The following is a 54,898-nucleotide window of genomic DNA, read 5'->3' as shown; positions in this document are numbered from 1 at the left end:
GAACGGCTGGCCGTCAGCGGGCTGCTCAGCTGCCGGACAAGATCACAACCGCCGCAAAATCTGCAACTATTCCATGCTTTCTGCGTTGTGTTCCCAAGAGCTGACGCAACAAAGGGGGCTCCGGAATGGACCTGATCCGCATCATCTTCGCTGTCATTTTGCCGCCGCTGGGCGTGTTCCTGCAGGTGGGCCTGGGTAAGCACTTCTGGCTGAACATCCTTCTGACGCTTCTCGGCTATATCCCCGGTATCGTGCACGCGGTCTGGGTCATCGCACGGACGCCCAGCCATGCCTGAACTGCCGAGCCATCAGAAAGAGGAACTGCTGACGCTTGAACGCCTCGCTCAGCGCATGGACCGCGCGTTTCGCGTTCCGCTGCTTGGGGTGCGTGTCGGCTGGGACAGTATCGCGGGCCTGGTGCCAGGCGTTGGGGACGTGCTCGCCCTGGCCCCTGCCGTATACATTCTCTTCCGCGGGTTCCGGATGGGGGCCTCAGCACCGGTTCTTGCGCGGATGGCGGCTAATATCGGGATCGATACGCTCATCGGCTCGATCCCTCTTGCCGGCGACCTGTTTGACGTGGCCTGGAAAGCCAACACCCGCAACATCGCCTTGCTGCGCCGCCACCTTGAAGAAAACGGCATAAAGGGTGAGCCGCTGCCCAAACGTCTGGGCAAGCGGAAGTTTTCCAGCCTGACAGCTCCGCGGGAACTGCGGCTTTCTCCCGCCTGGGCTGGCAACCAAAGCTCGCAGAGGAAACCGCCCGGGGTCCGCCGCCACCCGCTTGGCCGCCCAATGTAAATACAAGAAAGGCAGATACAAAAAAGGCTGCACCCCGCAGGCTGCAGCCTCTTTTTTTACCGGTTAAGCCTGAAGCTTAGCCGACCAGTTCGAGACCGGAGAAGAAGTAAGCGATTTCCACTGCGGCGGTTTCCGGTGCGTCGGAGCCGTGGACGGAGTTTTCGCCAACCGATTCAGCAAATTCGGCGCGGATGGTGCCAGCGGCAGCGTCAGCCGGGTTGGTGGCGCCCATGACTTCGCGGTTCTTCGCGATGGCATTCTCGCCTTCCAGAACCTGCGCAACGATCGGCGCGGACGCCATGAATTCGCACAGTTCGTCGTAGAACGGACGCTCGGCGTGCACCTTGTAGAACTCACCCGCTTGCGCCTTGGTCAGGTGGATGCGCTTTTGCGCCACGATGCGCAGGCCGGCTTCTTCAAACTTGGCGTTGATTGCGCCGGTCAGGTTGCGGCGGGTTGCGTCGGGCTTGATGATCGAGAAAGTGCGTTCCAGAGCCATTTGGCATTCTCCTGTAAAATGGGCCGCGGGGCGTATCCCCGGGCCGGAAACTCCGCGCGCCGCCTATCATGGCTGAACGCGCTTGGGAAGATGTTTTCCGGGCACGTGCAGGCATGCTCATCTCCGGCGGGAGTGTTTTCGGCATGCGGAAGACAGCAGGCCGATTGACAGCCCCCTGTACCTGAGCCACACCGCTGCCCATGTTACGCATTCAAGACATCACCTACTCGGTCGAGGGCCGCCCGCTGATCGAGGGCGCATCCGCCACCATTCCCACCGGTCACAAGGTTGGCCTTGTCGGGCGAAACGGAACGGGCAAGACAACGCTGTTCCGGCTGATCCGCGGTAAACTGGCGCTGGAGACCGGCAGCATCACCCTGCCCTCCAAGGCCCGTATCGGCGGTGTCGCACAAGAGGTGCCGTCGTCGAATGTCTCTCTGACTGACACTGTGCTGGCCGCCGACACAGAACGCGCCGCCCTGCTGGCAGAGGCCGACAGCGCTACCGACCCTGTGCGGATTGCCGAAATCCAGACCCGCCTGACGGACATCGACGCCTGGTCAGCAGAGGCCCGCGCCGCGTCGATCCTTAAGGGCCTGGGCTTTGACGACGACGACCAGAAACGCCCCTGTTCCGACTTCTCGGGCGGCTGGCGCATGCGGGTGGCGCTGGCGGCAGTCCTGTTCGCCCAGCCCGATCTGCTGCTGCTGGACGAGCCGACCAACTACCTCGACCTCGAAGGCGCGTTGTGGCTGGAAAGCTACCTTGCAAAATACCCGCACACGGTGGTGATCGTCAGCCACGACCGCGGCCTCTTGAACCGCGCCGTCGGGTCGATCCTGCATCTCGAGGACAGGAAACTCACGCTGTACCAGGGCAACTACGACACATTCGCCGAAACCCGCACAGCGCGTCTGGCTGTTGCCGCGGCAGAAGCCAAGAAGCAGGAAGCCCGCCGCGCCCATCTGCAGAGCTTCGTCGACCGCTTCCGCTACAAGGCGTCCAAGGCGGTGCAGGCCCAATCACGCCTCAAGATGATCGCCAAGATGAAGCCGATCACGACCCCGCAGGAGGCCGCCCTGCGCGCCTTCACTTTTCCCGAGCCGGAAGAGATGTCCCCGCCGATCATCCACATCGAGGGCGGCATCACCGGCTATGGCGACACCGAAATCCTGAAACGGCTGAACCTGCGGATTGATCAGGACGACCGTATCGCGCTGCTGGGCAAGAACGGTCAGGGCAAATCGACACTCTCGAAACTGCTGGCCGACCGGCTGCCGCTGATGGCGGGCAAGATGACCCGTTCCTCCAAGCTGCGGATCGGCTATTTTGCCCAGCACCAGGTGGATGAACTTTACGTCGATGAAACCCCGCTGGACCACCTGCGCCGCTTGCGCCCTGATGAAGCTCCGGCGAAATGGCGCGCGCGGCTGGCGGGTTTCGGTCTGGGCGCTGCGCAGGCGGAAACCGAGGTCGGGCGGCTGTCAGGCGGCCAGAAGGCGCGGCTCAGCCTGCTGATCGCCACCATCGACGCGCCGCATTTGCTGATCCTTGACGAGCCGACCAACCATCTCGACATCGAAAGCCGCGAGGCACTGGTGGAGGCGCTGACCACCTATTCCGGCGCGGTGATCCTTGTGAGCCACGACATGCATCTCCTAAGCCTTGTGGCGGACCGCCTGTGGCTGGTCAGGGACGGTACTGTGAAACCCTATGACGGCGATCTGGAAAGCTACCGCGCCTTGCTGCTGGCCCGGGAAAAACCCGCCGCCAAAGCCGAGGCAACTAAGCCCGTCAAGCCCAAGCAGGCCGCCCGCGACGTTCTGATCGCGCTCCGCGCTGAGGTCCGCAAATCAGAGGCAAGGGTAGAGAAGCTCAGCGAAATGCGCGAAAAGCTTGACGAAAAGCTGGCCGACCCTAGCCTGTATGAGCCGGGTAAGGCTGGTGACATCGAGGTCTGGCAGAAGAAACACGCTGAGTGTATCGAAGCGCTGGAGCGGGCCGAGGGCCTGTGGATGGACGCGCTGGAGAAACTGGAGCAGGCAGAGGCACAATGATCGACACTGCATTTCTGATCACATCCTTCGTGACGCTGTTTGTGATCGTCGACCCGATCGGCCTGACACCAGTCTTTATCGCCCTGACCCAAGGCATGTCCTCCTCCCGCCGCCGCTCCATCGCGCTGCGAGCGACAATTACGGCTGCGGTCCTGCTGGCGATCTTTGCCGGTTTTGGCGAAGCAGTGCTGGGCTTCATTGGCATCTCCATGCCCGCCTTCCGGGTGGCCGGCGGTGTCCTGCTGTTCCTGACCGCGCTCGACATGCTGTTCGAACGCCGCAACAAACGGCGTGAGGACCGCAGCGAAGAAGATGACTTTGACGACCCGTCCGTCTTTCCGCTGGCGATCCCGCTGATGGCAGGCCCCGGCTCCATCGCCACCGTCATCCTGCTGACAGGCCAGCAGCCCGGCTTTGCAGGTTTTGCCATGGTGATGGGCGTGGTGATTGCCGTGCTGGCGATCCTGCTGGTGATGTGCCTGTTCTCCGGCCTGTTCGAACGGATGCTGGGCAAGACCGGGATCACTGTTGTCACCCGGCTTCTGGGCATGCTGCTGGCAGCCCTGTCGGTGCAGTTCGTGCTGGACGGCCTGCGCGACTTCGGCTTCGCAGGCTAGTATAACGTCCCGGCCCGCCTACATAATAAACAGGAGGTGAGCGCATGGGCGAATATGAAATCGGGCGGTTTATCTATCTGATCATCCTGCTGGTCGCGGTCGGGTCGTGGGTCTTTGTCCAAAACCGGCAAAGCCTCGGCAAGACGATGCAGATGTTTGCCGTCTGGGGCTTCATCTTTCTTGGCGTCATCGCTTCATACGGCTTATGGGAAGACATCCGCCAAACTGTTCGACCGCAGCAAAGTGTCGCCATCGACGCAGGCCGGGTCGAGGTGCCGCGCGCACCGGACGGCCATTACTACCTGACACTGGACGTGAACGGCGCTCCCGTCGAATTCCTCGTCGACACTGGTGCCAGTCAGGTTGTGCTGAATGAACGTGACGCCCGAAGCGCTGGCATAGATACCACCAGCCTTGCCTACCTCGGCCGCGCGAGCACCGCCAATGGCGAGGTGCGCACGGCGTCCGTCTGGATTGATGAGATCTCGCTTGGCGGCATCACCGACAAAAACCTGCGTGTGTGGGTCAACCAGGGAGAGCTGGAACAATCCCTGCTGGGGATGGGCTACCTGCAGCGCTGGTCCAGCATCGAAATCCGCAACGGCGCGCTGGTCCTCACTCGTTAACCCCACAGCCGCCCGCCGCAGCTTGTGCTGTATTGAGACGGATCAATGTTCTGCACCCGATTGCCCCATAGATTGGAACAAAGCGAACCAATCAGAGAGGAGCAAGCCCCCGTGACCGAAGACGAACTGACGCAACTGCAGCAAAGCTACTGCAAGCTGAACGAGGCATCCGGCAAGTCTCCTGCCTATTTCTATCACTCGCTGTTCCATCATGCGCCTGAACTGCGCCAGCTGTTCCGTGAGGATCTGGAGGGCCAGGGCATGAAGTTCATGACCACGCTGGGCGTGATTATTGCCAGGCTGAATGATGAAAGCGCCGTGGCCCCGCAGTTTCAGCAGCTCGGCAAGACACATGCCTCACTTGGTGTTTTGACGGAACATTTTGCACCGATGGAAGAAGCGCTGGTCGACACCCTGCGCCATGCGCTCGGCAAGGAGATGACTCAGGAACTGGAGGCGCTGTGGCGCACCGCCTTCAAGGAAATTGCCGTCAAGATGATCGAGCGCGGCGGCATTCCGGGCCAGTGAACCGGGCGACCGGCCCGCACCATGGCCGCGGCGTTAGCTGTTGCCCTGCTCAGCCGTAATGAACCCTTTCACGGGATAAACCCGTCCGAACGCGCCCGGGTTGCTTTCCAGCCGGACCGCAGACCAATCGTTGTTTTCCGACACATCAATCACCGCCATACCCAGCGAGATCTTGTTGCGGTGCCAATTGGCGTGATTGACCCGGATCCTGCGGGCATCTTCCACCTTGGACACCACGGCAACGTGCCCCAGCGGGTTGGAGCGGGTGGCACTGAAGGCCATCACGGCACCGGGCTGCGGTTCGTTGCTGCGGCCGTACTGCCCCGTGGCCTGCGCCCACCAGGTCTTGGCATTTCCAAAAATCTCGATCCCGCTGGCATTGCGGGCAAAAGGCACGCACCAGACCCGGCGGCCTTTGGACTGCAGGTATTGAACTTCCTGAACTGCGTATTCCAGACGCGCGGCCTCGGCCGCTGCCCGGCTGACTGATCCGTTCTGGACATCACCGCAATTGGCGAGAAAAAGAAGGCTAGCGCCGGCAATAGGAAGCAGGCGCAGCCGCTTGACCGCATGTCCAAAGTTCATCTGTCCCCCCAGTGTCCTGGTTGTTTTCCCGGTTGTCCGGATTTTGTGCTGAGAGGGATAAAGGCCAAGTGACGAAAAATCGAGTAATTGTTGCCCTTGTGAAACAATTCAAACGGGTCATCGGCAAATTCTTGCCAACAGCAGGTGCCACAACCGGAAATCCGCCTATTTCTCGGCCTTCTTTTCCCAGCGGCCGCTTTCCTCAGACCAGTACTGTGCGGAACAGCCCGCTTCTGTCAGGCTTTTCCACTGGGTGCGGGCATGCTGCACGGCCTCCGGATCGGTGCCGTCAAACAGGATGCAGACCCGGCTCAGCGATTGCACTTCCTCGGCGCTGACGGCGGCGCCGTCCACCGCCATCACGCACTCAGGTCCGTTGGCAGCCTCCGGCCCTGCCGTCAGAAGGATGGGCTGCAACGCATCATGGGGGCCGCCTGCCAGACCATGCGCCAGGAAGCTTTCCTCCGGCCCCTGCCACAGGCGGTCATCCAGCCAGGCCATGCGCTCAGGGTCGCGCCCGCGCACCGCAATACGCCAGCCCGCCCCCCGCGCCTTATCCAGAAGGACCGGCAGGGTCTCCTCCAGCGGCCTGCGGGTCAGATGATAGAAATAGGCAGCCCCCATAGATGCTTATTCCACCTCGAACTTGTCCGCGACCAGCCGGTTCAGCGCCATCACACCCCAGCCGGTGGCGCCTTTGGGCGCATAGTCCGTGTCCTTGCTGACGGACGCCACGCCAGCGATATCCAGATGGATCCAAGGCATACCGTCCTTGATGAACCGCTGCAGGAACTGCGCCGCAGTGATGGAACCCGCCGGACGGCCGCCGACGTTCTTCATGTCGGCAATGCGGGATTTCAGCTGCTCGTCATAGGCCCTGCCCAACGGCATCCGCCAGGCGCCCTCGTCCTCAGACCTGGCAGCCTTCAGGAAGGCATTGCACAGGTCATCATCGTTAGAGAAGACACCGGCGTTTTCATGCCCCAGCCCGATGATGATTGCCCCGGTCAGGGTTGCCAGATCGATCACGCCTGCGGGCTTGAACCGCTCCTGCGCATACCAAAGGACATCGCACAGCACCAAGCGGCCCTCGGCGTCCGTATTGATGATTTCGACGGTGTCACCCTTCATGGATTTCACCACATCGCCGGGACGGGTGGCGTTGCCCGATGGCATGTTCTCCACCAGACCAACGAGGCCGACCACATTTGCCTTGGCTTTGCGCAATGCCAGCGCACGCATGGTGCCCGCCACGACGCCGGCACCGCCCATGTCCATGGTCATCTCTTCCATGCCTGCCGCGGGCTTCAGGGAGATACCCCCAGTATCGAACACCACCCCTTTGCCGACCAGCGCCAGCGGCGCGGCATCCTTGGCACCGCCCTTCCACTGCATCACCGCAACCTTGGAGGGGCTGTCGGACCCCTGCCCGACACTCAGCAGCGTGCGCATGCCCAGCTTTTCCAGATCTGCCTCTTCCAGGATCTCGACCTCCAGGCCAATGCCCTTCATTTCTTCGATGCGGCGGGCAAACTCCGTGGTGGTCAGGACATTCGCCGGCTCATTGACCAGATCACGTGTCATATGCACGCCCTCCGCCACTGCCAGCAGCGGTGCGCAGGCGGCCTCCAGCTCTGCTGGCGACTTAGCGGCGATAACAATCTCCCCTTCCGGCATGTCGTCCTTGGGAGACTTGTGATTTTCGAAAGTATAGTCCCGCAGCGCCATACCCAGTGTCAGATCGGCCGCCTTGTTCATGCTGCCTGCCATGACAGTCAGCCGCTTGCCCCCAGCCCCCTTCACCAGCTTGGCCCCCGCCTGGCGTGCCTCCACCGGCGTCAGCTTGCGCGGCAGCACCAGAACATCCAGCGCCTCCGCCTTCATGCCCGCGGGCCAGTTCAGCGAAATCACATCGCCTGGCTTGGCCTTTGTGAACCCCTCCGAGTCGATCAGCCTGGCGATAGCGCCCTTGGCCATCCGGTTGGCGCTGCGCGCGGCCTGATCCATACTGCCCTCGGGCGTCACCATGACCGCCACCCGGCCGGTCATTTCTGCCATCGCCTTGGGATCGTATTCGGCAAAACGGATCGGGGTGAGGCTGGTCATTCGTGCGCGCTCCTGCTGAAAATCATCTGGTTCTTGGCACCAGAGGTATCCTGCAGAGCGGCGGTTGGAAAGAGCCGGCAGCACTGGCCAACGCCTGCGGTCCGCCGCCGATTGCCACGCCGGGCGAGAATGCAGTTTTCCCCGCCAATCAAATCCACTAAGGTCCGCCAAAACAACAACGGCAAGATCTGGGGGGATCGGGTGTCACGCTACGACAGATATGTGCTGTCACAGTATCTGCTCTTCTTCGGCTTCTTTGCCCTGATTCTGGTGGCCGTGTTCTGGGTCAACCGGGCCGTAGTGCTGTTCGATACGCTGATCGGCAACGGGCAGTCCGCACTGGTGTTTCTGGAATTCACCGCGCTCACGCTGCCGAACCTGATCCGAATTGTGCTGCCGATTGCCGCCTTCGGCGCTGCGGTCTGGGTGACCAACCGGCTGAACAGCGAAAGCGAGCTGACCGTGCTGCGCGCCACCGGTACCAGCCCTTGGCAAATGGCCCGCCCTGCGCTGGTGTTCGGCATTATCACTGCCCTGATGATGTCGGCGCTGACGCACTACCTGCTGCCGGCCTCGATCAGCCAGTTGGAGTTGCGTGAAAGCGAAGTCTCGCGGAACATCACCGCCAAACTGCTCAGCGAAGGCGATTTTCTGCATCCCGCTGCAGGTGTCACGTTCTATATCCGGCAGATTGACCCGGACGGGACCCTCCAGGACGTGTTCCTGTCGGACCGCCGCGACCCGGAAGTGACCGTCACCTACACCGGGAACCGCGCCTTTCTCGTGCGGGACGGCGAAAGTGCGCATCTGATCATGGTAGAAGGCATGGCGCAGCGGCTCGAAAACAAGTCGCAACGTCTCTCGACCACATTCTTTTCCGATTTCTCTTATGACATCAGCTCCCTGGCCCGCCAGGCTGAGAACCCGGCCCGCAACATACGCGCTATTCCCAGCCTCGAGCTTATGAACAGCACTGCAGCCGTCACCCGAAGCGACGGTTACTCCGCTGGCGCCCAAGCCGAAGAGCTGCACCTGCGCTTTGCCCGGGCATTGATCTGCATTGCCGTAACGCTGATTGGCTTTTCCGCATTGATGCTGGGCACATTCTCACGCTTTGGCGTCTGGCGGCAGGCGATGCTGGCCTTCATCATTCTGATCTTTGTCGAAGGCCTGCGTGGCGTGGTCTCCGATCCCGTTCTCAAAAATCCCGACCTGTGGCCCCTGATCTACCTTCCCACCCTGCTGGGCCTGGCGGTAGCGCTGGTCTTCCTGGTCCTGTCTGCCCGCCCCAAACGGATCCGGGCAATGGCAGCGGAGACCACAGCATGAAACTGGATCTCTACTATGCGCGCCGTTTCACGCAATGGTTTCTGGCGATCGTAGCTGTGCTGATGACATTGGTGGTTCTGATCGATCTGAATGAGCAGATACGCCGGTTTGAATCAGTTGACCTCAGCCTGGCGCAGCTGATTGGGCTGACCCTGCTGAACATACCCGCAGCCCTCAGTGAGTTCCTGCCGCTGATCATGATCCTGTCAACCATCGTGCTGTTTGTTGGCCTTGCCCGCAGCAGTGAGCTGGTGGTGACCCGTGCCATCGGCCGGTCGGGCATAAGGGCACTGGCAGCCCCTGTACTGGTCGCAGCGGCAATCGGCGGCCTGGCCGTCACCATGCTCAATCCCATTGCGGCGGCCACGGCCAACCGTTACCAGGATCTGGCAGAAACCTATCAGAACGGCGGCCCCTCGGCCTTGTCGCTGAGCGGTGAAGGCCTGTGGCTGCGCCAAGGGGGCGCCCGCGGCCAATCAGTCATTCACGCCAAGGGGTACAGCGGCGATGCCGCTGACATCACCCTGATTGACGTTTCGATACATGCCTACACAAATGCAGGCGGCCCGGTGCGCCGCATAACCGCCGAAACGGCGCGGCTGGAAGGCAATCATTGGATTCTGACCAATGCAAAGGCCTGGCCGCTGACGGCAGGCATCAATCCCGAAACCGGCGCTGCCCGGCATGAGGAGCTGCGGCTGCCGACCACGCTGACCACAGACCGCATCCGCGGTACACTGGGCACCGCCAGCGGCATCTCGATTTATGACCTGCCTTCCACCATCCGCGAACTGTCAGCTGCCGGTTTCACCACCAAGCGTTACGAAGTCCGGCTGCAGGCAGAGCTGGCCCGCCCCCTGTTCCTGATCGCCATGGTGCTGGTCGGCGCATCCTTCACCATGCGGCACGCCCGCTTTGGCGGCACCGGCTTGGCCGTGCTGATGGCCGTGCTGCTGGGATTCGGACTTTATTTCATCCGCAATTTCGCGCAAATCCTTGGCGAGAATGGGCAAATCCCGGTGGCGCTGGCCGCTTGGGCGCCGCCTGCTGCCGCAATACTTTTGACTTTGGGACTGCTACTCCATGCCGAAGACGGGTAACCTGCGCCGGGCGCTGCTTCTTTCCGCCGTGCTGCCCTGGCTGGCGCTGTCTGCCTCTGCTCCTCAGGCGCAGACTGCCGCGCCCCCGGATCAGGCCCAGCCCGCAATGCTCGTTGCCGATCAGGTGTTCATCACCGCGGACCGGACACTTGTGGCAGAAGGCAATGTCGAAGCTTTTCAGGGCGATATACGCCTGCGCGCGCAGAAGATAACCTTTGATCAAGGCACAGGCACCCTGCTTGTCGAGGGCCCGATCCGTATCGACCAGAACGGTGACATCACCATTCTGGCCAACGCTGCGGAAATGGACAGCAGCCTGCGCAACGGACTGCTCAACGGCGCCCGCATGGTACTGCAGCAGCAGCTCCAGCTCGCGTCGCTGCAGATGACACGGGTCAGCGGCCGCTATACCCAGCTCTATAAGACCGCTGTGTCCTCGTGCCATGTCTGCGAAGACGGGCGCCCCCCGCTCTGGCAGATCCGCGCGGAGCGCGTCACCCATGATCAGCAGGAACGCCAGCTTTACTTTGAGAACGCGCAGCTGCGGGTCCTGGATGTGCCGGTTTTCTACTTCCCGGCGTTCCGTCTGCCGGATCCCTCGCTGGAGAGAACCAGCGGCTTTCTGATCCCCTCCGTGCGCTCAACATCGAACCTCGGCACCGGGGTCAAGGTTCCCTATTTCTTCACCCTTGGCCCGCACAAGGATCTGACGGTCGCGCCCTACGTCTCATCAAGCACCCGGACACTGGACCTGCGCTACCGGCAGGCCTTCCGGCGCGGCCGGATCGAGTTCAACGGAGCCTATACCCGCGACGATCTTTACCCGGGCCAGGACCGTGGATACATCTTCGGAAATGGCCGGTTCGAATTGCCGCGAAACTACCGCTTCACTTTTGATTTGCGGGCGGTTTCAGACGATGCCTATCTCGCGGATTACGGCCTGCCCGACACTGACCGCCTCCGCTCCAGGCTGGAGCTGTCGCGGATCCGCCGGGACAGCTTGCTCCGCACATCGCTGACCCACTACAAAACGCTCCGCTCCGACGAAGATCCTGACGAAATCCCCTCCGGTATTGCCGAAGCACTGTTTCAGAAACGCTATTTCCCCAGCCTTACGGGCGGCGAAGTCCGGCTGACGCTTCAGGGAAACGGACGTTACCGCCGCTCAACAAACCGGGGCGATGGACTGAGCGAAGACTCCGCTACCGGCCGGGACCTCGCAAGGCTGACTGCCGACCTGAGCTGGCTCCGCACTTGGAGGCTCGGCTACGGGATCCTGGCAGAGGCCGAGCTGGGCGCTGCAGCGGATGCCTCCAGAGCTTATGATGATGCTTTTTTCACCGATGAAGTCACCCGCCTGACGCCCCGCGGCTCAATGACTTTCCGCTTGCCGATGACCCGCCGTGAAGCCAATGGCGCCACCCAGTACTTGGAGCCGATCCTGCGGCTTGGCTGGCGCAACGAAGGCAGCGGTGATGTGGTCAGCGAGGAAAGCAGGTTCGTCGAATTTGACCAGGGCAACCTGCTGTCGCTGTCCCGTTTCCCCGCAACCGATGCCCGCGAGGACGGGTTTACACTGGTCTATGGAGCCAATTGGGCGCGCTACTCGCCTCAGGGCTGGCAGGCCTACGCAACAATTGGCCAGGTGCTGCGCAGCGAGGCGGACCCCCGGTTCACCAAAAGCTCGGGGCTTGGCGGCACTTCGTCGGATCTTCTGCTGGCCGGCCAGATCAAGTTCGGCGACGGGCTGGCGATCTCCACCCGCGGCCTGCTGAACGGTTCGCTGAACTTTTCCAAGGCCGAAGTCCGAGGCGAATGGCACACGGACCGTTCCAGCCTGTCCGGCACATATCTGTGGCTTGGCACGGATCCCGTCGAGGAACGGTCCGAGGAAAGCTCCGAAATCTGGGTCGATGGGCGCTACGACATCAACCCCAGCTGGTCTGCCAGCGCCCGGCTGCGCTACGATATTTCCGATGCCCGAGCCACCCGGGCAGGTCTGGGTCTGGCGTATCAGAACGAATGCGTAACGGTCGACCTTTCGGTCAACCGCCGCTATACCTCAACAACAAGTGTTGAGCCGACAACGGATTTCGGCTTTACCATCTCCCTCAGCGGTTTTTCCGTAAAGAGCGGCAACAAACAGTACAGGCGGTCATGCAGCAAGACGTGAATTCCCGGTTCCCGGCTCCCTTCCTTTCCCGTGCCCTCAAGTCCGCAGCCGCGCTGGCGCTGGCAGCAGGTCTCTCTCTGACCGCCCTGCCGGCCGGAGCACAGAATCTTTTTGCGCCTGCAATCACAGTCAATGACGAGGTGATCACCCGTTATGAGCTGGAGCAGCGTGCCCGCTTTCAGGCCGCGCTGAGGGTACCGGGCGACCCGCTGGAAACCGCACGCGAGGAGCTGATCAATGACCGGCTCAAGCTTCAAGTGCTCCAACAGGCCGGCATTGAACTGTCCGATGAGGATATTTCTGCCGGCATGGAAGAAATGGCAGGCCGCGCCAACCTGTCGCTGAACGAATTCCTGGCAGCCCTGCAGCAGCAGGGCGTCGCTCCGCAGACCTTGCGCGATTTCACCAGGGTCGGCCTGGGCTGGCGCGAATACACCCGCGCCCGTTTCCTGTCCCAGGCGCGCCCGACCCCGGAAGAAATTGACCGCGCCATGGGATCTGCAGGCACCGGCAGCGTCCAGGTGCTGCTGAGTGAGTTCATCGTGCCGATCAACGACCAGAATGCAGCCCAGGTCGAAGAGTTGATTGAGCAAGTATCCCGGCTCAAAGGCTACGACAGCTTTGCCGCCGCCGCGACCCAGTACTCCGCTGCCGCCAGCCGCAATGAGGGCGGCCGCCTGCCCTGGATGCCTCTGACCAAACTGCCGCCGCAGCTGCAGGAAATCGTGCTGGCGCTGAATCCCGGCGAAATTTCCGAACCGCTGCCGCTGCAAAACGCCGTGGCACTGTTCCAGATGCGCGGCGTGCGCGAGGTTGAAGGCGCGGCACCGCGTTACACCGCCATCGAATACGCCACCTACTTCGTCCCCGGCGGACGCACGCCTGAAGGACTGGCCGCAGTGCAGAAGGTTGTAAACAGCGTCGACACCTGCGAGGACTTCTACGGCCTCGCTCAAGGTCAGGACCCGTCGGTGCTGGACATCCAAAGCCTTCCGCCCGCGGACATTCCCCGCGACATCGCGCTGGAACTGGCCAAGCTCGACCCAAGTGAAACCTCCACAGCGCTGACACGCAACAACGGCCAGACTGCAGTGGTCCTGATGCTCTGCGGCCGCACTGCCGACCTCGGCGAGGGCGCCAACCGCGAAACCGTGGCCAATGCGCTTGTGGCGCAGCGGATGACATCGCTGACCGACAGCTTCCTGGAACAGCTGCGCGCCGACGCCCGGATCGACATCAAATGACCCGCTCCGGGCCCATTGCCCTCAGTTGCGGTGAACCCGCAGGCATCGGCCCGGAAATCGCCGTCAAGGCATGGGAGGCACTGAGGAACAGCTGCCCGTTCTTCTGGATTGGCGATCCGCGGCATCTGCCCCCAGGCACGCCGGTCAGCGAGATTTCATTCCCCGCTGAGGCCGCCGCAGCCTGTGCGGACCGCTTTCCGGTCCTGCCGATTGCCTTCGGCGGCAGCGCAGCCAAGGGCACGGCCGATCCGGCCAACGCTGCAGGCGTGATCCAATCCATTGAAACCGCCGTGAAACTGGTTCAGGCAGGCGAGGCCTCCGCCGTCTGCACAGCCCCCATTCACAAGAAGGCACTGATCGACGGTGCGGGCTTTGCCTATCCCGGCCATACAGAATTTCTCGCGGCACTGGCAGGCCGCAGCCGGGTGGTGATGATGCTGGCGAGCGACCAGTTGCGTGTGGTGCCTGCCACCATCCACATCGCCCTGTCAGACGTGCCCGCGGCGCTGACACCGGAAGGCTTGCGCGAAATCATAGAAATCACCGCTGCGGGCCTGCAAAGCCAGTTCGGCATTGCCGCACCGCGTATCGCGGTTGCAGGCCTCAACCCGCACGCAGGCGAAGGCGGCGCAATGGGCCGCGAAGAACTCGATTGGATCAATGCGCTGGTTGCGCAGATGCAGGCGGAAGGCCAGAATGTCACCGGCCCCCACCCTGCTGACACCCTGTTTCACGCCGCAGCCCGCGCCCGTTATGACGCGGCGGTCTGCATGTATCACGATCAGGCCCTGATCCCGATCAAGACGCTGGATTTCGACCGCGGCGTCAATGTTACCTTGGGCCTGCCTTTCATCCGCACCTCCCCCGATCACGGCACCGCCTTTGACATCGCGGGCACCGGACAGGCCAATCCCTCCAGCCTGATCGAGGCGCTGAAGCTGGCGCAGGCCATGGCCGCCAGCACTTGATTCTTCCTCTTGCCGGAAATATCCCCGCCGGAGGCATGAAACTTTTGGCGCGCGCCGCGTGCCCAGTCCCAAGGTCCAGATGACATGAGCGCTATCGACTCCCTTCCCCCCTTGCGCGAAGTGATCGCAACGCATCAGCTCTCGGCACGTAAGTCGCTGGGTCAGAACTTCCTTCTGGACCTCAACCTCACCGCCAAGATTGCGCGCCAGGCCGGCGACCTGACCGGCTGCGACGTTCTGGAAATCGGCCCAGGTCCCGGCGGCCTGACCCGCGGACTGCTGTCTGAGGGCGCCCGCCGGGTGCTGGCGGTTGAAAAAGACAGCCGCTGCCTGCCTGCACTGCAGGAGATCGCAGACGCCTACCCGGGACGGTTTGAAATGATCAACGGCGATGCGCTGGAGATCGACCCGCTGCAGCACCTCACACCGCCGATCCGCATCGCCGCCAACCTGCCCTACAACGTCGGCACCGAGCTTCTGGTGCGCTGGCTGACACCCAAGGAGTGGCCGCCGTTCTGGCAGAGCCTCACCCTGATGTTCCAGCGCGAGGTTGCCGACCGCATCGTGGCGCAGCCCGGCTCCAAGGCCTATGGCCGTCTGGCGATCCTGGCACAGTGGCGGGCGGATGCGCGTATCGTGCTATCGCTGCCGCCAGGTGCCTTCACCCCCCCGCCCAAGGTCTCCAGCGCCGTGGTGCATCTGGACGCCCTGCCAGAGCCGCGGTTCGAGGCCGATGCCGCCATCCTTTCCCGCGTCGTCGCCGCCGCCTTCAACCAGCGCCGGAAGATGCTGCGCGCGTCGCTCAAGGGCATTTCGCCTGATATCGAAGCGCATCTGACAGCCGCAGGCATCCCGCCCACCGAACGCGCCGAACAGGTAAGCCTGGAGGCCTTCTGTGCGCTTGCCCGCGAAGTTGCCAAAGCCTGACACTTTTTTTCCGCCCCTGACCCGGAGATCATATTTTTCTATGACACAGACCGTTGCACCCCGCCCGACGCTTCTGTCAGTGAACGTCAATGCTGTTGCCTACCTGCGCAACCGGCGCGAGGTGCCCTGGCCGGACCTGATCGACATCTCCCGTGCCATCCTGCAGGCCGGCGCCCATGGCATCACTGTGCACCCGCGCCCGGATGAGCGCCACATCCGGTTTTCCGACCTGCCGGCCCTGTCGCGGCTTATTGCCGAAGAATTCCCAGAGGCCGAATTCAATATCGAGGGCTACCCGACCCGCCACTTCATCGACCTGGTGCTGGAGAACAAGCCGCATCAGGTGACGCTGGTGCCGGACACGCCGGAGCAGTCCACGTCCGACCATGGCTGGGATTTTGCTGCCGATGGCGAGATGCTCCTGCCCATCGCTGAGGAGTTCAAGGCGGCCGGTATCCGGGTCTCCTATTTTGTGGACGCCAACCCTACTGATCCCGCACTGGCGCAACAGGCAGGTGCCGACAGGATAGAGTTTTACACTGGACCCTATGCTGACCAAACCGATCCTGCCTCTACCGCGCGTGAATTGGATCTGATCCGGGACACCGCGAACGAGGCCCGCGCCCTTGGCAGCCTGATGATGAATGCAGGACACGACCTGACCGTCGAAAATCTGCCCGGCTTGCGCCAGGCCATTCCCGATCTGGCCGAGGTCTCCATCGGCCACGGCCTGACAGCGGATGCCCTGATGCTGGGCTTCCCCGAAGCCGTGCGCCGCTATCTGAGGGTGCTGGGCCACGAAGTCTGATCACGCCCCCACCGGCATCCAAAAGAAAACCCCCGGGGCCATCAGCCCCGGGGGTTTTGCATAACTGGCAGCTGCTTATTCGGCAGCTTCCGCTGCGCCATCCTCAGCCTTAGGCTTCGGTTTGGCGCGCGGGCGGCCTGGTTTCTTCGGCGCCGGGGTTTCACCGTCCTCGCCTGCGGCTTCCGCGCCCTCGGCCTTAGCTGCGGGCTTGCGGGTGCGGGATTTGCGTGCCGGGGCTTTCTTCGGCGCAGCGTCATCGCCGCTCTCCGCCGGAGCGGCACTCTGGCTCTCCGGGGTCTCAACCAAACCGCTGTCCTGCCCGTTGCCATTGTCGCCGCGCGGGTCAATCACTTCAGGCTGCGGTGCGCTTGCCGGATCACTGTCAGCAGGTGCTGTGACCGCAGCCTCGCGTTCCTGACGCTCCAGCCGCTCCGCCCGCTCGCGGTCGCGCTCAGCCTGGCGCTCGCGGTTCTGGCGTTCCTGCTCCTCGCGGCGCGCTTCGATTTCGCGCTGCGCTTCGTTCAGCATCCGCAAGTAATGTTCCGCATGCTGCTGGAAGTTCTCTGCTGCAACACGATCATTGCCCAGCTGCGCGTCGCGGGCCAGCTGGTTGTACTTGTCAATGATCTGCTGCGGGGTTCCGCGCACCTTGCCTTCGGGACCGGAGCTGTCGAACACCCGGTTGACCACATTGGCGCCGTTCGGGCGATTCCGGTTCGACTTGGAGCGGGAACGTGATTTGGACGATCTCATATGCCTATCATAAGCCTTGAGTTAATGCGCCGTTGACCCTGTGCAGCGCGCCTCAGCGCCGGATCGTTAGCTTTTTTGGGCTTGATGCCGCGGGAATGCTTGAAAAGCGTTCACCTCTATACGGCTCATCTTGAGTAACCATGTTCCGAAGCCCCACACAAGGGGGCCAATTGGCTTTTCTGTGTTTTTTCACCCGAATCTGCAGATTTTCGCGTTAAAATCCGCGATTTGAGGGGGAATGCGCCCGTACCACCCTGTCCCGCCCGTCCAGATCCGGCAGCACCGCGATACCGTTGAAACCGGCGGATTCCAGCAGCACGCTCACCGCCCGGCCCTGCGTCGGACCGATTTCCAGCAGTATCCGCCCGCCTGGCGCCAGATGCGCCGCGGCCTGCGCCGCAATCTGCCTGTAGGCGCCCAGCCCGTCGCCGCCATCCGTCAGCGCAATGCCCGGCTCATGCCCGCGCACTTCAGCAGACAACCCGTCCATTTCGTCCAGCGCGATATAAGGCGGGTTCGACACGATCAGGTCGAACTGCCCCTCGACCTTTTCAAACCAGTCGGATTGCTGGATATCGGCGCGCGACTCTACCCTGTGCAGAACCGCGTTGGCGCTGGCCTGGAGACAGGCTGCCTCGCTGATGTCGACCCCCAGCCCGGTGGCCTCTTGCTGCTCTGCCAGCAAGGTTACCAGGATACAGCCGGAGCCAACCCCCAGGTCCAGCACCCGCACATAAGGCTCCGCCAATGCCGCCTCGATCAGGATTTCAGTCTCCGGCCGCGGATCCAGCACATTGCGAGAGACCTTGAAGCGGCGCCCGTAGAACTCCCGCTCGCCGATCAGATGCGACACCGGCACCCGGACCGCCCGCAGCGAAACCAGCTGTTCATAGCGTTCGGCAATTTCCGGCGCCAGTTCCTCCGGCGCGATAAGCGTCACCCGGCTGGCCTCGATCCGAGCTGCATGTGCCAGCAGCACCCGCGCATCCCGCGCCGGGTCCTGCACCCCGGCCGCCCGGAGCTTGGCTGTTGCGGCCGCCATTGCCTGTGCCGCGGTCTCTGCCATGCTCACCGCCCCATCTCGGCCAGAAGCCGCGCCTGATTGTCCGCGGTCAGCGCGTCGATGATCTCTTCCAGATCGCCGCCCATCACCTGGTCCAGCTTATAAAGCGTCAGGTTGATGCGGTGGTCAGTCATCCGGCCTTGCGGAAAGTTATAGGTGCGGATTCGTTCCGACCGGTCGCCCGAGCCCACCTGGCTGGCCCGGTCCGCCGAGCGTTCGCCGTCGATCCGCTGCCGTTCCAGGTCGTACAGCCGCGTTTTCAGCACCTGCATGGCGATCTCGCGGTTGCGGTGCTGGGACTTCTCCGACGAGGTCACGATCAGCCCGGTCGGCAGGTGAGTGATGCGCACAGCCGAGTCGGTGGTGTTCACATGCTGGCCGCCCGCGCCCGACGCCCGCATGGTGTCGATGCGGATGTCATTCGGGTCGATATGGATATCCACGTCCTCGGCCTCGGGCAGCACCGCAACGGTGGCCGCTGAGGTATGGATGCGCCCGCCGCTTTCCGTTGCAGGCACCCGCTGCACCCGGTGCACGCCGGATTCATATTTCAGCCGGGCAAAGACATTGTCACCCTTGATATGGGCCACCACTTCCTTGATGCCGCCCAGCTCGGTCACCTGCTCCTCGATGACGTCGAACTTCCAGCCCCGCCCTTCGGCATAACGCTGGTACATCCGCAACAGATCACCGGCAAAGAGCGCCGCCTCATCACCGCCGGTACCCGGGCGGATTTCCAGCATCGCCGGGCGGCTGTCGGCGGCATCCTTGGGCAGGAGGGCGAGCTGCAGCGTGTGTTCTGCTTCCGGGATCGCGGCCTTCAGCGCCGGGATCTCTTCAGCGGCCAGGTCCTTCATGTCCGGGTCCGCCAGCATCGCTTCCGCCTCTTCCAGATCGCTCAGGAGCTTGCGGTACGCAGTAACCTGCTCCGCCACCGGGCGCAGGTCAGAGTATTCCTTGGCCAGAGCGGCAATATCCCCGCCCCCCGCGCCATCCGCCATTGCGGCTTCAAGATACTGAAACCGCTGCAGGATCTGTTCCAGCCGTTCTTCGGGAACCATGGGTGCGCCTATTGTTGTTCATGTTTTGGCCAAATGACCCTCATGTGATATGCTAGACCCATGCGACATGCCAGAGCCCTTATTGCCACAATCCTCCTCACCCTGCCCGGCCTGGTGCTGGCGGATGTGAAGGGGCCAGGCGGCAAGACCATCGACTGCTACTGCACCGACAAATCCGGCTCCCGGGTCGAACTGGGTGAGCTGCGCTGCCTGCAAGTGGACGGCCGCATGTTCATGGCGCAATGCCAGATGTCCCTGAACGTGCCGATGTGGCGCGAGGTGCAAAGCAGCTGCCTGTCGGCGTCGCTGGGAGAGATGCCCGGTTCTTCAGCAGTTCCACCAGAGCTTCCGAAGATCTAAGTCGCAGCCGCTAAGGCGCAATTTCTGCTGCACAGTGAAAGCTCTTTTGCCGCGAGCATCTGCGCGGGCATTTTCTCCCTAACAAGGTCTGCAACCGCGCTTGGAACAGTAAGGCTTCCTATGTCGGGTTTGAGGGGCGAATACCAGTATCCGCGCCGTTGCTTTGCCCGCGCCGCACTTCACCCCCAATAGACACCAGCCCGATCAATCCACAAAAGGAGTGGAACCGTCCCACCCTGAACTATTGCCTGCCGGCGTCACCACCGGCGCGGCTGGGGTGGTCGGGGCGGTCACGACATAGTTCTGACCTGCGTCTTCAGCGACCACGCCATATTCTCCGGAAGCACAAGCGCCCGAAAAAATCTTGTATTCAGGGGCATTGGGCAACACTCTGACATTGAAGCCTGTAACAGGACCGCCGCCGCATATCTGACCGGCGGCATAGGTGTTGATATCCTGTACCGTCCAGCCTGAACCCGCACTACCGCTGAAACGGCCATTCCCGTCGTTGTCGAATTGCAGCTCATTGCTGGCAGGCACTCCACCGCAGGCAGCAAACAGCGCGCAACAAGCAAGCGACAGCACAGGCTTCGTGTATCCATGGGTCATGAAATGCTCTCCATTTTATAGTCCGCACTGATTGCTCAGCGCCTAAAAAACTTTTTTGAACAAGGCTCTGCAAACCACAATCAACAATCGCAGAACCGGGTCAAGGGTGGCGCAGCCACCGCGCGCGGGCGCGGCTTGCCCTTGATGCGGCATGACTTAACACAATCGACAACGCGACTTCAGAGACACCCCTGCCCCAGAAGTGCTTCTCAGCAAACCAATGGCTCATCGGCTGCCAGCCGGTGAGCCTGCGCCGCGCGGCAGCGCGGCGCCCGGCCCAACTGTGAGGCGCTTTTTCGAAAAGCCCGCAAACAGGCGGGAGCCCAGCATTACTCGCCAGCGGTAGCGGCCTGCGGCGCATCCTCCATCTCGGCGAGCCAGGTGTTGATCCGCTCCCGGTTGGCACCCAGATCGGACCGCCCGAACCGCAGGCGGGCATAAACCTTCAGCAGATCGCCGTCCTGCGCTGCGGTGGTATAGTCGGGAAAGCCCAGCACCTGGGTGCGGGTGATATAGGTCACCATGCCGTCGTCCGGGCCGCCCGCCAGCACGCTAGTGCGCGGCGCATGGCTGGCGATGCGGTGGAACCGCTCCAGCCCGTCCGGCCCGGTCCGGATCACCCGGAACACGCCGCCGCGGAACTCCTTGTCCTCGCTCAGCTCCGGCTGGGTGTTCCAGTCCAGCGGGTCGCTCGGCGCCAGCCGGATGAATCCCAGCCCGGCAACTATCGCGGCCAGCAGCAGCCAGCCCAGCAGCATCAGCCGCCTCAACGCGGTTTCAAGGTCACCCCTTGCCTCCTCCTCACACGCGGTCCTCCCCCGGCCTTCTGTGTGAGGCCGGACCGCTTATCTCGTTGCCACGCCCGGCAGCACGCACAACAGCTCATAGAGCAGGTTGGCGCCCACCAGGGCAGTGTTGCCCGAGGGGTCATAAGGCGGCGACACCTCCACAAGGTCGCAGCCCACGATGTTGACCCCCTTCAGGGACCGGATCAGCTCCAGCGCCTGCGGCGTTGTCAGCCCGCCGATTTCCGGCGTGCCGGTGCCCGGCGCATAGGCCGGGTCAAGACTATCGATATCATAGGAGACATAGACCGGCCTATTGCCGATATCGCGGCGAATTTCCGCACCCATCTGGTGCAGCGATCGGTTCCACAGCTCCTGCGCCGGGAAGTGCTGGAACCCCCAGCCCTGCGCCTCGGAGAAATCGGTGGCGGCATAACCGGTGCCGCGGATGCCGATCTGATAGGTCTTGTCCGGGACGATCAGCCCTTCCTCATAGGCGCGGCGGAACACGGTGCCGTGGGTTTCGCGCTCGCCGAACATCTCGTCGTTCACATCCGCATGGGCATCCACATGCACCAGCGCGACGGGGCCGTATTTCTTGGCAATGGCGCGCAGGATCGGCAGGGTGATGGAATGATCTCCACCCATCGCCACCGGGACCACCCCGCCGGACAGGATCGCATCATAGCTGTCTTCGATTATCCGCAGCGATTCCGGCAGCGAAAACGTGTTGATCGCCAGATCGCCAATGTCGGCAATGTTCAGACTGTCAAAGGGCGCCGCGCCCGTCGCCATGTTGTAGGGCCGCAGCATCGCGCTTTCCGAGCGGATCTGCTTGGGCCCGAACCGCGTGCCTGACCGCCAGGAGGTGCCAATATCCATCGGAACTCCCAGCACAGCCACATCCAAACCGCCCAGCGAAGTCGCCTGCGGCAGCCGCATAAAGGTGTTCGGCCCGGAAAACCGCGCCAGGTCATTGCCGCTGATCGGCTGATTGAAGTCAGTCATTGTCTCTCATGTTCCAGCCAAGAAGGCAGATAATTTCCGTCGCTGCGTGTGCTCCGGCAATAGCAGTTGCACCGGTTGTGTCAAAGGGCGGAGAGACCTCCACCACGTCGCCGCCCTTGATATTGATGCCGGCAATCTCCCGCAGGATGCGCGAGGCCTGGGCCGAACTCAGCCCGCCCCAGACCGGCGTGCCGGTGCCGGGCGCAAAGGCCGGGTCAAGACAGTCGATATCAAAGGTCAGATAAACCGGCCGGTCCCCGAGGATGTCCTTGATCCGCTGCGCGGTTTCCACCGGTCCGATCTCGTGAACGGTGGGCGCGTCGATGATATTGACCCCCAGCGTGTCGTCATTGGTGGTGCGGATCCCCACCTGCACGGACGTGGCCGGATCGACGATCCCTGTCTTCACCGCCTTGTAGAACATGGTGCCGTGGTCCACCCGGTCCATGTTGTCATCCGCCCAAGTGTCCGTATGGGCATCGAACTGCAGAAGCGAAATCGAGCCGTATTTCTCCGCATAGGCTTTCAGGATCGGAAAGCTGATGTAGTGATCCCCGCCCAGCACGACGGAGGCCGCATCCGCCGCCAGAATGCCGCGGATATGCTCTGTCAGCGCTGCGGGAAACTCGGGCACATTGGCATGATCAAAGGCCAGGTCGCCGTAATCTGCAATCGCCAGGGTGCTGAGCGGTTTGTACGGCCAGCCGTAGGGCTCATCCGGCGCCTGCATGGACGATGCCTCCCGGATGGCCCGCGGCCCCAGCCGGGTGCCGGAACGGTTGGTGACGGCCTGGTCAAACGGCACGCCAGTCACCGCGATGTCCACGCCCGTCAGGTCCTTGGTGTATTTCCGGCGCAAAAAGGATGTCGCTCCGCCAAAGGTGATTTCCGGGCTCAGCCCCTTCAAATCCTCACGGGTGAAGGCGTGATCGACGATGCGTTTTGCGTCTTCCAATGCCATGGCGGAGTGTCCCGGTTCTTATCCTGACCTTTTGATCAAATACAGGACCAGCAGGTCATTGTCATCACTCAGCGCCACTAGCCGTTCAGCGGTTGCGCACGCTCCACCAGCCGGGCAAAGAAGGACGCCCCCACCGGCGCAATCGCGTCGTTGAAGTCATACTTCGGATGATGCAGCCCGGCGCTGTCGCCCTGCCCCAGGAAGAGGTAAGAGCCGGGCCGTGCCTGCAGCATATAGGCGAAATCCTCTGCCCCCATCTCGCGTCCGCCGTCAGCCTCTACATTGGCATCGCCGGAAATCTCCTTGGCGACTTCCACCGCAAAGGTGGTCTTTTCGGCATCGTTGAACGTGGCCGGATAGCCGATCTCATAATCCAGTTCCGCCTCAACGCCGTAACTCGCCGCCTGACCGGCAACGATCTCCTTCATCCGGCGCATCACCATCTTCTGCACGTCGGGGTTAAACGTGCGCACGGTACCGTTGATATAGGCGGTATCGGGAATCACGTTGTCGACGGTACCGGTGTGGATCTGGGTGACCGAAACCACCAGATCCTCCAGCGTGTGATGGTTGCGGCTGACGATGGTCTGGATCGCCTGCGCCATGCCGCAGGCCGCCATCACCGGGTCGCGGGTTTCATGCGGCATTGCGCCATGGCCGCCCTTGCCCTGTATATGGATATGGAAAGTATCCACCGCGGCCATCAGTGCGCCCGGTGTTGTCAGAAAATGACCCTCCGGCAGGCCGGGCGCATTGTGCAGCGCATAGACCTCGCCAATGCCGAAACGCTCCATGATACCCTCTTCGACCATGATGCGTGCGCCGCCGATCGCTTCCTCCGCGGGCTGGAAGATCAGCGCAACGTGTCCCTTGAAGTTGCGCGTCTCTGCCAGGTATTTCGCCGCGCCCAGCAGCATAGCGGTATGGCCGTCGTGGCCGCAGGCATGCATGTTGCCCGCATGGCCAGAGGCATACTCCGCCCCTGTCTCCTCAGGGATCGGCAGCGCATCCATATCCGCCCGCAGGCCAATGGTCGGGCCATCCCCCTGCCCGTTGATGATCGCCACCATACCGGTCTGCGCGATGCCCTCGTGCAGCTCATCCACGCCGAAATCCCGCAGCCGCTCTGCCACAAATGCAGCGGTCTTGGGCAGGTCCAGCGCCAGTTCCGGGATCTGGTGCAGATGCCGCCGCCAGGCCTTCATCTCTTCGGCATAGTCGGCAATACGGTTCACAACGGGCATCGGGGTGGACTCCTGCTCCAGACTCGGGATGATGCATCTGACACCGGAAAAAGAGCAGCCGCAATGCAAGAAACAGACCTGATCCACGACCCCTCCGCAGGCATCGAGCGCTTGCTGGAAATTATGGCGCGCCTGCGCGACCCGCAAACCGGCTGCCCATGGGATATCGAACAGGATTTTGCCACCATCGCCCCCTATACCATTGAAGAGGCGTATGAAGTTGCCGACGCCATCGAACGCGAGGCCTGGGATGAGCTGAAGGGCGAACTGGGCGACCTGCTGTTCCAATCCGTCTTCCACGCCCAGATGGCTGAGGAGGCTGGCCACTTCACCTTTCAGGACGTCGTCCGGACCATGTCGGACAAGATGGTCTTCCGCCACCCGCATGTTTTCGGGGACGAAAGCCGCGAGAAATCCGCTGAACAGCAGACCCAGGATTGGGAGGCAATCAAGGCCGCAGAACGCGCCGGAAAGGAACAGAAGGGTACGCTGGACGGTGTGGCGGTTGGCCTGCCGGCGCTCCTGCGCGCCTACAAGCTGCAGAAACGCGCGGCCCGGGTTGGCTTTGACTGGCCGTCGGCTGACAATGTTATTGCCAAGATCACCGAAGAATGTGCCGAACTGGTCGAGGCCCGCGACAGCCTGTCCCACGCGGAAGTCGAAGAGGAGTTCGGCGACCTCTTGTTTGTGATGGCCAACCTGGGCCGCCACCTGGGAGTTGAACCAGAGGCCGCCCTGCGGGCCGCCAACGCCAAGTTCACCCGCCGCTTCGAAGGCGTCGAGGCCAAGCTCGCCGCCCGCGGCAAACGCCCCGAGGACAGCGACCTGGCCGAAATGGACGCGCTCTGGGACGCGGTAAAGGCCGACGAGCGCGCCTGAGCGCGTCCCGTCTCTTTTTCTTTGCCTTAAAAATTCAAACCCCGGCGGCGCTGCCGCCTGGCAGCCGAAGGCTTCAGGCCAAGCCGGCTTTCTTCAGATTCGCCATGATGGTCTTGAAGTCCTCGATGATCTTTTCCTTCTTCATCAGGTCCTTCCACAGCTTCTCCGCGGTCTTTTTGTCGCCGACCGCGATATTGACCATCACATCCTTCAGCTTCTTGGCGTCGGTGATACCCAGCAGCTTGGCAGCCTTCTTGGGGTCTCCCATTTTATTTTCGGCCACGTATTTCTTGTATTCGTCGCCGCCGGTAAAGCCCATCACATCCTTGTTCAGCATCAGGATGACTTCTTTCTTGCCGGTCTCGATGATCTTCTTCCAGTCACCGTTCTTGAAATCGCCCTTGTCGGCCAGCGCCTTGGCCGCCAGATGAGTTTTGGAAGTGATATTGACCGGCTCCTTGCCTTTCTTTTGGTCCATGTAGCGGGTCCAGAGCGATTCCGGATTGCCCTTGTTCTGGGTGAACATGAACTCATTCAGGCAATACCGCCGCTTGCAGTAATCCATGTAGGCGGCGGTCATCTTTTTGTCTTTCAGGATATCGCCAACAACCTTGGGTTCGTTCGGCATCTCTTGTCTTCCCCAATTAATCAAAGTGTTTCCGGCCAAACCTTGCCGTACCAATAAGGCCCTCAATCGGGCTGAAAAATCACGCCCAGCGTCAGCGGGCCATCCCGCCCGTGACGCAGCGTCAGGAAACTATAGAAAGCAAACGCGGGAGCGGCAAACTTCCGTCGCAGAAAATCTCCGGAAATTTGCAAAGGTTCGCGCCCTGCCGGTTCAAACCTGGAACGGCAGCGCGTAGTCTCGCTATTCACGACCAGCGGAGACCGCCATGAGCGCCAGAAAAATCATCATCGATACCGACCCCGGCCAGGACGATGCCGTCGCCATCCTGCTGGCACTGGCCAGCCCGGAAGATCTTGACCTTCTTGGTATCACCTGCGTGGCGGGCAATGTCCCTCTGGAACTGACCAGCAAAAACGCCCGCATTGTCTGCGAGGCCGCCGCCCGCCCGGATGTGCCCGTATTTGCAGGCAGTGCAGCGCCGCTTGCCCGTCCGCTGATCACCGCCGAACATGTGCACGGGCAGACCGGCCTCGACGGCCCGGACCTGTGGGAACCCGCGATGCCACTGGCCGAAGGTCATGGCGTTGATTTCATCATCGAAACTCTGCGCAGCCATGAGTCTGGCACTGTCACTCTCTGCACGCTGGGTCCGCTCACCAATATCGCCGCGGCGTTTACCACCGCCCCGGACATCATCCCCCGGGTCCAGGAAATCGTGATGATGGGCGGCGCCTATTTCGAGGTCGGCAACATCACCCCGGCAGCAGAATTCAACATTTATGTCGATCCGGAAGCGGCTGAAACCGTGTTCAAATCCGGCGTGCCGGTCACCGTGATGCCGCTGGATGTGACGCATAAGGTGCTGGCCACCAAGCCGCGCGTCGAAGCAATCCGCGCCCTTGGAACCCGCGTCGGCCATTTCACCGCAGAGATGCTGGAATTCTTCGAACGCTTCGATGTGGAGAAATACGGCTCAGAGGGCGGCCCCTTGCACGACCCCTGCGTCATCGCCTGGCTGTTGCAGCCTGACCTGTTCTCCGGCCGCCATGTGAACGTGGAAATTGAAACATCTTCCGACCTCACCCTCGGCATGACCGTCGCCGACTGGTGGGGCGTCACGGACCGCACGCCCAATGCCCTGTTCATCAGCGATGCAGACGCGGACGGCTTCTTCACCCTTCTGACAGAAAGGCTCGCCCGCCTATGAGCGCCGCCCTGCATCTCGCCAAACCCGAACACCTGGACACTGTTCTGGCCCTGGTTGCCGCCTTCCATGCCGAATCCGGACTGGACAGCAGCGACGAGCACCGCCGCGCCGGCATTGAGCCTTTGCTGAATGGCCACCCATACGGCGCCGTCTACCTGATCGGCCCCACCCGCGCCCCGATCGGCTACATCGTGATCACCTTCGGCTGGTCAGTGGAATTCGGCGGCATGGACGGGTTTGTCGATGAACTCTACATCCGCCCCGCCGTGCGCGGCCGCGGCATCGCCACCGAAGTGCTGACCGAACTGCCGAAATCGCTTGCCACGGCCGGCATGCGCGCCCTGCACCTGGAGGTCGACCGGGAAAACGAAACGGCCCAGCGGCTCTACCTGCGCACCCGCTTCCAGCCGCGCAAGAACTACATCCTGATGTCCAAGCAGCTCTGACACGCCGGGCCTGCAGACAGTTTGACGTACAGAATACGGCCCGGAAACCCACCGGCTTCCAGGCCTGAGATCGAACTGAAATCCAGCACTTCGCGGCGGGCCCGTCCACCCTTCCCCGGCAAAAGCCCGCCGCTGTGCGCCCCCTCCGGCAGAATTGCGCTGCTGCTCTCACTGCGCGCTTTTATGAGGAACCATCCTGCTGAGGCCGGCGTTATAGTCCCGTCTGCGGCCCGCAATTTGGCCGCCCTGGACCTGAAAATGGAGAATTCAAATGACTTTCCGCTGGATCCCTGCTCTCGCAAGTTCCGCTGTACTGGGCCTTGGCGCCTGTACCAACCTGACGCCGGAACAGCGCACCGTTGCCGGTGTGGCAGGCGGCGCCGCAGCTGGCCTGATCGCCGCTGACGCGCTCAAGGCTGATGACGACTGGCGCCTGATTGCGGCGCTTGGCGGCGCTGCTGCCGGCACTCTGGTTGCGCAGAACAACCAGTCAAACCAGTGTGCCTATTCCCGCGGCGACGGCACCTATTACACCGCAGCCTGCTAAGGTATTTTGATCTGGCGCCCTCCCCCCGGCCAGGGCGCCAGATCTTTGGCTGCAACCCGCACACAGGCCGCAGCCCTGGTATCAGCGTATTTCCCCGCCAAGGTTCAGCCGCTGGACCGGATCATCCGGTGACGCGGCCTGACCGCTGAACGGGTACATCCCCGGTCCGCTGCACCCCAATAGGGTCGAAAGAACTGCACAGATTGCCACTGTGCGCAACATCCGCATCTGCATCTGCATGGCCTGTTCCCCTTTCCCGCAGCACCTTTGCACCGCGTAAGAACACGCTAACATGACGCCAGCGTGAGCGTCTGTGATCCGGGCCACATATGCCGTTTCCGGCAGGTATGCCGTCAGATAAACCTGTAGTCCCGGAAACTTGCCGCCTCGCCCAGCTTCACGCCGTCCGGACCCAGCAGCGGCCAGATCACGGCCCCGCGGATCTCGAACCGCCGCCCCGAGGCGCTGATCCTGACGCCTGCGTAGTCCTCAATGAACCCCTTGGCCCGCATCTCGGCAAACATCGCATCCCGCTGCTCCCGGTGCGCAGGCTCTGCCGTCAGCCGTGACGGCATCGACGTCAGCTGCTCCCAGCCCATACCCCACAACACCTGCGCCGCCAGATTGCCATAGGTCAGCACCGGATCGGCGGCTGTATTGTGCGAGAGTACCGGAAACGGCGCGTGATAGAGCGCTTCGGCATCTGCGCTTTCCAGCAGCTTCCGGCCTGTTACCTTTGCAAATGAGGACAGCAGCAGCTCCGCATGTTGGGCTTGATAACTGTTCTGCGGTCCAGGCACCTGCATCTTTGCCTCTTAAGAAATTTTGCGAGGGAGCAATAGACCGCGCTTGCCACTTCTTCCAGCCGCCATACGTGCAAACGGATCGGCAAACAGTAAAAAAGCCCCGCCACTCAGGCGGAGCTTTCCCGCGGGGACTCCCCGCAGTTTCTTCTGGCCTCGGGCCTTACTTCAGGATCGAACGGCCTGCGTATTCTGCCACTTCACCCAGCGCTTCCTCGATACGGATCAGCTGGTTGTATTTCGCAAGCCGGTCAGAGCGCGCCAGCGAGCCGGTCTTGATCTGGCCGCAGTTGGTGGCAACCGCCAGGTCGGCGATGGTAGCGTCCTCGGTCTCGCCCGAGCGGTGCGACATCACGTTGGTGTAACGCGCGCGGTGCGCCATATCGACCGCCTTCAGGGTCTCGGTCAGGGAGCCGATCTGGTTCACCTTCACCAGCATCGAGTTCGCAACACCGCGCTCGATGCCCTCTGCCAGACGCGCCGGGTTGGTCACGAACAGATCGTCGCCCACCAGCTGCACGGAATTGCCGATCTTGTCGGTCAGCAGCTTCCAGCCGTCCCAGTCGTCCTCGGACATGCCGTCTTCGATGGAGATGATCGGGTAGTCATTGACCAGCGCCGCCAGATAGTCGGCGTTTTCTTCGCTGGACAGCGACTTGCCCTCGCCTGCCAGCACATATTTGCCGTCCTTGTAGTATTCGGTCGCCGCGCAATCCAGCGCCAGGTAGATCTCCTCGCCCGGCTTGTAGCCTGCTTTCTCGATCGACTTCAGGATGAAGTCCAGCGCCTCGCGGGAGGAGCCGATGTTGGGGGCAAAGCCGCCCTCGTCGCCGATCCCGGTCGACAGGCCAGCGGCCGACAGCTCTTTCTTCAGGGTATGGAACACTTCGGAGCCCATGCGCACGGCTTCGCGGATGTTGTCCGCAGCCACCGGCATGATCATGAATTCCTGGATGTCGATCGGGTTGTCGGCATGCTCGCCGCCGTTGATGATGTTCATCATCGGCACCGGCAGGACGCGGGCCGAGGTGCCGCCGATATAGCGGTAGAGCGGCTGGGTGGTGAAATCCGCCGCAGCCTTGGCCACCGCCATGGAGACGCCCAGAATGGCGTTGGCGCCCAGGCGGCCCTTGTTCTCGGTGCCGTCCAGCTCGATCATCGCCTGATCGACCGCGACCTGTTCGGTGGCGTCAAAGCCGACCAGCTCCTCGGCAATCTCGCCGTTCACCGCGGCAACCGCTTCCAGCACACCTTTGCCCAGGTAACGGGACGTGTCGCCGTCGCGCTTTTCCACCGCCTCATAGGCGCCAGTCGAAGCGCCCGAGGGCACGGCAGCACGGCCCATGGTGCCGTCTTCCAGGATCACGTCGACCTCAACCGTCGGGTTGCCCCGGCTGTCGAGGATCTCACGGGCGTGAATGTCGATAATGGTGCTCATCTGTCCATCCTTGGTTTGGCCTGAAAGCGGCGCGTTTTGCTGCCAGCGTCATACCAGCCGCTGCAGGAAAGTAAACCGGGATCGTTATCGCTAACACGCATAAAAGCGGCAGGTTAGGGCTAACAAGGCGCTGTTTGCGCCAACAGGGCAGAGGAATTTTGCCAGCCGGGACGTCAGGCCGCAGCTGCCGCCGCGCGGCGGGCGCGCCGCGCCAGCCGCTGCTCGCGCACAAAGGTGTAAAGCCCCGATCCGATGATCAGCGCAGCCCCGGTCATGGTCAGCGCATCGGGCCGCTCGCCGAAGACCAGCACACCCGCAAGGATCGAGAACAGCAGACGGGTATAGCGGAACGGTGTCACTGCCGAGGCATCCCCCACCCGCATCGCCGTGACGATGCCGTAATAGCCCAGAACGCCGAACAGCACCCCGCCTGCCATCATCAGGTATTCGTTCTGCTCCATCACCTGCGCCTCACCAGGCGTGAAGGCCAAGAGCAGCAGGCCCGCCGGAATAACCGCCAGAAACGCCTGGAAACTGACAACAGTGGATGGCACCGCGCTGTCCATTACCCGGGTCATCAGATCCCGCGTGGCAACCCCCAGCACCGCAATCACCACCAGCAATGCCGCGGGCTCAAAACTGTCCAGCCCCGGCCGGATGATCAGCAGCACCCCGGCAAAGCCCACACAGATCGCCAGCCAGCGCCGCCAGCCGACCTGCTCGCCCAGAAACAGTGCAGCCCCCATGGTGATCACCAGCGGCGTCGCCTGAAACACCGCAGCCACAACGGAAATGTCGACCAGCGCCAGCGCCGAGGCAAAGCCCATGGCCGACACCGCCTCTGTCCCTGCCCGCAGCACGGGGCGCAGCCGCCAGGACCGCGGCGCAAACAGGTTGTGCCCCTGCATCTTGGCCATCAGTGCAAAGACCAGCCCGCTGCCAAGACCAAGGCAGATCAGGATCTGGCCGACGGGCAAGGTGCCGGACAGCTGCTTGATGAACATGTCTTCAAGCGTGAAGAACGCCATTGAAGCGATGACCAGAAGAATGCCGTGCAGGTTGTTCATATTCGCGCGTCCCGTACTACAGTCCGGCAGCACGCCGGGCCATCCGGGCAAAAAACATCAGTGCCCCGGTGCGGGCAACTCCGTTTCCGACCCCCTGCCATGACAAGTCGTTACGGTGACCATCAAGACTTCTGATATATGTTAAGGAATGGCGGCTCCCGGTTACAGCCGCGGCATCCCGGCAGTGCCCCGGGTTTTCGCCGCACCACACCGCATTTTGCGCCGCTTTCCGTTTCCATATCCAGCAGGAGACACCCAGATGCCAGACTTCGATCCGCTGAATGCACTGATCAAAACCGCCAAGGACGCCGAGAAGGCGATCGACGAGTTGGGCAAGTCCGCCGTGGATGAAATCAGGGCAGCCATGCATGATGCCAACAAGGCGGAAAACAAGAACTATCCCATCGCCTATGAGCACATGAAACGCTCAATTGATGGCAAGGGCAACATCAGCCACGGGGTGAAATCAAAAATCTCGCTTGCCATCCTGAACAGCGCGGAACTGCGCAAGATCGCTGCCAAGCACAAGAAGCCGGTCAAGCTGAAGAACGCGACGATCTTCTTCGTCAAGAACCGCGACCTGGCCAGAACCCTGTACCAGGCGGCCCTCTCCGGCAATCTGACCCCCAAAGGCAAGACGTTCGAATTCGACGGAACAGTGAACGATGTCTATGACTTCCGCTGGGACTGGGTCCCCTAGAAGAAAACAGTCAGAGGGTTCAAGCTGCGCTATGCAGGCAATGCCGCCTATCTGGCGCAGCAAATGAAACTGATGAAGTCTTACAAAATTACGGTTCAGATCAAAGGCGAAGCCAAGATGTAGCCTGACCAGTTCTGCGCCAGCTTCAGGCCTTCTTGGCCGGCACCCCGTACAGCTCCAGCTTATGACCGCGCAGCTCATACCCCAGCTTGCGGGCGATCCGCTCCTGCAACTCCTCGATCTCCGGGTCGCAGAACTCGATCACCTCGCCGGTGTTCATGTCGATCAGGTGGTCATGATGCTCGCGCTCGGCATCCTCATACCGCGCCCGCCCGTCGCCGAACTCCAGCCGCTCCAGAATTCCCGCTTCCTCAAACAGCTTCACCGTGCGGTACACGGTGGCAATCGAAATCCCTGCATCCATCGCGCTGGCGCGGGCATAGAGCTCCTCGACATCCGGATGATCATCGCTGTCCTGCAGCACCTGGGCGATCACCCGGCGCTGGCCGGTCATGCGCAGCCCCTTGGCCTCGCAGCGGGCGATAATCGTCTTTTGCATCTCTTCCTCGCGGTTTTCTGGCCTTCCTCTTTAACGGAAGCGATCTGCGGCGAAAACAGGCTTTTCACCCGTATCAAAGGTTGACAAACAGCTTATCCACAGCCATTTGGCGCACAGGCATCCCTCCCTGCCGCGTGAGCAGAGGCCATGAGACCGGACGCGCAGCCTGCGCACAACCAATGATCCGGGGTCTAGTGATATGCCGCCATTCCCAAGATCACGCGTGGGGATTGCAGAGGCCAGCGGCCTGGCATCCGGCCAGCGTGCGTCTGAGGCTCCTGCCCCACCCCATCCGCGGCTCTGATCCGCGGCACCGGCCTGTGCATATTGCCTGGCCGCACAAGGATATGAATGTGACTGAATTTTCGACCATGGGGCTGCCCGAAAAGCTCCTGAACCGCCTCAAGGACATGGGTCTCAATGACCCCACCCCGATCCAGGCCCGCGCCATCCCCCATGCCCTCAACGGCAAGGACGTGCTGGGCCTGGCACAGACCGGCACCGGCAAGACCGCAGCCTTTGGCGTCCCGCTGGTGGCCCGCATGCTGGAATACGGCCGCAAGCCCGCCGCGATGACCGTGCGCGGCCTGGTGCTGGCGCCCACCCGCGAACTGGCCAACCAGATCGCCGACACCCTGAAGGGCCTGACCGAGGGCACTCCGATGAAAGTCGGCCTTGTGGTCGGCGGCGTCTCCATCAACCCGCAGATCGCCCGCATCGCCAAAGGCACCGACATCCTGGTTGCCACCCCCGGCCGCCTCATTGACATCCTCGACCGCGGCGCGCTGGACCTCGGCTCCTGCGACTTCCTGGTTCTGGACGAGGCCGACCAGATGCTGGACCTGGGCTTCATCCATACACTGCGCAAGATCGCGGCGCTGATCCCGGCGGAACGCCAGACCATGCTGTTTTCGGCCACCATGCCCAAGCAAATGAACGAGATCGCCAACTCCTACCTGCAAAGCCCGGTCCGGATTGAGGTCTCGCCCCCGGGCAAGGCCGCCGACAAGATCACCCAGTCGGTGCATTTTATCGCCAAAGCCGCCAAGCTGGACCTGCTGAAGGAACTGCTGAACGCGCACAAGGACGAGCGCACCCTGGTCTTCGGCCGCACCAAATGGGGCATGGAAAAGCTGATGAAGACGCTGGACAAGGCAGGCTTCTCGGCGGCGGCGATCCACGGCAACAAGTCCCAGGGCCAGCGCGAGCGCGCTTTGGCCGCCTTCAAGGCAGGCGAGATCAAGGTGCTGGTGGCTACCGACGTCGCAGCCCGCGGCCTTGACATCCCGGACGTGAAATACGTCTACAACTTCGAGCTGCCGAATGTCCCGGACGCCTATGTCCACCGCATCGGCCGTACCGCCCGCGCGGGCAAGGACGGCCAGGCGGTTGCGCTTTGCGCACCGGATGAGATGGAAGAACTGAAGGCGATCCAGAAGGTGATGAAACTCACCATCCCCGTGGCCTCCGGCCGCCCCTGGGAAGCCATGCCGGATCCGGCAGCCCCCGCAGGCAAACCGGGCGGCCGTCCCGGCGGGCGCCGCGGCGGCGGCAAACCCGGCGGACCGCGCCGCCGCAGCGGTGGCGGCGGTAACAGCAGCCAGGGCAAACCGCAGGGCGGCAAACCCGGCAATGCCCAGCGCCGCGGCCAGAAACAGCGCGCGCGCTGAACTTTCCCCGCCAGCGCCGGGTCAAGGGTCCCGCAGGGACCGCGCGGCACGCGCGGCTTGCCCTTGACGCGGCGCTGGCGGATTACACACTTGAACTGGCGCCTAAGGGCAGACCTGCCCTTTGGCGCCTCTCAGCAGAGAAAACCTGCGCTGCGCAGCAGCGCCCGGCCCAAGGCCGCCAAGGGGTTTCAGGCACAGCCTGGGCACCTGCGGGCGCGGGAGCTTTCCCGCCTCAAACCGCCCGCAAATCCGCCCAGACCGGCAGATGGTCTGAGGCGATATGGGCCGGACGCCCTCCATGCACCCCATGCGCCACCGCTGCCAGCCGTTTGCAATGGGCAATCCGGTCCAGTGCCCCAAGCGGCCTGAGCGCCGGAAAGCTCGGCCTGGCAGGCAGAAACTTCAGCGCCGGCGCGATGTGCTCCAGCACGGCCCCGCGTGACCATTCGTTGAAATCCCCCGCCAGCACCACAGCGGCGTCATCACGTTTCGCGGCCCGCGCCAGCGCATGCATCTGCTCGCGCCGCGCCCGGCCTGTCAGCCCCAAGTGGGCGCCAATCACCCGCACCGGGCCCACCGCAGTTTCCAGTTCCACCCAAACTGCGCCGCGCGGCTCCAGCCCCGGCAGCGTAATATGGCCCTTGCCCCGCAACTCAACCCCGTTGCGGTACAAAACCGCGTTGCCATGCCAGCCGAGCGACCCCGCACCGCCCAGATCCGCGGCCTGCCAGCCGGTTTCCTCCACCAGAAAATGCGGCAGCGCAGCGGGACGCGGCGGCAAACGCTTGTCCGCTTCCTGCAGCACCGCCACATCCGCCCTGAGCCCGGCCAGCACCTGCAGAATACGCTCCGGCCGCCGCCGCAGGTCCAGACCGATGCACTTCTGAATATTGTACGTGGCAATCCGCAGCGTATCAGGCCGCCTTGTGTCCGGCATCCGCACCCCCATTCGATGCCCCGATCTTGCGCAAAACCCGCGCCGCCGTACAGCCCCGTTCCATCCGCCAGCGCCGGCGGGTTCCGCTTGACTTGACGCTTCCGCCCGCCTCCAGTGGCCGCCATGACGGAAAAACGCCCCATCGACGCCTCCGGTGCCGCGCTGCTGACCGGTTTCGCCCTGCTCCTCGCCTTCAACCAGGTGGTGATCAAGGTGACCGGCGGCGGCTTTGGCCCGGTATTCCAGGCCGGGCTTCGCTCCGCCATCGGCCTCCTGGTGCTGGCGGCCTGGATTGCCCTGCGCCGTCCCCGGCTCGGACCGCTGCCCCGCGGCGCCGCGCTTTGGGGCGTGATCGCGGGCCTCCTGTTCTGCTTTGAGTTCATCTGCCTGTTCATCGCGCTGGATGTGACTTCTGTCTCACGCGCCTCGATCATTTTCTACTCGATGCCGGTCTGGCTGGCGCTGGCCGCGCATCTGCTGCTGCCCGGCGAACAGCTGACCCGGATCCGAAGCCTGGGCCTGGTGCTGGCGATGAGCGGGGTGGCGCTGGCGGTTCTGGACCGCGACGGCGGCACCGCCAGCCTGGCGGGTGATCTGCTGGCACTGGGGGCCACTTTCGGCTGGGCCGGCATCGCGCTGTGCCTGCGCATCACGCCGCTGGCGGCAGTGCCGCCAGTCACCCAGCTGGTGTTCCAGCTGGCGGTTTCCGCCGTGCTTCTGACGGCTGCCGCGCCGCTGTTCGGCCCGCTGGTCCGCGAGACCGAACCCCTGCATCTCTGGGGGCTGGCCTTCCAGGGGATCTGCATCGCCAGCCTCGGCTATCTCTTGTGGTTCCAGCTGATTAAGATCTACCGCGCCAGTTCGGTGGCCTCTTTCAGCTTCCTGTCGCCGGTGCTGGCGGTGCTGATGGGCTGGGCGCTGCTGGATGAGGTGATCGGGCTGCAGGTCTGGGCCGCCCTGGCGCTGGTCGCTGCGGGCGTATTCCTGATCAACCGGAAATGATGCCGCATTAAGGGGGCTGCCTGCCCCCTCTTGAGCTTTTGGCTCAATTCACCCCCGGGGATTTTTCAGGCCAGATGAACAGGGGATCAGGTCCCGCAGAAGGTCGCCTGCACCACTTCCTCCGGCAAAGGCGGGCGCTGCAGGTCCGTATTCTCCGGCTGATCCTCATAAGGTTTGGCCAGCACCGCGTTCAGCCGGTGGAACAGCCCATAGTCGCCTGCCACGGCGCCTGCGATCATTTCCTCGATCCGGTGGTTTCGCGGGATGAAGGCGGGGTTGGCCGCACGCATCACCGCCTGCGGATCCGGCTCCCCTTCCAGCCGTGCCCGCCAGTCCGGCTCCCAAGCCTCAAAAGCCGCCGGATCGGTGAACTGGTCCCGCGCCGAGCCATCCGCCAGGGCGCGGAAAGTGTTGGTGAAATCGCTCTGGTTCTCTGCCATCCCGCCCAGCAGAGAGGTAATCAGCTCCAGATCCCCGTCCCGCTCTGTGCTGATCCCCAGTTTTGCCCGGAACCGCCGCAGCCAGGCTGCTTCGGTCAGCGCGGGCATCGCGTGCACGATCTCCGTTGCCGCCTCGACACCTTCCTGCGGATCCTCCATCTGCTGAATCAGCGCGGTCGCCAGCTGCGCCAGGTTCCAGACTGCGATCGCGGGCTGGCTGGCATAGGCATAGCGCCGCCCCCGGTCGATGGAGGAAAACACCGTGTGCGGGTGATAAACATCCATGAAGGCACACGGGCCATAGTCGATGGTCTCGCCGGAGATCGAAGAATTGTCGGTGTTCATCACCCCGTGGATGAAGCCCACAGACATCCAGGCGGCAATCAGTTCTGACTGTGCGTCGCGCACCGCACGCAGCAGCCCCATCGGGCCATCGGCCTCCGGGTAATGGCGGGCAATGGCATAGTTTGTCAGCTGACGCAGGCTCGCCTTGTCGCCGCGCGCGGCGAACACCTGGAAGGTCCCTACCCGCAGATGGCTCGCCGCCACCCGGGTCAGCACCGCACCGGGCAGGCCGCCCTCGCGCCAGACCGTTTCGCCGGTCTCCACCGCCGCAAGCGCCCGCGTGGTTGGAATGCCCAAAGCGTGCATCGCCTCGCTCACCACATATTCGCGCAGCACCGGCCCCAGCCAGGCGCGCCCATCGCCATTGCGCGAGTACGGCGTGCGGCCCGAGCCCTTCAGCTGGATATCCCGGCGCTTGCCGTCCGTTCCCACCACTTCGCCCAGCAGGATCGCGCGCCCGTCGCCCAGTTGCGGGTTATAGGTGCCGAACTGATGCCCGGAATAAAGCTGCGCCAGCGGATCCGCGCCCTCAGGCACTAAATTGCCGCCGAACACCTCTGCCATCTCCCCGGCCTCACCGGGTGTGATCCCCATGATCCGCGCCAGATCCCCGTTGAAGGCCGCCAGCTTGGGCGCCTTCACCGGCTGCGGCGGCAGTTTGGAGTAGAACTGCCCCGGCAGGGCGGCATAGGTGTTGTCAAAGGGGATCGTGAGTGTCATGGCCCAAACATATGACTGGAATAGAGATTTACCAGCACCAAAGCGGAGGCAGCAGCAATGGACGCGGACCGGATCATCGAACACCTGGGCCTTCAGCAGCACCCGGAGGGCGGCTGGTACAAGGAAACCTGGCGCGCGGAGAATGAGGGCCGCCCCACAGGCACCTGTATTTACTTCCTTTTGAAAGCGGGGGAGTCCAGCCACTGGCACCGGGTCGACGCGACTGAGATCTGGCTTTTCCACGCCGGCGCACCGCTGGTGCTGTCGCTGGCAGCCTCTGATGAAGGCCCGGCGCAGGATCACCTGCTCACCCCGGACCTGACCCAGGGCGCACCGCAGCTGATAGTGCCCGAGGGCCACTGGCAGGCTGCCCGCAGCACCGGAGACTTCACGCTGGTCAGCTGCACGGTGTCGCCGGGCTTTCAGTTTGAAGGGTTTGAGCTGGCTGCTCCAGGCTTCGACATCCCGCGCGGCTGAACGCAAATTTCTTCTGAAGAAATTTGGCAAGAATTTTCTGAAAATTCTTGCGTCTGCTGCGAGCCGCGACTTGTAAATTCAGAACTCTTTGGACAACACCTCTAACCTCATCAGCTTTCTCAATTTTCGGCAATCTTCATGCATAAGCTTACACAACGTGTGTTTGACACCTTTGGCGTTTCGGAACTGCCTCACGGGTTATTCTATGAATTTGACCATGCACTCCGCTTCGACTTGGGGGGCGTAGAATGGGGAACCGACAGGCCTGTACAGCGTTTCTGGCAGGCTTTTGAACGCGCAGACACAATAACTAGAGCAGTCTTCAAGGCATCAGATGATATCTGGGCCTTGCTTTCTTGTTACGGCGGAGAAACACCAGAACCCAAGCGCCTGCATGCTATTTCCAGATGCGGACTGCCCCGAAATTCCTTCAGCTACCTCGGTGCGGTTCCTCAAAACGATGAAGAGTACATCGCCTCTTTCGGTTACGACCTGCATCGCCACTGGGACGCCTATAAGCTTCGGGACACAAGTGAAATCCGGGAATTCCTATGGCTGATGATTGCAACTGACCTGAGCGTGTACCCTCAACTCAGCAATAGGCGCGCGCACCAAGTCTATCTGGTTGATTTCGAAACAAAGACCATCGCTTACCCCTATGACGACAGAGGAATGGACGTGGTGTCCATGGACAGACACCGGTTGGAGCCGCATTTCACAGCATTTCAGGAATGGCTGCTTGCACGCGATATGAAAAGAATGGCTTCTCGATTCAGCATCCGCTGAGCAACTGGAAAACGGCTCACGCATCCGGCACGCTGACCACCCCGCCCCCGACACAGGCGCTGACACCCGTGGTTCCCGGGGCCGAGGTCGGCATCCCGCGCGCCACACGCACCGCCAGATGGGCAAAGGCCTGCGCCTCCAGCATGTCGCCATCGAGGCCTGCGTCCTCCACCGGTTTCACCGGGCAGTCGAGCGACACGTGCAGCATCTCCATCAGCACCGGGTTGTGCCGCCCGCCGCCGGTGACCAGCACCACTTCCGGCGGCTCCGGGCAATGCTCCATGCCCTGCGCCACGGCAGCCGCGCACATGGCAATCAGGGTCGCCGCCGCATCCGCGTCGCTCAGCTCATTCACCAGCCCGACCATCTCGGCAAAATCGTTCCGGTCCAGGGACTTGGGCGGCATTATTGCGAAATATGGCTCCGCCAGAAACAGCTCCAGCGCGCCGGTTTCCACGGTGCCGGAACGCGCCACCTTGCCATCCGCATCCCAGGGAATCCCCAGGCGCTCCTGAACCAGATCATTGACCGGCGCATTGGCCGGGCCGGTGTCAAAAGCCAGCAAAGCCCCCGGCTCCTCCGGCCGCTCGAACCGCGGATCCACGTAGGTGATATTGCCAACCCCGCCCAGGTTCAGGAAACACAGGGGACGTTCGGCACCGATGTATTTTGCGCAGGCAAAGTGAAAGAACGGCGCCAGCGGCGCGCCCTCGCCACCCATGGCCACGTCATCGGTACGGAAGTCCCAGACCACAGGTTTGCCCAGCTTTTCGGCCAGTGCCGCTCCGTCCCCCACCTGCAGGGTGCCTTGCTGCCGCGGCGCATGGGCCAGGGTCTGGCCGTGGAAGCCGATGATCTCCGCATCCGCGAATTCTGACAGCGCTGCCGCATGCGCCGCGTCGCAGACCGCTGCCGCGGCCTCCACCTCCGCCCCTGTCCATTTGCCAAGGCCCGCACGCAGCACGCTGCGCTCTTCGGCAGAATACTCGCGGTAGCTGCTCTCGCCGAAGCCGTGAATGCGCGCGCCGTCGGTTACCACCACTGCCGCATCCACCCCGTCCAGCGAGGTGCCGCTCATCGCGCCCAATGCCCTGACGGCGCCGGTTTTTGCTATGGCCTTGCTCATGGCCGCTGCCCCTTCATAGGTTCCGGGCCGTGCCGCCCGTTGCGGGGGATACTACAGCGCATATTTTGCCGGGAAAACAGGTTCCAACCGGCGCCAATGCGATTTATAGGGCAAGATGCACAACTGATAGACCGAGGCATGTTATGACCTACACACCGAAATCGGATTTCGTCGCAGTCATGATGGAACGCGGGTTCCTCGCAGACTGCACCGATTACCAGGGGCTGGACGAAGCCCTGCTGCAAGGTGTGCGCCCGGCCTATATCGGCTTTGATGCAACAGCGAAATCGCTGCATGTCGGCTCGCTCATTCAGATCATGATGCTGCGCTGGTTCCAGAAGACCGGCCACCAGCCGATCACCCTGATGGGCGGCGGCACCACCAAGGTGGGCGACCCCTCCTTCCGCGCCGACGAGCGCCCGCTGCTGACCGAAGCCCAGATCGACGACAATATCGCGGGCATCAAGAAGGTATTCTCGGCCTATATCGACTACGACAGCGACGCGCCGAACAAGGCGCTGATGCTGAACAACGCCGAATGGCTGGATGGCTTGAACTACCTGGAATTCCTGCGCGACATCGGCCGCCATTTCTCGGTGAACCGGATGCTGTCGTTTGAGTCCGTGAAATCGCGCCTCGACCGCGAGCAGTCGCTGTCGTTCCTCGAATTCAACTACATGATCCTGCAGGCCTATGACTTCATGGAGCTGAACCGCCGCTACGGCTGCATCTTGCAGATGGGCGGCTCGGACCAGTGGGGCAATATCGTCAACGGCATCGACCTCACCCGCCGCACAATCGAGCATGAAGTCTATGGCCTCACCTCGCCGCTGCTGACCACCTCCGACGGCAAAAAGATGGGCAAGACAGCCGAGGGCGCAATCTGGCTCAACGCCGACATGCGAAGCCCTTATGAATTCTGGCAGTTCTGGCGCAACACCACCGATGCTGACGTCGGCCGCTTCCTCAAGCTCTACACCGAACTGCCGGTGGAGGAATGCGAGCGCATCGGTGCGCTGCAAGGTTCCGATATCAACGAGGGCAAGGTGATCCTCGCCAATGAGGTGACCAAGCTTTTGCACGGCGCCGAAGCCGCGGCGGCGGCCGAAGCCACCGCTCGCGAAGTGTTCGAGAAGGGCGGTGTGGGCGATGACCTGCCCACCCTGTCGCTGACGCCTGCCGATCTGGGCGACGGCATCTCGATCGTGCAACTGATCGTGAAATCCGGCCTCGCCAAATCCGGCAAGGACGCCAAGCGGCTGATCTCCGAGAATGGCGCCAGGATCGACGACCGGCCGCTGACCGATGCCGGCCTGATGATCGACGCAGGCGCGCTCACCTCGCCGATCAAGCTGAGCGCCGGCAAGAAGCGCCATGCACTGGTGCGGCTGGAGGAATAATTCTCCAGCCCGCGGCACAGATTCCCCCAACCCGCAGGATTCTGTTTTAAAAGAGTTTTTGATTTTGACCATTTATCTTTCTGGTGGCTCGAACACGCTGTTCCAGGCGGGTTGGGTCGCAAGTTTCAAAGACAAAATTGATCCCTCCATCAAGGTTGTGAACTTGTCCATAGGTGCAAGCACAACGCACATGTCGGCTTTCCGCTGCATGCACTCCGCCAACCTGCAAACCGGGGATCTGCTCATCTGGGAATACGGCATTAACGATGCCAACCAGATCGACTGGATAGGTTACCCGGAGGACGAGCTTGTCAAAGCATTTGAACAGATCCTCATTTATTGCGCCCGGAAAGAAGTTCGCTTTGCTGCTCTGATTTTCCAGCCACGCCGACGCGAACTGGACGCGAAACTCACCAGCTACCGGAAAAAACTGCACGAACTCTGCAGTAACTACGGCGTTCCTTATTTTGACGTCCCGCAGGAATACGCCGCGGCCAATCAAGGCTCTCGGCATATTCCAGAGCATCTGTTTACCGACAATGTTCACTATGCGCTCAACCCGAACCTCATGGATTTCATCGGTGCAGGCGCCGCCGCATTGGCTGTCGCCGCGGCGGTGCCGCAATGCGCGCCTGCATCGCTTAGCACAAACCAGGAATTGAAAGTTCTCGCGAACTTCTCAGGCGGCAAACAGGGTATCTTCGAAAACAGGATTGTTCGTGTCCATACTTGGGAACCAAACGATGAGGGGCTTCACATCAGCTTCCAGCGCCATGGCAAGCTTCTTGGCATAATCATGACCGCAACTGAAAACGGCGGCGTGTTCGACGTGTCCTTTAACGGCACGCAATTCAAACTCACAGCAGTCGCTGACGAACCCGGATTTTTCGCGACGCTGCTGCGGTTTGTCTATCTGCCTCTGCTTCTCGGCCGGGAGCTTCCTTTCGCCCCAGGATCGGAGCTGCGCCTCCAATGGGCAACAGATCCCGCAGGCGCACAACCGCACTTCGGCTTCAAGGTTCCCGTTTCGGACACCGCTCTTAAAGACAGGGAAGCCCGTGTTGTAGCGGTGTTGATAGAAGAACAGCCCCAAGTGCTTGTGCAGCCGAAAAGGCAAGGCAGCCTGGCCAGCAAAGCCAAGAGCTTCAGCCGCAACCTGTTTCAAACCATCTGGCGGTAAACCCGGAAAACAGCGGCAACCTAGAAAGAGCAATGTTGCCCCAAGTCTGCGGCCCTCGAGCCCAAGAACCTCTCGGTTCCTGCCTGCGCATCAAAACAGCAGCGCCTCCACCAGCGTCAGCACCAGAAACACAGGCACCGACAGGCCGAGTGCAATCAGCAGCGCTGCCGCCTTGGTCATCCGCGGGGCCGCCGCCGTCTGCCCCATGATCTGTGTTGTCTTTTTCATGCGTTCATTAACCCTGATTTAGGTTTCCAGCGCGTTAATAGACCAATGTTCGACAGCGCCCCCGATCCCGACTTGCCCACCGCGGCAACCGCCCGCCCGCAGCCCCGCGTCCTCCAGCAATCGCCGGAGTTCGCCCGCGCTCTGATGGCCTGCGGCCAGGAGCCGCTGATGCTGAGAGACACGCTGGTTCTGCGCCGCCGCTTCCCCGGCGGGCTGAGGCTGGCGATGGTGAACCGGGCAGACCTCTCCTATCCCGCACCGCTAATGTCCGCGCTGCGCGGCCAGGGCCTGGGCCGAACCCCGCTGATCCTGTCACCCGAATCTCCTGCCCCGCATCTTGCCCGCCTCGGCGCCGTGCCGCTGGCCACACCAGCCTATGCCGCGCTTTGGGATCTGACCGGCGATCCGGACCAGCGCCGCGCCGCTCTGCATCAGAAATGGCGCAACCGGCTGAAACACGGCGAGGCGCAGGCCCTCCGCCTCACCCGCCAGAATCTGCCGCATGACGTGCGCCACTGGCTGTTCCGGGCCGACGCGGCACAGCAAACACAGCGCGGCTACCGCAGCTGGCCCATTGGCCTCACACTCGCCTATGCGCGCGAGAACAAGGGGAGGGCGAAACTCTTCCAGGCGTTTGAGGGCAAGGAAGCGGTCGCGGCCATCCTGATCCTCACCCACGGCAGCACGGCCAGCTACCACATCGCCCACACCACCGCGCGCGGCAAACAGCTCTGCGCCCATCCCCCCCTTTTGTGGGAGGCCGCCAATTGGCTCGCCGCCAAGGGCATCTGCCGGCTCGACCTCGGCCTCATCAACACCGAGGACGCCCCGGGCCTTGCCCGCTTCAAGCTCGGCACCGGCGCCCATCTGCACCGTCTGGGCGGCACCTGGGGTCTCTGGCCGCCGCTGGGCCGCCTCCTGCGCCCGCTGGGCTTGCTCGACCGGCAGCAAATGGCCTGACAGGTTCCTTGTCAGTCCGCGACGTCCCGTCCCGCTGGACAGGCGCCCGGCCTCTCCATTATATGAACACGTGTTCAGATAATCGGGAGGAGCCCCGCTCATGAAACTTGCAGACACCGCAGCCGTGGTCACCGGCGGCGCGTCCGGCCTGGGTGAGGCCACCGCGCGCTTTTTTGCCGAACAAGGCGCCCAGGTCACCATCCTCGACCGTGATGCGGAGCGCGGCACCCAGGTGGCAGAAGACATCGGCGGCCACTTCGCTCAGACCGATGTGACCAGCGAGGATTCGGTCGCTGCCGCCATCGCCCATGCCGCAGAAAAGATGGGCAAGATCACTGCTTGCGTGAACTGCGCAGGCATCGCCATCGGCGCCAAGACCGTGGGCAAGGACGGCGCGCACCCCTTGGACGCCTACAAGCGCACCATCGACATCAACCTGGTCGGCACCTTCAACGTCGCCCGCCTGGCCGCTGTCGAGATCGCCAAGAACGCGCCCGATGCGGACAACGCCCGCGGCGTGATCATCAACACCGCCTCCATTGCGGCCTTTGACGGGCAAAAGGGCCAGGCCGCCTATGCCGCCTCCAAGGGCGGGGTTGCCGGCATGTGCCTGCCGATGGCCCGCGATCTTGCGTCCTTGGGCATCCGGGTAATGACCATCGCCCCCGGCATCTTCATGACCCCGATGCTGGCCGGTCTGCCGGAGGAGGTGCAGCAGCAGCTCGCCGCCGACGTTCCCAACCCCGCCCGCCTGGGCGACCCGCGCGAATTCGGCCGCCTCGCGGGTTTCATCGTCGAGATGGGTTACCTGAACGGCGAGGTGATCCGCATCGACGGCGCCCTGCGCATGCGCTAACGCCCCTTCCGTTGCGGGCGGAGCCCAAAGCGGCGGCGCTTGCGCCGTTCACCCTTGACGCGCAAGCAGCGGATCACACACTCGAAAACGCGTCTTCAGGGCAAACCTGCCCCTGAAGCGCTTCTCAGCCAATCCCCTTCACACCGCGCCAGCGGTGCGCGGCCCAAGGCCGCACAAAGGCGCCTTGGCGCAGCCAAGGCCCCTGCGGGCGCGGGAGCTCCCCGGGCAATTGACAATTGCTGCCGCCCACCCTTCACTCGCGGCAAGGAGGCTCCCCATGAGCAAGACCGAACGGCAGAAAATGCAGGCGGGTGAATGGTACTGTTGCCTGGACAGCGAACTCTCCGTGTTGCGCAACCAGGCCCGGGCTGCGGTGCATCAGCACAATACAGCAGCCCCTGATCCGGCGGAGCAGCTCAGCCCGCCGCTTGCCAGCCTCTTTGCCGCCCACGGTGAGAACTGCCTGATCGAGGCACCGTTTCATTGCGCCTATGGCATCAACATCCGCCTGGGCCGCAACGTCTACATGAACGCGGGCTGCACCATTCTGGACACCGCCCCCGTCACCATCGGCGACGGCACCATGCTGGGTCCGAATGTGCAGATCTACTGTGCCCAGCACCACAAGGACAGGGCGTTACGTGCCCAAGGGCTGGAGATCGCCTATCCCGTAACCCTCGGTGCAGACGTCTGGATCGGCGGCGGCGCCATTCTGCTGCCGGGCGTCACCATCGGCGATGGCGCGATTGTTGGAGCGGGCGCAGTGGTGACCAAAGACGTCGCCGCAGGAGAAACGGTCACCGGCAATCCCGCTGCACCGGTAGCGAAACGGTAAAGCCGGCGTCCGCCCGCTTAACATCCGCTTCACCTTTCCTGATGAATTCCAAAGCTTTACGACAGCACCTTTGACCAAATGTTTCGCGCGCGAAACATTTGGTCAGGCGCACTGACCTACCTCAGGAAGCCGCCTCATCCCCCGGCTTTTTCCTCCAGCTCCAGCCATTCCTCTTCGGCGGCGGCCAGCTTTTCCTGACGCTCCACCAGCGCCTCGGTAGCCTTCTTGAACTTGAGCGGCTCGCGGGTGAACAGCTCCGGATCGCTCATCAGTTCCTGCAGCTTGCCGATCTCCGCTTCCAGCCGTTCGATCTCCGCAGGCAGCGCTTCCAGCCGGTGCTTTTCCTTGAAGCTGAGACCGTCCTTGGGCTGGCTTTCCTGCTTCGGCTTGGGTTTTGCGGGCTTCACCTTCTCAGGCCGTTCCGCCACCTCCAGCGGACCGCGCTGCGCGATATAGTCGCTCCAGCCGCCGGCATAGGCGGTGGCCCGCCCGTTGCCTTCCATCGCGATGGTGGTGGTCGCCACCCGGTCCAGGAAATCCCGGTCGTGGCTGACCAGCAGCACAGTGCCATCGTAGTTGTCCAGCAGCTCCTGCAGCAGGTCCAGCGTTTCGACATCCAGATCGTTGGTCGGTTCGTCCAAGACCAGCAGGTTCGAGGACCGCGCCATCAGCCGCGCCAAGAGCAGCCGCGCCTTCTCGCCGCCCGAAAGCGACCGCACCGGGGCCCGCGCCTGCCGCTCGTCGAACAGGAATTCCTTCAGATACCCAACAACATGCTTAGGCTGGCCGCGCACCATCACCTGATCCGCCTTGCCGGAAATCCCCAGCAGCGGATCGGCGGTCAGATTCTCCCACAGGGTCGAATCGCCGTCCAGCTGGTCACGGGTCTGGTCAAACAGCGCGATTTCCAGATTGGTGCCCAGCTGCACCTTGCCTGCATCCGGGGCTTCCATACCCAAAAGCATTTTCAGGAGCGTGGTCTTGCCTGCGCCATTGGGGCCGACAAAAGCCACCCGGTCGCCGCGCTGCACCTTCAGCGAGAAATCCCTGACGATCTCCTTGCCGCCAAACGCCTTGCTGAGTCCCTCGGCCTCGATCACCTTGCGGCCAGACTTGGGGCCTGCTTCCAGCGCCATTTCGGCAGCACCCTGGCGCTTGATCTGGCCCGCGCGCTCCGCCTTCAGGTCCTGCAGCGCCCTGACGCGCCCCATGTTGCGCTTGCGCCGCGCGGAAATGCCCTCCACCGCCCAGCGGCTTTCCGCTTTGATCAGCCGGTTCAGCTTGTGGCGCTGCATGTCCTCGTCTTCCCAGACCTTGTCGCGCCAGGCCTCGAAATCCTCAAACCCCTTCTCCTGGCGGCGCACCTCGCCGCGGTCCACCCACAGGGTGGCGCGGGTCAGTGCCCGCAGGAACGCCCTGTCGTGGGAGATCAGCACAAAGGCCGCACGGGTGCTTTTCAGTTCATTTTCCAGCCAGGTGATCGCTTCGATATCCAAATGGTTGGTCGGCTCGTCCAGCAGCATCAGATCCGGCGCCTCGGCCATCAGCTTGGCCAGCGCAGCGCGCCGCCGCTCCCCGCCAGAGGCGGTTTCCACCGGGCGTGCCGGATCAAACTTCAGCCCCTCGCCCGCGCGCTCCACCTTGTACATTTCACCAGGGTCCAGCTCGCTGGCGGCAAAATCGCCTAAGGTAGCAAACCCCTCCATCTTCGGGTCCTGCTCCATGTAGCCAACCGACTTGCCCGGCGGCACCACGATGTCGCCCTGATCGGCTTCAACAATCCCCGCCATCACCTTCATCAGGGTGGATTTTCCCGAGCCGTTACGGCCCACAAGCGCCACCCGGTCGCCGGGCTGCACCACCAGATCGAGGTTCGAAAAAACCGGATCGCCCCCAAAGGTGAGGGAAATGCCGGACATCTGCAAAAGAGGAATACGTGCCATGCCAGCCAGCTACCCCGGCGGCAAAATCGCGTCAACGCTCCCCGTTCATCTTTCCGGAAATACTCAGTCGCCGCTGGCCACAGCCCGCAGCAGCCGCTTGCGTGCGTCAGGAATGGCGCCGGTTTCCAGCCCGGTGAACACATGCAGCGTGTTCATCTGCCGGTCCACCACCGCATGATCGCTGACCCAGCCGCCCATCATCAGGTATGTCCGCAACAAGGGCGGCATCCTCTGCAAGGCCTTCTTAACCTCCGCCTCCCGCGGCGGTTGCGCGCCAAAATGCACCACCTCTGGCGCCTTGATGCCAGGCCGCCACTGCGCCGGCGCCAGATACCGATGCCGCAGCAGCGCCAATGCCTCCGTGTAAGGTGCGGCAGAGGTGCCTGCAAAGGACGAGCAGCCAAACAGCATCTCCACCCCCTGCCCGTCAACAAGGCCCGTCATCGCCCCCCAGGCGACACGCAGAATATCCGCATCCTGCCAATCCGGGTGAATGCAGAACCGGCCCAGTTCAGCCATCCGCCCCGCAAAAGCCTGCAATGCCGCCAGCTCATAAAACTGCGCCGAATAGCTCCGCACCAGCCCGGCGCCGCTTTCCAGCACCAGCAGCCGGAAACAGCAGACCAGCGCGCCGCTGGCGTTCTCTTCCACCAGAACATGAGAACACAGGCTGTCATACGTGTCGTTGTCGCTGCTGCCGGTCCGGAAGCAAAGCGTCCGCAATGCCTGCGCTGCCGCAACATCTGCGGCGCCCGCGGCCAGCCGGGCACGGTAGCGCCCCCTGCTCAGCAGTATCTCAGATTCCGCCACGCCTGCCTCCAGCCTGCCTGTCCGGCCCGTACCAAAAAGGCTGCGGCAAACCCGTGAGGCCGCCTTATTCGCTGTTCAGCAACTGGCCGGGATTGAATGTGCCCAGGTTGCCCAGCAGCTGCCGCAGGAAGGTGTTGTCCTGCACGCCGGAGCTGGTCACGCGGCGCTCCAGCGGCACCACCTTGCCGTCTTCCAGGCTGAAGCGCTCGATCGCCTGCACCACGCCCGAGGTGTCAAAGCTGATCGCAACCAGGTCGCGCGCCACCGGCTCCGGCGCCTTGGCACCGTAGTGGCGGAACCGGGTTGCCACATAGTAGTAGCCGCTTTCGTTCAGCACCCCGGTTGATGACGGGATGCCGATTGTCTCTGCCACCGAATCCCGGGTGTCGACGCCCGGCACCACTTCGGCCAGCAGTTCCGGCGCCGGCACATAACCGTGTTTGCGGTAGACCGACGCGCAGGCCGCCAGGGCCAGCCCCGCTGCCGCAAATACTGCCCCGCGCAAAACCGCCTTGAAGTGAAATGCCTTTGCAACCATGACTGCCCCCCAGCCTGCCGCCATCACCGGCGGCTTGAATACGTCTTTTAACCCGATTACCTAATGACCGCCTCCGGTTCAAGAAACGAAAGTCCCCGAATATGTCTGACAGCACCGCTTTGCGGGTCGCGGACCTGCCGCAAAACGCCCCGACCGTCTTTGAAATCGTCCCGGACAAGGCCGCCATGGCCGCGCTGGCGGCAGAACTGGGGGTGAACGCCTTGCGCAAGCTGCGCTTCACCGGCGAGATCAAGGCGATGGGCAAGAAAGACTGGAAACTGGCAGGCCGGCTGGGGGCAACCGTGGTGCAGGACTGTGTGGTGACGCTGGAGCCGGTGACCACGAGGATCGAGGAAGCGGTGGAAATCACCTATCTGGCCCGCGTTGAGACCCCGGACGGCGCCGAGGTTGAAATGCCCGAGGATGACAGCATCGAATCGCTGGGCAGCCACATCGAGCCGGCGGCTGTGATGACAGAGGCGCTGGCGCTGCACATTCCCGCCTATCCGCGCAAGGACGGCGCCGAACTGGGCGAGGCTGTCTATGCCGAAGACGGCGTGCAGCCGATGCGCGACGAGGACACCCGGCCGTTTGCAGGCCTTGCTGCCCTGCGCAGCCAGCTGAAAGATGAGGACTGATCGCAGAATTTTTGCGGCGCAGAAAATCGCCTCTGGCGCCGCCCCTCTGCCTGTCTTAAAAAACAGCTTGCGCCAGCGGAGATTCGCAGTATTTTCGCGCGCTCATCGGAATTTTTGGTTGGACAATGCTTGGGCAGACGCCTAAACGCACGTCAGACTGATCGAACAGAATGCAATCGCGCCGCGGGGATGGCCCCAAGGCCCAAACAGACAAAGGTTGAGACATGGCCGTCCAACAGAACAAAGTATCCAAATCGCGCCGCAACAACCGCCGCGCGCACGATGCACTGGTTGCTGCGAACCCGAACGAATGCGGCAACTGCGGCGAGCTGAAGCGCCCGCACCACGTGTGCCCCTCCTGCGGCCACTACGACGACAAGGAAATCGTCGCAGCTGCAGACGAGATCGAGATCGATGAGGACGCGGCTTAAGCCACGGACAGGATCCTGATGCCAGGCAGGCTTTCGCATGACGGGTAAACCCGATCAAAATCAGGCAAAAGCCGGCCGCATCACTATTTCTGTTGACGCCATGGGCGGAGACGCCGGCCCTGCTGTTGTGGTGGCCGGCATTGCCATGTCCGCAGAAAAGAACCCGGACATCGGTTTCATCCTGCACGGGCCTGCTGATCAGCTGGCCCCTCTGGTTGCCAAGAAACGCGCGCTGAATGGCCGCGTGGACATCCGTGATGTCCGCGACGTGGTCACCATGGAGGACAAACCTTCCCAGGTGATGCGCAACGGCAAGGGCACCTCGATGTGGTCGGCCCTGGATGCGGTCAAGAACGGCGAAGCCTCTGGCGCGGTTTCCTGCGGCAACACCGGCGCGCTGATGGCCCTGTCGATGCTGCGGCTGCGCAAGCTGCCGGGCGTCAACCGGCCTGCCATTGCAATCCTCTGGCCATCGCTGAACCCACAGGGGTTCAACGTCATGCTGGATGTCGGCGCCGACGTGAAAGCGGATGCCGGGGATCTGCTGCAGTTTGCCCTGATGGGCACGTCTTACGTGCGCAACTCGATGGACATCGCACGTCCCCGCGTCGGGCTGCTGAATGTCGGCACAGAGGAGCACAAGGGCCGCGCCGAGCTGAAGGAGGCCTACGGGCTGATCTCAGAACAGGCCGGGCAGGCGCACTACGAGTTTGTCGGCTTTGTCGAAGGCAGCGATATTCCCGGCGATGTTGCCGATGTGATCGTGACCGACGGCTTCACCGGCAATGTGGCGATCAAGACCGGCGAAGGCACCGCCAGCCTGATGCGCACCGCATTGCGCGAGGCGTTCGGGTACTCATTCCTGTCCAGAATTGCCGCGCTTCTGGCGATGACCTCGCTCAAGCGGCTGTCCAAACGGATGGACCCGCGCCGCGTCAATGGCGGCGTGTTCCTGGGCCTCAACGGCACCGTGGTCAAATCCCACGGCGGCGCCGATGCCACGGGTGTCTCGGCAGCCGTCAAACTGGCCTTCCGGCTGGCGCAGCACGGTTTCGCCGAAAAGCTGGCCGCGCGGGTTGCATCTGCCGGTTTGCATACCCAAGATAATACTGCCCCCCGCGAGGTGCGGGCGGCCACCGAAAAAGACTGAAAATAGGCAGGCAGACGGATGACGCGACGCGCGGTAGTTGTTGGCACAGGTCACTATCTCCCCGAGCGGGTGGTTGAAAACGCGGAATTCGAAGCCACGCTGGACACAACGGACGAATGGATCCGCAGCCGCTCCGGCATCGAACGCCGCCATTTTGCCGCTGAGGGAGAGACCACATCGGATATGGCCGCCAAGGCTGCAGAGCGCGCTTTGGCGGATGCAGGCCTGACGGCGGATGATGTGGATGCCATCGTTGTGGCCACCTCCACCCCCGATCTCACCTTCCCCTCTGCCGCCACCATGGTGCAGTCCAAGCTGGGCATGACCAAGGGCTTTGCCTTTGACGTGCAGGCGGTTTGCGCGGGCTTTGTCTATGCGCTGTCCAACGCCAGCGCCCTGATCGCTTCGGGCCAGGCAAGCCGCGTGATGGTGATTGGCGCAGAAACCTTCAGCCGGATCATGGACTGGACCGACCGCTCCACCTGCGTGCTGTTCGGCGACGGCGCCGGCGCGCTGCTGCTGGAAGCCCAGGAACAGCCCGGCACCAATACAGACCGCGGCATCCTGGCAACCGACCTCAATTCCGATGGCCGCTACAAGGACCTGCTGTATGTCGACGGCGGCGTCTCCACCCATACGACCGGCCACCTGCGGATGCAGGGCAACCAGGTGTTCCGCCACGCGGTGGAAAAACTCGCCTCCACCGCCAATACGGCGCTGGACCGCGCGGGCCTGTCAGCGGCGGATGTCGACTGGATCGTTCCGCATCAGGCCAATATCCGCATCATCCAGGGCACTGCCAAGAAAATGGGCCTCAGCATGGACAACGTGGTGGTAACCGTGCAGGATCACGGAAACACCTCCGCCGCCTCCATTCCGCTGGCTTTGTCGGTTGGCAAGGAACGCGGCCAGATCAAGGAAGGCGATCTGATCGTGACTGAGGCTATCGGCGGCGGCTTGGCCTGGGGAGCTGTTGTGCTGCGCTGGTAACGGCGCAGTCAGATTCTCCGCCCGAATTCCCCCGCGCAATTCATTGATATTGACAGGGAAATTCCCTCCGCCCTATGCTCTGGCAAACAACGGGGATTGGTATGGGCGAAAAAACACTGACACGAATGGATTTGAGTGAAGCCGTTTTCCGGGAAGTCGGCCTGTCGCGAAACGAAAGCGCACAGCTGGTGGAAAGCATGCTGCAGCATATGTCGGATGCCCTGGTGCGCGGTGAACAGGTTAAGATTTCCTCGTTCGGCACCTTCAGCGTAAGGGACAAATCGGCCCGCGTCGGGCGCAACCCGAAGACGGGCGAAGAAGTGCCGATCCAGCCGCGCCGCGTGCTGACCTTCCGGCCCTCCCATCTGATGAAGGACCGCGTGGCAGACGGCAACCGTAAGTAACGGGACCAATTAGGCCATGTCGAAATCACCGGACGCCTTCCGCACCATCAGCGAAGTTGCGGATTGGCTGGACGTGCAGGCGCATGTTCTGCGCTTCTGGGAGAGCAAGTTCACCCAGGTCAAACCTGTAAAGCGCGCCGGCGGGCGGCGCTATTACCGGCCTGCGGACATGCAGCTGCTGGGCGGGATCAGGAAACTGCTGCACGTCGACGGGTTGTCGATCAAGGAAGTGCAAGCGCTGCTGCGTGAACAGGGCGTGGCCCATGTCGCCAGCCTGTCGCATCCGCTGGACGGCGAGGAAGAGCCCGCCGTCGAGGCACCAGCGCCCGCGGACAAGCTGGGCGACGACTGGCAGCAGTCTCTGGAGATGAGCACAGAGGCTCAGTCCGGTGGCGGCGCCGAAGACAGCGAAGACAGCAATGTCGTCGGCTTCCCGCAGGCTGGCGCAGACACCGCACCGCCGGCGCCCGCGGCTGCCACCCCCGTCGTCCCACGGCCCGAAGCCGCCGCTGCGCCGCAAATGCAGATGGACCTGGCACCGCCTGCCGCAAGCGGCAGCGCTGCCCCGTCCGGCAACGCCCCCGCCGCCCCTGCCTCGGCCTCCCCCGCTCCTGCAGCAGAGTCCGCCGCCTCAGCAAGCGAGGCAGCCGGACAGGCAGAAGACCACACGGAAGACCGGTCCGAAGGGGCCGCACCGTTTGAGGAACAGCCGGCTGAACCCCGGATGGAAGCAGCGCAGCCGTTCTCTGCCCCCGAACCGGTGGCGCAGCCCGAACCAGAGGGCGCAGAACTGACCGCCGCTGAACCAGCCGTGCAGGATCAGGAAGCGGAAGCAGATGAAACAAGTCCGCTGCGCGCCGCGGCTGAGGCGCAGGAACAAGCAGCCGGACCAGCGGCCGGGGCGGCGCAAGAGCTTTTCGCGGATGACGGCGTCACAGAACCGGAAACCGCCGCACCGCTGACGGAAGAGGTTCCGGAACCTGTATCCGCGCCTGAAACGGCTGACGGAACAGAGGCGTCCCTGGCCGGCTTTGAAGATGCGCCCGCTGCTGCACAGGACGCAGCGCCGGCAGCAGCCGAACCAGCAGCGCCTGTTGCAGACATTTTGGAAACCGCGCCGGAACCGGCAGCGGCGCCCGCCACTGTTGCGCCCCCCTCCCCGATGGAGGATATCGCTCCGCTGACCGGCCAGGAGCATTTGCCGGAACCTGAGGCCGCAGAAGACGCCGCCGTTGCCGACGAACCTGTTGAGGCTGCCGCGGGACTGCCGCCTGCAGCCGCGCCGGCGCTGGCCGAGGACAGCGTCGAAGCCGCCCCGGAGGCGGCAGCAGAGCCAGCCCTTGAAACACCGACCGCGCCGCTGGAAGAGATCGCGCCGCTGACCGGCCAGGAACACCTGCCAGAGCCGGAAGCGGAGCCCGCCGCGGGTCCGGAACCGGAACTCAGCGCTGCAGAGCCGTCTTTTGCTGCCGGGCTGCCTCCGGCAGAGGACATGCAGGACACGGCCCCGCATCCCGGCCCTGAGCCGGATCCCGTTGCAGCAGTGGACCTCGAGGAAGAGGACCCCGCTGAGGCCGCAGTTCCCGAGGCAGAGGAGCAGGCGCCGCTTGCAGCAGAGCTTGCTGAGGAGGAGACGCCGGCAGACCCGGTCCCGGCAGAAGACACGCTTGTTGCCGCCGCAGGGATGCAGCCGGAAGAGCCGCTGGAGTTCGCCGTTTCCGCGGAAGAACCGGCGCAACCGGCACCCGAGCCGGAGGACGATCATATTTCCAGTCCCGCCGCAGCCTTCCCGCCGCATGATCTGGACGAAGCCGCCCGCCAGGCGGATGCGCTGGAGTTCGCAGCCGGTTTCGACGGCAGCGGTGATGACGGCGCCGAAGAGCCAGCTCAGCCGGACGCAGAGGTTGAAGCAGAGCCGGACGCGCAAACGGCCGCCATCGGGGAGCCCTCCGCCCTGCCGGACTTCGAGGCCGGGGAAATGGCCGCGGAGCTGACCGGACCGGCACCGGAACCTGCGCTGGAAGAGGCCGCCGAAGAGCCGGCAGAACCGCTGGCCGAAGCTGCTCCGGCTGCGCCTGTCCCGGTCCAGCCCGGCATTCTGGCGCTGCTGGCGGAAACCCGCAGCCTGCCGCCGCAGTCGCTGACCGCAATTGCCGCCTGCACCGAGGAACTGCGCGCCCTTGTTCAGAACAGGCCCTGAGGCCGCCAAACCGGAATTCGGCGCGAATTCCGGCCCGGGAAACGGCTGCCATCTGTGCCTGACCCGTCAACTGCTTCTGACTGCTGAATTTCTTTGCGGGGCCGCAAAAAATCTTGCCGCCCCCTCTTGCCCCTGCCGCGAAAACGGTTAGAAGGCTTTGCAACGGGCTATGGCGCAGCCTGGTAGCGCGTCCGTCTGGGGGACGGAAGGTCGCAGGTTCGAGTCCTGCTAGCCCGACCATATGAAAAACGCCCGGGTGTTCACGCACCCGGGCGTTTTCACATCCGGAACCAGCTTTGCCGATTGCGCATGGCGCCCGGATGGGACAGCATCGCCGCAAAGCCGG

The 54,898-nt window shown here is 63.0% G+C and carries 58 protein-coding genes and 1 tRNA gene; 35 read left to right on the top strand and 24 right to left on the bottom strand.

Translation table 11 applies throughout. From position 1 onward, the window contains the following. Nucleotides 1-125: 125 nt before the first annotated feature. Nucleotides 126-296 carry a YqaE/Pmp3 family membrane protein gene (locus K3725_RS07070; protein WP_065267494.1) on the top strand — a complete coding sequence of 57 codons (171 nt, stop codon included), beginning with the start codon at nt 126-128 and terminating at the stop codon, nt 294-296. After that, nucleotides 289-801 carry a DUF4112 domain-containing protein gene (locus K3725_RS07065; protein WP_260018099.1) on the top strand — a complete coding sequence of 171 codons (513 nt, stop codon included), beginning with the start codon at nt 289-291 and terminating at the stop codon, nt 799-801. The genes K3725_RS07070 and K3725_RS07065 overlap by 8 nt, the downstream gene beginning before the upstream one ends. A 76-nt stretch (nt 802-877) precedes the next feature. Here the strand turns inward: K3725_RS07065 and ndk are convergent, their stop codons facing one another. Beyond that, nucleotides 878-1,300, bottom strand: coding sequence for a nucleoside-diphosphate kinase (ndk, locus tag K3725_RS07060; RefSeq protein WP_039178499.1), 423 nt, complete (start codon nt 1,298-1,300; stop codon nt 878-880). 200 nt (nt 1,301-1,500) lie between these two features. Here ndk and K3725_RS07055 point away from each other — a divergent pair, with 200 nt between their 5' ends. The 4 genes from K3725_RS07055 (at nt 1,501) to K3725_RS07040 (ending at nt 5,128) form a co-directional block, all read left to right on the top strand. After that, on the top strand, nt 1,501-3,357 hold the full coding sequence (locus tag K3725_RS07055; RefSeq protein WP_260018098.1) for an ABC-F family ATP-binding cassette domain-containing protein: 1,857 nt from the start codon (nt 1,501-1,503) through the stop codon (nt 3,355-3,357). After that, a complete protein-coding gene (locus tag K3725_RS07050) occupies nt 3,354-3,974 on the top strand; it encodes a MarC family protein (protein ID WP_019298524.1) in 621 nt (206 codons plus the stop codon). The genes K3725_RS07055 and K3725_RS07050 overlap by 4 nt, the downstream gene beginning before the upstream one ends. A gap of 44 nt (nt 3,975-4,018) precedes the next feature. After that, entirely contained in the window at nt 4,019-4,600 is a 582-nt protein-coding gene (locus K3725_RS07045; protein ID WP_260018097.1) for a TIGR02281 family clan AA aspartic protease, read from the top strand. Between the two features lie 111 nt (nt 4,601-4,711). Next, nucleotides 4,712-5,128 (top strand): globin domain-containing protein, encoded by a 417-nt coding sequence (locus tag K3725_RS07040; protein ID WP_260018096.1) that lies wholly within the window; start codon nt 4,712-4,714, stop codon nt 5,126-5,128. Between the two features lie 33 nt (nt 5,129-5,161). Here K3725_RS07040 and K3725_RS07035 read toward each other — a convergent pair whose 3' ends face one another. The 3 genes from K3725_RS07035 to K3725_RS07025 form a co-directional block, all read right to left on the bottom strand. After that, nucleotides 5,162-5,713, bottom strand: coding sequence for a CHAP domain-containing protein (locus tag K3725_RS07035; protein ID WP_260018095.1), 552 nt, complete (start codon nt 5,711-5,713; stop codon nt 5,162-5,164). A 165-nt stretch (nt 5,714-5,878) separates the two neighbouring features. Continuing rightward, a complete protein-coding gene (locus tag K3725_RS07030; RefSeq protein ID WP_260018094.1) occupies nt 5,879-6,337 on the bottom strand; it encodes a DNA polymerase III subunit chi in 459 nt (152 codons plus the stop codon). 6 nt (nt 6,338-6,343) lie between these two features. Further along, on the bottom strand, nt 6,344-7,819 hold the full coding sequence (locus tag K3725_RS07025) for a leucyl aminopeptidase (protein ID WP_260018093.1): 1,476 nt from the start codon (nt 7,817-7,819) through the stop codon (nt 6,344-6,346). A gap of 201 nt (nt 7,820-8,020) precedes the next feature. Between K3725_RS07025 and lptF the strand changes: the two genes are divergently transcribed. The 7 genes from lptF to K3725_RS06990 all read left to right on the top strand — a co-directional run bounded on the left by lptF (nt 8,021) and on the right by K3725_RS06990 (nt 16,368). Then, the gene (gene lptF, locus K3725_RS07020) at nt 8,021-9,148 is read left to right on the top strand and encodes an LPS export ABC transporter permease LptF (RefSeq protein ID WP_260018092.1); all 1,128 of its coding nucleotides are present in this window, start codon (nt 8,021-8,023) and stop codon (nt 9,146-9,148) included. Continuing rightward, nucleotides 9,145-10,248, top strand: coding sequence for an LPS export ABC transporter permease LptG (lptG, locus tag K3725_RS07015; RefSeq protein ID WP_260018091.1), 1,104 nt, complete (start codon nt 9,145-9,147; stop codon nt 10,246-10,248). Before lptF ends, lptG begins: the two co-directional genes overlap by 4 nt. Further along, nucleotides 10,232-12,421, top strand: a complete 2,190-nt coding sequence (locus tag K3725_RS07010) for an LPS-assembly protein LptD (protein ID WP_260018090.1) — start codon at nt 10,232-10,234, stop codon at nt 12,419-12,421. The genes lptG and K3725_RS07010 overlap by 17 nt, the downstream gene beginning before the upstream one ends. Beyond that, nucleotides 12,406-13,665, top strand: coding sequence for a peptidylprolyl isomerase (locus K3725_RS07005; protein ID WP_260018089.1), 1,260 nt, complete (start codon nt 12,406-12,408; stop codon nt 13,663-13,665). Before K3725_RS07010 ends, K3725_RS07005 begins: the two co-directional genes overlap by 16 nt. Beyond that, on the top strand, nt 13,662-14,633 hold the full coding sequence (gene pdxA, locus K3725_RS07000) for a 4-hydroxythreonine-4-phosphate dehydrogenase PdxA (RefSeq protein ID WP_260018088.1): 972 nt from the start codon (nt 13,662-13,664) through the stop codon (nt 14,631-14,633). The genes K3725_RS07005 and pdxA overlap by 4 nt, the downstream gene beginning before the upstream one ends. 84 nt (nt 14,634-14,717) lie before the next feature. Further along, nucleotides 14,718-15,560, top strand: coding sequence for a 16S rRNA (adenine(1518)-N(6)/adenine(1519)-N(6))-dimethyltransferase RsmA (gene rsmA, locus K3725_RS06995; RefSeq protein WP_260018087.1), 843 nt, complete (start codon nt 14,718-14,720; stop codon nt 15,558-15,560). A gap of 40 nt (nt 15,561-15,600) precedes the next feature. Further along, nucleotides 15,601-16,368: a pyridoxine 5'-phosphate synthase gene (locus tag K3725_RS06990; protein WP_260018086.1), complete on the top strand. Its 768-nt coding sequence runs from the start codon at nt 15,601-15,603 to the stop codon at nt 16,366-16,368. A gap of 75 nt (nt 16,369-16,443) precedes the next feature. Here the strand turns inward: K3725_RS06990 and K3725_RS06985 are convergent, their stop codons facing one another. The 3 genes from K3725_RS06985 to prfA all read right to left on the bottom strand — a co-directional run bounded on the left by K3725_RS06985 (nt 16,444) and on the right by prfA (nt 19,245). Continuing rightward, a complete protein-coding gene (locus K3725_RS06985) occupies nt 16,444-17,121 on the bottom strand; it encodes a DUF4167 domain-containing protein (protein WP_260018085.1) in 678 nt (225 codons plus the stop codon). Nucleotides 17,122-17,335: 214 nt separating this feature from the next. Then, nucleotides 17,336-18,187, bottom strand: a complete 852-nt coding sequence (gene prmC / locus K3725_RS06980; protein WP_260018084.1) for a peptide chain release factor N(5)-glutamine methyltransferase — start codon at nt 18,185-18,187, stop codon at nt 17,336-17,338. 2 nt (nt 18,188-18,189) lie between these two features. Next, nucleotides 18,190-19,245 carry a peptide chain release factor 1 gene (prfA, locus tag K3725_RS06975; protein ID WP_260018083.1) on the bottom strand — a complete coding sequence of 352 codons (1,056 nt, stop codon included), beginning with the start codon at nt 19,243-19,245 and terminating at the stop codon, nt 18,190-18,192. A 60-nt stretch (nt 19,246-19,305) separates the two neighbouring features. On the opposite strand from prfA, the gene K3725_RS06970 reads away from it, so the two are divergent. Next, complete coding sequence (locus K3725_RS06970; protein WP_260018082.1) at nt 19,306-19,605, top strand: hypothetical protein; 300 nt, start codon at nt 19,306-19,308, stop codon at nt 19,603-19,605. A gap of 204 nt (nt 19,606-19,809) precedes the next feature. On the opposite strand, the gene K3725_RS06965 is transcribed toward K3725_RS06970, so the two are convergent. The 5 genes from K3725_RS06965 to K3725_RS06945 form a co-directional block, all read right to left on the bottom strand. Further along, on the bottom strand, nt 19,810-20,214 hold the full coding sequence (locus K3725_RS06965) for a hypothetical protein (RefSeq protein WP_260018081.1): 405 nt from the start codon (nt 20,212-20,214) through the stop codon (nt 19,810-19,812). Nucleotides 20,215-20,543: 329 nt separating this feature from the next. Further along, complete coding sequence (locus tag K3725_RS06960; RefSeq protein ID WP_409201591.1) at nt 20,544-20,972, bottom strand: DUF1499 domain-containing protein; 429 nt, start codon at nt 20,970-20,972, stop codon at nt 20,544-20,546. 87 nt (nt 20,973-21,059) lie between these two features. Beyond that, the gene (speB, locus tag K3725_RS06955; protein ID WP_260018079.1) at nt 21,060-22,007 is read right to left on the bottom strand and encodes an agmatinase; all 948 of its coding nucleotides are present in this window, start codon (nt 22,005-22,007) and stop codon (nt 21,060-21,062) included. Next, entirely contained in the window at nt 22,000-22,968 is a 969-nt protein-coding gene (gene speB, locus K3725_RS06950; RefSeq protein ID WP_260018078.1) for an agmatinase, read from the bottom strand. Before speB (K3725_RS06950) ends, speB (K3725_RS06955) begins: the two co-directional genes overlap by 8 nt. Nucleotides 22,969-23,045: 77 nt before the next feature. After that, nucleotides 23,046-24,212 carry a M20 aminoacylase family protein gene (locus K3725_RS06945; RefSeq protein WP_260018077.1) on the bottom strand — a complete coding sequence of 389 codons (1,167 nt, stop codon included), beginning with the start codon at nt 24,210-24,212 and terminating at the stop codon, nt 23,046-23,048. 63 nt (nt 24,213-24,275) lie between these two features. Here K3725_RS06945 and mazG point away from each other — a divergent pair, with 63 nt between their 5' ends. Then, on the top strand, nt 24,276-25,091 hold the full coding sequence (gene mazG / locus K3725_RS06940; protein WP_260018076.1) for a nucleoside triphosphate pyrophosphohydrolase: 816 nt from the start codon (nt 24,276-24,278) through the stop codon (nt 25,089-25,091). A 73-nt stretch (nt 25,092-25,164) separates the two neighbouring features. On the opposite strand, the gene K3725_RS06935 is transcribed toward mazG, so the two are convergent. Beyond that, nucleotides 25,165-25,719, bottom strand: coding sequence for a hypothetical protein (locus tag K3725_RS06935; protein ID WP_260018075.1), 555 nt, complete (start codon nt 25,717-25,719; stop codon nt 25,165-25,167). 265 nt (nt 25,720-25,984) lie between these two features. Between K3725_RS06935 and K3725_RS06930 the strand changes: the two genes are divergently transcribed. The 3 genes from K3725_RS06930 (at nt 25,985) to K3725_RS06920 (ending at nt 27,919) form a co-directional block, all read left to right on the top strand. Further along, nucleotides 25,985-26,926, top strand: a complete 942-nt coding sequence (locus K3725_RS06930) for a nucleoside hydrolase (RefSeq protein ID WP_260018074.1) — start codon at nt 25,985-25,987, stop codon at nt 26,924-26,926. Beyond that, entirely contained in the window at nt 26,923-27,372 is a 450-nt protein-coding gene (locus tag K3725_RS06925) for an N-acetyltransferase (protein ID WP_260018073.1), read from the top strand. The genes K3725_RS06930 and K3725_RS06925 overlap by 4 nt, the downstream gene beginning before the upstream one ends. Before the next feature lie 271 nt (nt 27,373-27,643). Next, complete coding sequence (locus K3725_RS06920; protein WP_039178560.1) at nt 27,644-27,919, top strand: glycine zipper 2TM domain-containing protein; 276 nt, start codon at nt 27,644-27,646, stop codon at nt 27,917-27,919. 353 nt (nt 27,920-28,272) lie between these two features. Here K3725_RS06920 and K3725_RS06915 read toward each other — a convergent pair whose 3' ends face one another. The 3 genes from K3725_RS06915 to K3725_RS06905 all read right to left on the bottom strand — a co-directional run bounded on the left by K3725_RS06915 (nt 28,273) and on the right by K3725_RS06905 (nt 31,227). Then, a complete protein-coding gene (locus K3725_RS06915) occupies nt 28,273-28,725 on the bottom strand; it encodes an MEKHLA domain-containing protein (RefSeq protein WP_260018072.1) in 453 nt (150 codons plus the stop codon). Between the two features lie 160 nt (nt 28,726-28,885). Beyond that, nucleotides 28,886-30,160, bottom strand: a complete 1,275-nt coding sequence (eno, locus tag K3725_RS06910; protein ID WP_260018071.1) for a phosphopyruvate hydratase — start codon at nt 30,158-30,160, stop codon at nt 28,886-28,888. 173 nt (nt 30,161-30,333) lie between these two features. After that, entirely contained in the window at nt 30,334-31,227 is an 894-nt protein-coding gene (locus tag K3725_RS06905) for a DMT family transporter (RefSeq protein ID WP_260018070.1), read from the bottom strand. A 259-nt stretch (nt 31,228-31,486) separates the two neighbouring features. On the opposite strand from K3725_RS06905, the gene K3725_RS06900 reads away from it, so the two are divergent. Continuing rightward, nucleotides 31,487-31,927, top strand: a complete 441-nt coding sequence (locus K3725_RS06900; protein ID WP_260018069.1) for a hypothetical protein — start codon at nt 31,487-31,489, stop codon at nt 31,925-31,927. Nucleotides 31,928-32,072: 145 nt separating this feature from the next. Here K3725_RS06900 and K3725_RS06895 read toward each other — a convergent pair whose 3' ends face one another. Continuing rightward, entirely contained in the window at nt 32,073-32,486 is a 414-nt protein-coding gene (locus K3725_RS06895; protein WP_260018068.1) for a Fur family transcriptional regulator, read from the bottom strand. Nucleotides 32,487-32,839: 353 nt separating this feature from the next. On the opposite strand from K3725_RS06895, the gene K3725_RS06890 reads away from it, so the two are divergent. Further along, on the top strand, nt 32,840-34,156 hold the full coding sequence (locus K3725_RS06890) for a DEAD/DEAH box helicase (protein WP_260018067.1): 1,317 nt from the start codon (nt 32,840-32,842) through the stop codon (nt 34,154-34,156). A 232-nt stretch (nt 34,157-34,388) separates the two neighbouring features. Here K3725_RS06890 and K3725_RS06885 read toward each other — a convergent pair whose 3' ends face one another. Then, nucleotides 34,389-35,093: an endonuclease/exonuclease/phosphatase family protein gene (locus K3725_RS06885; protein WP_260018066.1), complete on the bottom strand. Its 705-nt coding sequence runs from the start codon at nt 35,091-35,093 to the stop codon at nt 34,389-34,391. 123 nt (nt 35,094-35,216) lie between these two features. On the opposite strand from K3725_RS06885, the gene K3725_RS06880 reads away from it, so the two are divergent. Further along, a complete protein-coding gene (locus K3725_RS06880) occupies nt 35,217-36,095 on the top strand; it encodes a DMT family transporter (RefSeq protein WP_260018065.1) in 879 nt (292 codons plus the stop codon). Between the two features lie 86 nt (nt 36,096-36,181). Here the strand turns inward: K3725_RS06880 and K3725_RS06875 are convergent, their stop codons facing one another. Continuing rightward, complete coding sequence (locus K3725_RS06875) at nt 36,182-37,600, bottom strand: YdiU family protein (protein WP_260018064.1); 1,419 nt, start codon at nt 37,598-37,600, stop codon at nt 36,182-36,184. A gap of 57 nt (nt 37,601-37,657) precedes the next feature. Here K3725_RS06875 and K3725_RS06870 point away from each other — a divergent pair, with 57 nt between their 5' ends. Continuing rightward, complete coding sequence (locus K3725_RS06870) at nt 37,658-38,077, top strand: cupin domain-containing protein (protein WP_260018063.1); 420 nt, start codon at nt 37,658-37,660, stop codon at nt 38,075-38,077. A gap of 138 nt (nt 38,078-38,215) precedes the next feature. Continuing rightward, nucleotides 38,216-38,863, top strand: a complete 648-nt coding sequence (locus K3725_RS06865; protein ID WP_260018062.1) for a DUF3885 domain-containing protein — start codon at nt 38,216-38,218, stop codon at nt 38,861-38,863. 16 nt (nt 38,864-38,879) lie between these two features. Here the strand turns inward: K3725_RS06865 and K3725_RS06860 are convergent, their stop codons facing one another. Then, nucleotides 38,880-39,989 (bottom strand): anhydro-N-acetylmuramic acid kinase, encoded by a 1,110-nt coding sequence (locus tag K3725_RS06860; protein WP_260018061.1) that lies wholly within the window; start codon nt 39,987-39,989, stop codon nt 38,880-38,882. A gap of 143 nt (nt 39,990-40,132) precedes the next feature. Between K3725_RS06860 and tyrS the strand changes: the two genes are divergently transcribed. Further along, nucleotides 40,133-41,389 (top strand): tyrosine--tRNA ligase, encoded by a 1,257-nt coding sequence (tyrS, locus tag K3725_RS06855; RefSeq protein WP_260018060.1) that lies wholly within the window; start codon nt 40,133-40,135, stop codon nt 41,387-41,389. A gap of 64 nt (nt 41,390-41,453) precedes the next feature. Further along, entirely contained in the window at nt 41,454-42,569 is a 1,116-nt protein-coding gene (locus K3725_RS06850; RefSeq protein ID WP_260018059.1) for an SGNH/GDSL hydrolase family protein, read from the top strand. Nucleotides 42,570-42,659: 90 nt separating this feature from the next. Here K3725_RS06850 and K3725_RS06845 read toward each other — a convergent pair whose 3' ends face one another. Continuing rightward, the gene (locus K3725_RS06845; RefSeq protein ID WP_260018058.1) at nt 42,660-42,797 is read right to left on the bottom strand and encodes a hypothetical protein; all 138 of its coding nucleotides are present in this window, start codon (nt 42,795-42,797) and stop codon (nt 42,660-42,662) included. A 45-nt stretch (nt 42,798-42,842) separates the two neighbouring features. Between K3725_RS06845 and K3725_RS06840 the strand changes: the two genes are divergently transcribed. The 3 genes from K3725_RS06840 to K3725_RS06830 all read left to right on the top strand — a co-directional run bounded on the left by K3725_RS06840 (nt 42,843) and on the right by K3725_RS06830 (nt 45,448). Next, complete coding sequence (locus K3725_RS06840; RefSeq protein WP_260018057.1) at nt 42,843-43,757, top strand: GNAT family N-acetyltransferase; 915 nt, start codon at nt 42,843-42,845, stop codon at nt 43,755-43,757. 100 nt (nt 43,758-43,857) lie between these two features. Continuing rightward, nucleotides 43,858-44,613 (top strand): SDR family NAD(P)-dependent oxidoreductase, encoded by a 756-nt coding sequence (locus tag K3725_RS06835; protein ID WP_260018056.1) that lies wholly within the window; start codon nt 43,858-43,860, stop codon nt 44,611-44,613. 277 nt (nt 44,614-44,890) lie between these two features. Further along, on the top strand, nt 44,891-45,448 hold the full coding sequence (locus K3725_RS06830; RefSeq protein WP_260018055.1) for a sugar O-acetyltransferase: 558 nt from the start codon (nt 44,891-44,893) through the stop codon (nt 45,446-45,448). Nucleotides 45,449-45,582: 134 nt separating this feature from the next. On the opposite strand, the gene K3725_RS06825 is transcribed toward K3725_RS06830, so the two are convergent. From K3725_RS06825 to K3725_RS06815, 3 genes are all read right to left on the bottom strand, one after another. Next, entirely contained in the window at nt 45,583-47,391 is a 1,809-nt protein-coding gene (locus K3725_RS06825; protein ID WP_260018054.1) for an ABC-F family ATP-binding cassette domain-containing protein, read from the bottom strand. A gap of 63 nt (nt 47,392-47,454) precedes the next feature. Further along, the gene (locus K3725_RS06820) at nt 47,455-48,201 is read right to left on the bottom strand and encodes a GNAT family N-acetyltransferase (RefSeq protein WP_260018053.1); all 747 of its coding nucleotides are present in this window, start codon (nt 48,199-48,201) and stop codon (nt 47,455-47,457) included. Nucleotides 48,202-48,265: 64 nt separating this feature from the next. Further along, nucleotides 48,266-48,739: an outer membrane protein assembly factor BamE gene (locus K3725_RS06815; RefSeq protein WP_260018052.1), complete on the bottom strand. Its 474-nt coding sequence runs from the start codon at nt 48,737-48,739 to the stop codon at nt 48,266-48,268. A gap of 101 nt (nt 48,740-48,840) precedes the next feature. Here K3725_RS06815 and K3725_RS06810 point away from each other — a divergent pair, with 101 nt between their 5' ends. The 7 genes from K3725_RS06810 to K3725_RS06780 all read left to right on the top strand — a co-directional run bounded on the left by K3725_RS06810 (nt 48,841) and on the right by K3725_RS06780 (nt 54,792). Beyond that, a complete protein-coding gene (locus K3725_RS06810; RefSeq protein ID WP_260018051.1) occupies nt 48,841-49,377 on the top strand; it encodes a DUF177 domain-containing protein in 537 nt (178 codons plus the stop codon). A 224-nt stretch (nt 49,378-49,601) separates the two neighbouring features. Continuing rightward, on the top strand, nt 49,602-49,808 hold the full coding sequence (rpmF, locus tag K3725_RS06805) for a 50S ribosomal protein L32 (RefSeq protein ID WP_008558107.1): 207 nt from the start codon (nt 49,602-49,604) through the stop codon (nt 49,806-49,808). A gap of 37 nt (nt 49,809-49,845) precedes the next feature. Further along, entirely contained in the window at nt 49,846-50,958 is a 1,113-nt protein-coding gene (plsX, locus tag K3725_RS06800) for a phosphate acyltransferase PlsX (protein ID WP_260018050.1), read from the top strand. An 18-nt stretch (nt 50,959-50,976) separates the two neighbouring features. Next, entirely contained in the window at nt 50,977-51,948 is a 972-nt protein-coding gene (locus K3725_RS06795) for a beta-ketoacyl-ACP synthase III (RefSeq protein WP_260018049.1), read from the top strand. A 101-nt stretch (nt 51,949-52,049) separates the two neighbouring features. Further along, nucleotides 52,050-52,352 carry an integration host factor subunit alpha gene (gene ihfA / locus K3725_RS06790; RefSeq protein ID WP_008207184.1) on the top strand — a complete coding sequence of 101 codons (303 nt, stop codon included), beginning with the start codon at nt 52,050-52,052 and terminating at the stop codon, nt 52,350-52,352. A gap of 16 nt (nt 52,353-52,368) precedes the next feature. After that, nucleotides 52,369-54,552 (top strand): MerR family transcriptional regulator, encoded by a 2,184-nt coding sequence (locus K3725_RS06785; RefSeq protein WP_260018048.1) that lies wholly within the window; start codon nt 52,369-52,371, stop codon nt 54,550-54,552. Between the two features lie 163 nt (nt 54,553-54,715). Then, nucleotides 54,716-54,792, top strand: a tRNA-Pro gene (locus K3725_RS06780). The last annotated feature ends 106 nt before the right edge of the window (nt 54,793-54,898 follow it).

It is taken from the genome of Leisingera sp. S132, from assembly GCF_025144465.1.
Taxonomy (GTDB): Bacteria; Pseudomonadota; Alphaproteobacteria; order Rhodobacterales; family Rhodobacteraceae; genus Leisingera.
This window is presented reverse-complemented; position numbering and strand designations above follow the sequence as displayed.

Bases quoted from the DNA above. Each gene is read 5' to 3' on its own strand.
- K3725_RS07070 (WP_065267494.1), top strand. From the start codon at position 126: ATGGACCTGATCCGCATCATCTTCGCTGTCATTTTGCCGCCGCTGGGC.
- K3725_RS07065 (WP_260018099.1), top strand. From the start codon at position 289: ATGCCTGAACTGCCGAGCCATCAGAAAGAGGAACTGCTGACGCTTGAA.
- ndk (WP_039178499.1), bottom strand. From the start codon at position 1,300: ATGGCTCTGGAACGCACTTTCTCGATCATCAAGCCCGACGCAACCCGC.
- K3725_RS07055 (WP_260018098.1), top strand. From the start codon at position 1,501: ATGTTACGCATTCAAGACATCACCTACTCGGTCGAGGGCCGCCCGCTG.
- K3725_RS07050 (WP_019298524.1), top strand. From the start codon at position 3,354: ATGATCGACACTGCATTTCTGATCACATCCTTCGTGACGCTGTTTGTG.
- K3725_RS07045 (WP_260018097.1), top strand. From the start codon at position 4,019: ATGGGCGAATATGAAATCGGGCGGTTTATCTATCTGATCATCCTGCTG.
- K3725_RS07035 (WP_260018095.1), bottom strand. From the start codon at position 5,713: ATGAACTTTGGACATGCGGTCAAGCGGCTGCGCCTGCTTCCTATTGCC.
- K3725_RS07030 (WP_260018094.1), bottom strand. From the start codon at position 6,337: ATGGGGGCTGCCTATTTCTATCATCTGACCCGCAGGCCGCTGGAGGAG.
- K3725_RS07025 (WP_260018093.1), bottom strand. From the start codon at position 7,819: ATGACCAGCCTCACCCCGATCCGTTTTGCCGAATACGATCCCAAGGCG.
- lptG (WP_260018091.1), top strand. From the start codon at position 9,145: ATGAAACTGGATCTCTACTATGCGCGCCGTTTCACGCAATGGTTTCTG.
- K3725_RS07010 (WP_260018090.1), top strand. From the start codon at position 10,232: ATGCCGAAGACGGGTAACCTGCGCCGGGCGCTGCTTCTTTCCGCCGTG.
- K3725_RS07005 (WP_260018089.1), top strand. From the start codon at position 12,406: ATGCAGCAAGACGTGAATTCCCGGTTCCCGGCTCCCTTCCTTTCCCGT.
- pdxA (WP_260018088.1), top strand. From the start codon at position 13,662: ATGACCCGCTCCGGGCCCATTGCCCTCAGTTGCGGTGAACCCGCAGGC.
- rsmA (WP_260018087.1), top strand. From the start codon at position 14,718: ATGAGCGCTATCGACTCCCTTCCCCCCTTGCGCGAAGTGATCGCAACG.
- K3725_RS06990 (WP_260018086.1), top strand. From the start codon at position 15,601: ATGACACAGACCGTTGCACCCCGCCCGACGCTTCTGTCAGTGAACGTC.
- K3725_RS06985 (WP_260018085.1), bottom strand. From the start codon at position 17,121: ATGAGATCGTCCAAATCACGTTCCCGCTCCAAGTCGAACCGGAATCGC.
- prmC (WP_260018084.1), bottom strand. From the start codon at position 18,187: ATGGCAGAGACCGCGGCACAGGCAATGGCGGCCGCAACAGCCAAGCTC.
- prfA (WP_260018083.1), bottom strand. From the start codon at position 19,245: ATGGTTCCCGAAGAACGGCTGGAACAGATCCTGCAGCGGTTTCAGTAT.
- K3725_RS06970 (WP_260018082.1), top strand. From the start codon at position 19,306: ATGCGACATGCCAGAGCCCTTATTGCCACAATCCTCCTCACCCTGCCC.
- K3725_RS06965 (WP_260018081.1), bottom strand. From the start codon at position 20,214: ATGACCCATGGATACACGAAGCCTGTGCTGTCGCTTGCTTGTTGCGCG.
- K3725_RS06960 (WP_409201591.1), bottom strand. From the start codon at position 20,972: ATGCTGCTGGGCTGGCTGCTGCTGGCCGCGATAGTTGCCGGGCTGGGA.
- speB (WP_260018079.1), bottom strand. From the start codon at position 22,007: ATGACTGACTTCAATCAGCCGATCAGCGGCAATGACCTGGCGCGGTTT.
- speB (WP_260018078.1), bottom strand. From the start codon at position 22,968: ATGGCATTGGAAGACGCAAAACGCATCGTCGATCACGCCTTCACCCGT.
- K3725_RS06945 (WP_260018077.1), bottom strand. From the start codon at position 24,212: ATGCCCGTTGTGAACCGTATTGCCGACTATGCCGAAGAGATGAAGGCC.
- mazG (WP_260018076.1), top strand. From the start codon at position 24,276: ATGCAAGAAACAGACCTGATCCACGACCCCTCCGCAGGCATCGAGCGC.
- K3725_RS06935 (WP_260018075.1), bottom strand. From the start codon at position 25,719: ATGCCGAACGAACCCAAGGTTGTTGGCGATATCCTGAAAGACAAAAAG.
- K3725_RS06930 (WP_260018074.1), top strand. From the start codon at position 25,985: ATGAGCGCCAGAAAAATCATCATCGATACCGACCCCGGCCAGGACGAT.
- K3725_RS06925 (WP_260018073.1), top strand. From the start codon at position 26,923: ATGAGCGCCGCCCTGCATCTCGCCAAACCCGAACACCTGGACACTGTT.
- K3725_RS06920 (WP_039178560.1), top strand. From the start codon at position 27,644: ATGACTTTCCGCTGGATCCCTGCTCTCGCAAGTTCCGCTGTACTGGGC.
- K3725_RS06915 (WP_260018072.1), bottom strand. From the start codon at position 28,725: ATGCAGGTGCCTGGACCGCAGAACAGTTATCAAGCCCAACATGCGGAG.
- eno (WP_260018071.1), bottom strand. From the start codon at position 30,160: ATGAGCACCATTATCGACATTCACGCCCGTGAGATCCTCGACAGCCGG.
- K3725_RS06905 (WP_260018070.1), bottom strand. From the start codon at position 31,227: ATGAACAACCTGCACGGCATTCTTCTGGTCATCGCTTCAATGGCGTTC.
- K3725_RS06900 (WP_260018069.1), top strand. From the start codon at position 31,487: ATGCCAGACTTCGATCCGCTGAATGCACTGATCAAAACCGCCAAGGAC.
- K3725_RS06895 (WP_260018068.1), bottom strand. From the start codon at position 32,486: ATGCAAAAGACGATTATCGCCCGCTGCGAGGCCAAGGGGCTGCGCATG.
- K3725_RS06885 (WP_260018066.1), bottom strand. From the start codon at position 35,093: ATGCCGGACACAAGGCGGCCTGATACGCTGCGGATTGCCACGTACAAT.
- K3725_RS06880 (WP_260018065.1), top strand. From the start codon at position 35,217: ATGACGGAAAAACGCCCCATCGACGCCTCCGGTGCCGCGCTGCTGACC.
- K3725_RS06875 (WP_260018064.1), bottom strand. From the start codon at position 37,600: ATGACACTCACGATCCCCTTTGACAACACCTATGCCGCCCTGCCGGGG.
- K3725_RS06870 (WP_260018063.1), top strand. From the start codon at position 37,658: ATGGACGCGGACCGGATCATCGAACACCTGGGCCTTCAGCAGCACCCG.
- K3725_RS06865 (WP_260018062.1), top strand. From the start codon at position 38,216: ATGCATAAGCTTACACAACGTGTGTTTGACACCTTTGGCGTTTCGGAA.
- K3725_RS06860 (WP_260018061.1), bottom strand. From the start codon at position 39,989: ATGAGCAAGGCCATAGCAAAAACCGGCGCCGTCAGGGCATTGGGCGCG.
- tyrS (WP_260018060.1), top strand. From the start codon at position 40,133: ATGACCTACACACCGAAATCGGATTTCGTCGCAGTCATGATGGAACGC.
- K3725_RS06845 (WP_260018058.1), bottom strand. From the start codon at position 42,797: ATGAAAAAGACAACACAGATCATGGGGCAGACGGCGGCGGCCCCGCGG.
- K3725_RS06840 (WP_260018057.1), top strand. From the start codon at position 42,843: ATGTTCGACAGCGCCCCCGATCCCGACTTGCCCACCGCGGCAACCGCC.
- K3725_RS06835 (WP_260018056.1), top strand. From the start codon at position 43,858: ATGAAACTTGCAGACACCGCAGCCGTGGTCACCGGCGGCGCGTCCGGC.
- K3725_RS06830 (WP_260018055.1), top strand. From the start codon at position 44,891: ATGAGCAAGACCGAACGGCAGAAAATGCAGGCGGGTGAATGGTACTGT.
- K3725_RS06825 (WP_260018054.1), bottom strand. From the start codon at position 47,391: ATGGCACGTATTCCTCTTTTGCAGATGTCCGGCATTTCCCTCACCTTT.
- K3725_RS06815 (WP_260018052.1), bottom strand. From the start codon at position 48,739: ATGGTTGCAAAGGCATTTCACTTCAAGGCGGTTTTGCGCGGGGCAGTA.
- K3725_RS06810 (WP_260018051.1), top strand. From the start codon at position 48,841: ATGTCTGACAGCACCGCTTTGCGGGTCGCGGACCTGCCGCAAAACGCC.
- rpmF (WP_008558107.1), top strand. From the start codon at position 49,602: ATGGCCGTCCAACAGAACAAAGTATCCAAATCGCGCCGCAACAACCGC.
- plsX (WP_260018050.1), top strand. From the start codon at position 49,846: ATGACGGGTAAACCCGATCAAAATCAGGCAAAAGCCGGCCGCATCACT.
- K3725_RS06795 (WP_260018049.1), top strand. From the start codon at position 50,977: ATGACGCGACGCGCGGTAGTTGTTGGCACAGGTCACTATCTCCCCGAG.
- ihfA (WP_008207184.1), top strand. From the start codon at position 52,050: ATGGGCGAAAAAACACTGACACGAATGGATTTGAGTGAAGCCGTTTTC.
- K3725_RS06785 (WP_260018048.1), top strand. From the start codon at position 52,369: ATGTCGAAATCACCGGACGCCTTCCGCACCATCAGCGAAGTTGCGGAT.